Source organism: Crenalkalicoccus roseus, assembly GCF_004761865.1.
Lineage (GTDB): Bacteria > Pseudomonadota > Alphaproteobacteria > Acetobacterales > Acetobacteraceae > Crenalkalicoccus > Crenalkalicoccus roseus.
This window is the reverse complement of the sequence record NZ_SJDM01000009.1, coordinates 1-57,671: the sequence shown is the minus strand read 5'-3', so window position 1 is coordinate 57,671 and position 57,671 is coordinate 1. Positions and strand designations below refer to the sequence as shown.

Sequence of the window (57,671 nt, the reverse complement as noted above, 5' to 3'; positions counted from 1 at the left end):
CGCGCGGCGGCCACGCCTGGCGTGGCCACTCTGACACCGAGGTGCTGGTCGAGGCGATCGCCGAATGGGGCGTGGAGGCCGCGGTCGCGCGCGCCAACGGCATGTTCGCCCTCGCCGTCTGGGACCGGCGGGAGCGCGCGCTCTGGCTCGGGCGCGACCGCATCGGCAAGAAGCCGCTCTACTACGGCTGGGCGGGCGATGCCTTCCTCTTCGGCTCGGAGCTGAAGGCGCTGGCGCCGCACCCGCAATTCGACCGGCGCATCTCCCCCGCCGCCTTCTCCGACTTCATGCAGCTCGGCTACACGCTCGGCCGCCGCACCATCTTCGCCGCGATGGCGCGCCTGCCGCACGGCCACCTGCTGCGCCTCGGCGCGCAGGACGCCGCGGCGCGGCGGACGCCCGAGCCGCGCCCCTACTGGGACCTGCGGGCGGTGGCGCTGGCCGGGCTGGAGGCGCAGGCGGCTGGCCGCGCCGCCAGCGTCGAGGAGTTCGAGTCGCTGCTGCGCGACGCGACCGAGCGCCGCATGGTGGCCGACGTGCCGGTCGGCGCCTTCCTCTCGGGCGGCATCGATTCCAGCCTGGTCACCGCGATCATGGCGGCGATCGCCCCGGGCCAGGTGCGCAGCTTCTCCATCGGCTTCGACGTGCCGGGCTGGGACGAGGCGCGCTTCGCCCGGCCGATCGCCGCGCATCTCCGCACCCGGCACGAGGAGCTCTACCTCGGCAAGGCCGACATCCTCGCCGCGGCGCGGGACATCCCGCGCATCTTCGACGAGCCCTTCGCCGACGATTCGGCGATCCCGACCACGCTGCTCTGCCGCATGGCGCGCCGCCACGTCACCGTCGCCCTTTCCGGCGACGGCGGGGACGAGTTCTTCGCCGGCTACGCCCCGCGCTACGCCGGCGCCCTGAGGCTGCTCGGCTGGGCGGGGGCGGTGCCGGGGCCGCTGCGCGCGCTCGGCGCCGGCCTTGCGGACCGGCTGGCGCCACTCGCCGGCGGGATGGGCGGCAACCGGCAGGCGCGGCGGATGCGCCTGCTCGGCCGCCTGCTCGCCGCCGGGGGGGCAGAGGGGTTCAACGCGGCGCTGATGTCGCCGATGCTCGATCCGGGCGCGCTGCTCGCCGGCCATGACGCGGGGCCGCACCCGCTCGAGGATCCGGCCTGGCATCTCGGCCGCTCCGGCCCGCTCGACCGCATGACCTTCATGGACCAGGTCACCTGGCTGATCGACGACATCCTGGCCAAGGTGGACCGCGCCAGCATGTCCACCTCGCTCGAGGTGCGCTGCCCGCTGCTCGACTACCGCATCATGGAGCTGTCCTGGCGCTTCCCGGCGGCGGCGAAGCTGCGGGACGGCGTGGGCAAGCTGCCGCTGCGCGAGGTGCTGTACCGCCACGTGCCGCGGCCGCTGGTGGACCGGCCGAAGCAGGGCTTCGGCGCGCCGGTGGAGGCCTGGCTGCTCGACGAGCTGCGCGACTGGGCCGAGGCGCTGATGAGCCGCGAGGCGCTCGGCCGGCACGGGCTGCTCGACGTCGCGGCCTGCCGACGGCTGTGGGAGAGCTACGCCCATCAGGGGCGCGGCTGGGACAAGGCGATCTGGAACCTGCTGATGTTCCAGGCCTGGCACGAGGCGACGGAGGCGGCGCGCCCGGCGGCGATGCGGCTGGCGGCGTAGCCCCCCGCCATCGGGCGGGCGAGGGGCACGCCTCCCCTCCCCGCCCCGGCTTTCCCGTCCGGCGCGTTGACGGGGGCGCCGCGGCGCGGGATCGTCGCCGCGGCGCCGGCGGACTGGCCAGCCCCGGCCGCACCGCCCTGCGGCGCCGGCGGGAGGGAGCACGGGAATGAGCCTCGCGGCATCCGATCAGGTGGCGGGCGCGCCTCGGCCGCGCTTCGATCACGACGCCATCGTCATCGGCGCCGGCATGTCGGGCCTCTACCAGCTGATCCGCCTGCGCGAGCTCGGCCTCGGGGCGGTGGTGTTCGAGGCGGGCACGGGGGTGGGCGGCACCTGGTACTGGAACCGCTATCCCGGCGCGCGCTTCGATTCCGAGAGCTATTCCTACGGCTACTCCTTCGATCCGGAGCTGCTGCAGGAATGGAGCTGGTCGGAGCATTTCGCGCCCCAGCCCGAAACCCTGCGCTACCTGAACCGCGTCGCCGACAAGTACGACCTGCGCCGCGACATCCGGTTCCGCAGCCGCGTCGCCGCCGCGCAGTACGACGAGGTGGCGCGCGGCTGGACGGTGACGCTCGAGGACGGCAGCCACCACGCCTGCCGCTTCCTGATCACCGCCATCGGCGTGCTCTCGGCGCCGACCTGGCCGCGCATCGAGGGCATCGGGAGCTTCCGGGGACAGTCCTGGCACACCGCCCGCTGGCCGCGCGAGCCGGTGGACTTCGCCGGCAAGCGCGTGGCGGTGATCGGCACCGGCGCGACCGGGGTGCAGACCATCCAGGAGGTGGCGAAGACCGCCGGGCACCTCACCGTGTTCCAGCGCACGCCCAACTGGTGCGCGCCGCTGCACAACCGCCCGATCACCGAGGAGGAGCAGCGGCGGATCAAGGCGAGCTATCCCGAGATCTTCCGTCGCTGCCAGGAGACCTTCTCCTGCTTCCTGCACACCCCGGACCCGCGCGGCACCTTCGAGGTGACGCCCGAGGAGCGCGAGGCGTTCTGGGAAAGGCTCTACGCCTCGCCCGGCTTCGGCATCTGGGTCGGGAATTTCCGCGACATGCTGACCGACCGGGCGGCGAACCGGGAGATCTCGGAGTTCATCGCCCGCAAGATCCGCCAGCGGGTGAAGGATCCGGCGGTGGCGGAGAAGCTGATCCCGAAATGCCACGGCTTCGGCACCAAGCGCGTCCCCCTCGAGACCAACTACTACGAGGTGTACAACCAGCCCAACGTCCTGCTGGTGGACTGCCGGGAGACGCCGATCGAGCGGATCACCCCCACGGGCATCCGCACCAGCGAGGCCGAGCACGAATTCGACATCATCATCTACGCCACCGGCTTCGACGCCCTGACCGGCGCCTTCGACCGCATCGACATCCGCGGCAGGGACGGGCTGGCGCTGAAGGAGAAGTGGGCGGGCGGGGCACGGACCCTGGCGGGGATGCTGGTGGACGGCTTCCCCAACATGTTCATGCTGCTCGGCCCGCACACCGCGCTCGGCAACATCCCGCGCAGCATCGAATACAACGTGGACTGGGTGACGGCGCTGCTGCGCCACATGCGCGAGCATCACCTGACCTTCGCCGAGGCCAGGCCGGAGGCGGTGGCGGCCTGGATGGCGCATGTCATGGCCTGCGCAGAGGGGCTGCTCACCTTCGAGGTGGATTCCTGGATGACCGGCGTGAACAGGAACGTGGAGGGCAAGCAGACCCGCACCATCGCCCGCTACGCCGGCAGCGCGCCGGCCTACCGGGCCTGGTGCGACGCGGTGGCGGCCGAGGGCTACCGGGCGCTGACACTGGCCTGAGCCGCCGCGGCGCCGGCATCAGCCATGGGCGCCGATCTCGTGGGTGATGGCGGTGCCGATCTCGCGCACCAGCGCGAACAGCCGGCGCATCGGCTCGAAGATCGCCGCGTGCTCGCGCGCGTAGGAGATGGTGGCGTCCGGCCCCGCCGGCTCGCCGTAGTCCCGGCCCGCGGCCGGGTCGGGCGCGGCGGGGAAGATCTCGGCCAGAAGCTCGAGCGCCGCCGGCACCTCGAGCCGCAGCAGCTGGAGTTCGAGCGCCGGGCGGGTGACGCCGTGGCGCGGCGAGAAGTCCGGGATGCCGGTGCCGAGCAGCCACAGGCGCTGGATCAGCGCGATGCGGATGGCGTGCAGCAGCACCTCGCGCGTCGCCATGCGCGGCGCCTCCGGCCAGGCGGTGCGCAGCGCCACGTGGTCCGCCTGCAGGCGCCGGAAGGTGGCCTGCACCGGCGCCCACAGGCCGAGCCGCCCGAGTGCCTGCGCCACCGCGACCAGTGCCTGGGCCTGGTCCGGCCGTCCGGCGTGGGCGGCGCGGTCGAGCCACGGCCCGGGATCGAGCAGACCCACCACGGCGCGCAGCACGTCGAGGTCGGAATGCGCGAGCCCGTGTCGGGCGAGGTCGAGGGCGCGGCGGAAGCGCGGGCTCTCCTGCGCCAGCTCGGCGAAGGGCTCGGGCTGGCGCGCCGCGGCGGCGCCGAGGCCGTGCAGCGTGTTGGCGCACCAGCCGAGCTGCTGCAGGATCGCGTTGTTCGGGATCGCGCGCAGCTCCCGCGGGTGGCGGATCGCCGCCGCCCCCGCCCCTGCCTCGCTCTGCCGCGCCGCCGGGCGCGAGCCGGTCGGGTCGAGCAGCGCCGGGCCGAAGGCGCCGAGCAGGGCGGCGTAGCCCGCATCCTCCACCAGCTCCCGCATGGCGAAGCCGACCGAGGCGAAGAAGCCGGCGGCGAAGTCGGCCTCCTCGTAGATCCGGTCGGCGGCGCCGGGCGGAGGGGCGAAGGCGTGCTCGGCGATGCGCGCGACGCTCGCTGCGGCGAGCTCGGGCGTGCCGAACAGCAGGTAGCCGTCGCCGCCCTGGAAGGCGCTCTCCTCGCGGATGCGCAGGCCGGCGCGGGCGAAGGCCTCCCGCGCCGCCGGCGGGGAGAGGTAGCCGAGGCGGTCGGCGAGCGAGCCCGGATGCCCGCCGCGGCCGATGCTCTCGCCATGGGTGTCGAACAGCACCACCTCGACGCCGGAAAGGCCGTGCCGGGCCAGCGCCTCGGCCACCTTCAGGCGCAGCCGCTCGATCAGGAAGCTCGCCGCGAGCTGGCCGACATAGCGCCCGGAATCGGAATAGCCGAACTGCAGCGCGAGCCGTCCCGTCTGGCGCAGATAGGCACGCCAGTGCGGGCTGCGCAGCGCCTCCTCGAGCACGCGCGCGCCCTGCTCCAGCGCTTCCGGCGTCTCGAACAGCGGGCTGATCTCGACATGGCGCTCGACGCCGAACAGCCGCGCGAGCCAGAGCGCGGCGAGCAGCGTGTAGCCGCTCTCGGTCTCGGCGATCAGGAAGCGGATCGGGCTTGCCCCGTCCACGTGCTTGGTGACCTGCGCCACCAGCATCATCAGCCGCGCCGCGGAGGCGCGCTCGGCGAGGAGGGCGCCGAAATCCACCGGCACCGTCCGCACCTCCTGGAGCGCGGCGTTGATCGCCGAGAGCAGCACGCGGCGCCGGAACGGGTCCGCCGGCGGATCCTCGAGCCCGAGGCGCAGCCGCACCGCGTTGTGGAGCTGCGCGGCGTTGAGCCGCACATGGGTGTGCGCGAGCCCCATGCCGTGCGAGAGCAGCCCGGCGCGGGCGACGCACAGGGCGCGGCGCGCCGCCGCGTCGGGCGCCGCCGCGATCGCCGCGGCGAAGAGCGGCAGCAGCGGCTCGGGCGTCACCAGCGCCTCCTCCCGCCGGCCGATCAGCAGCCGGGCGAAGGCGGCCACGGCATCCGGGTCCGGGCCGGCGGGGCAGGCGGCGATCTGCGCCTCCACCGCCGCCCGGGCCTCGTCGAGGCGCCGCGCCAGCGCCGCGGCCGGCGCGAGGCCGGCGAGCTGCCCGCCGAGGCGCGCGAGCTGCTCCGCCTTCATGCGCAGCCTGAGGCGCAGCGTGTCCCACCAGCCGATGTCCACGCGCCCGTCGGTGTCGTAGCCCACCCAGCTCGCCAGCACGACCGGAGCGGGCACCAGCCCGGCCCAGCGGTCCGGCCAGTGCGCGCGGGCGGCGTCGAGCAGCGCCCCGTTCAGCCGGTCGAGGGCGTCGCGGCCATGGGTGATGGCGGCGAGGGCCTGGGCGAATTCCTGCTCGAGCGTCGGCCGCTCCGGCCGGTGCGAGACGAAGCACCGCCCCTCCTCCCGTCCGCAGGCGGCCTCGGCCAGGGCGCGATAGACCTCGGCGGGCAGGGCGAAGGTCGGGTGGGCGGTGAAGACGGCGGCGAAGCGCGGCCGCTCCACCGCGGCGCGGTACTGCGCGAGCGGCACCGGGCTGTCGGAGGGGTCGGGGCGGGCCAGGCGGGCGGCGAGCGTGGCGAAGGCGGCCTCGGCCGCGGCCGGATCGGTGCCGCCCACATAGGCGGCGAGGCGGCGCGCGCGGTCGGCGAAGGCCTGGTCGCGCAGCAGGCGGATCAGCGTCGCGATCTCGGCCTCGGTCAGCGCGCCGGCCTCGAGGCGGCGGGAGATGGCGAGCGCCGTGGCGAGGACCGGGCTGCCGAAGGGGTCCTCCTGCGCCCGCTCCCGCGCGCGCCCGGTCAGCGCCAGAAGCTCGCTGGCCAGCGCCTGGGCGGGCGAGGGGTCGGGCGTGTCGTCCGTCATCGCGCCAGGGTGGCGCGCGCCGCGCGCCGCGGGCAAGCGGCCCATGCCGCCGGCCGTATCAGGCGCCGTCGCCTGGCCGCGGTGCGGCCGGGCCATGGCGCGCCGCCCGCCGGCGCCGCCAGCGCTCCGAGGCCCCCGCCATGGCCATGCCGAGCCGATTGAGGCGGTGCTCGACCAGCGTGTCGGCTCCGCCCCAGATCGGGAGCTTGTTGCCGAGGCGCGTGAAGCTGTCGCACAGGATGAAGCGCGCCACGTCGTCGCGCTCGCCACGCGCGGACCAGACCATCTGCGCGGGGAAGGCCATGCTGCCGAATTCGGGCACCAGCCCGACCAGGAACGCCACCCAGGGCAGGGGCTGGCGCGCCCGCGCCGCCTGCAGGGCGCGCCAGGCGGTGTAGAGCGAGCGGTAGATCGGCCCGTCCAGCAGCACGATCAGGGCGAGGATCACCAGCGGCACGCCGAGCAGGGCGAGGATGCCGAGGAGCAGCAGCTCCACCGTGAGGAAGCTCGCCTTCAGCCCGAGATGGGCGCCGAAATCGGTGATGTAGCTGCTGCTCTCCTCGGTGCGCGCGAGGTCGGCACGCAGCCTGGCGGCCTCGGCGCCGGTGATCTGGCCGCGCTCCTCCCAGCGGGCGATGCGGCCCTCGACATAGCCGCGGCCGATCTCCGTGCGGTATTCCTGCGAGGCGACGAAGCGGCGGAGCTGGCGCAGGCGTCCGGGAAGGTCGAGGCGGGCGAACAGCCGCGCGGCCGCGCCCGGCAGGGCGGCGGCGCGGCGCGCCGCCTTCACCGCCGCGCGCCGCGCCTCGCGCAGCCGCCAGCGCAGCGGGTGGCGCCTGTAGTGCTCGGCCTGCGCGGGCGTGAGACGCCCTTTCGCGAGCTGGTAGAGGATGCCGCGCTCGGCCCGGCGCAGCCCCTTCCAGCGCCGCTGGTGATGCGCGAGGCGCCCGGCGCGCCGGCGCAGCGTCTCGAGCGCCGCGGCGCCGAGGGCGCGCTCCAGCGCCGGTGCCTCTGCCTCCAGGTACCGGCACAGGCGCTCGGTGTCCACGTCGTCGAACAGGGCGCGGCCGAGGCGCAGCGACTGCGGCAGGTAGAAGCCGAGCAGGGCCAGCGGGTTCATCGGGAACAGCGCCGGCACGCCGGATTCCGCGTCGATGAAGACGAAGCGCTCGTCCGGCAGCAGCAGGTAGTTGTTGAGCGCGACCGGATTGCCTCGGCCCGCCTGCCAGACCGCGCCGAGGAAACCGCTCTCCTCCAGGCGCTCCTGCAGCGGGTGCATCACCTCCCGCAGCAGCCACTCGAGCCGCCCGTCCTCCGGGCGGAAGGGGTGGAGCAGCGGCACCGGCGCGCCCGGCACGAAGCGGGTGCCGAGCTCCCACGCCCTGGCCGCCTCGTTCCAGCGCACATGCGTGGCATCCGCCACCTCCAGCCGGCCGCCGAGCCAGAACGGCACCAGGGCGTGCAGGATCTTCCGCCGCTCATAGGCGCAGCGGACCGCGTCCTCGTTCCAGATGTAGGGGTTGGGGGCGCCGGTCAGCACGTAGTGGACCAGGTTGCTGAGCGTGTCGCCGTAGAAGATCTTGGTGGCGATCCAGCCTTCGGCGGGATCCTCGCTCAGCCAGACCTCGCCCGAGCGCCCGCGGCCGAGCAGGCGGCGCCCCGCGGGCGCCGCGCCTGCCGCCTTCTCCTGCCGCTCCGCGGCGTCTCCGGGCGTCCCGCGCATGGGGGGCTGAACGCCCCGCCGGGGCGGGGGATGCCCGGGAGCGGCCGATCTGCTGCGCAACCCCGCCGCCCTCGGCCGCGCTTGCGGGGGGATGCCCGTCCCCACGGAGGTCCCGCCGACCATGGTGCTGCACCCGAGCCTCGACATCTCCTTCGACCGCTACGAGCCGGAGGAGGAGGTCAGCCGGGAATCCCTCCTCGCCCTCGGCAACGGGGTGCTGTTCGTGCGCGCCTGCGCGCCCTGGGCCTTCGCCGACGGCACCCATTATCCCGGCACCTACCGCGCGGGCTGCTACGCGCGCGTGGTCAGCCTGGTCGAGGGCGAGCGGGACGAGACCGAGAGCCTCGCCAACCTGCCGAACTGGCTGCCGCTCAACCTGCGCTTCGGCGGGGAGACGGAGTGGTTCTCCCTCGAGGCCTTCGAGCTGCTGGAATACCGCCACGCCCTGGAGGCGCGGCGGAACACCGCCTGCCGCGCGGTGCTGGCCCGCGACCGGCTCGGCCGCCGCACCCGCCTGCGGGAGCGGCGGCTGGTCAGCATGGCGCGGCCGGAGATCGCCGCGCTGCGGCTCGAGATCACGGCCGAAGACTGGTCGGGAGAGGCCGAGATCCGCTCCGGCGTGGATGGCGGCGTGATCAACGACCGGATCGGGCGCTACCGCCCCTTCTCGCGCCGCCGCTTCGAGGTGCTGCGGCGCGAGGCGCCGGACGAGGAGACGCTGCTCCTGGTGGTCCGTCTGCACGGGACCGGCGGCGTGGTGGCCGTCGCCTTGCGCACGCGGCTGGAGGGCGCCGCGCCGCGGGACCGCGGCGCCGCCGCGACGGGCGGGGCCTCGATCGCCGACCGCTTCCGGTGCGCCCTGGAGCGGGGCGGCACGATCGCCGTGGAGAAGACGGCGGCGATCGCCGCCCATCCCGAGGCGGAGGGCGAGGCGGCCGCGGCGGCGCTCGCCGCGCTGCGCGCCGCCCCGCTCCGCTTCGCGGCGCTCGAGGAGGAGCACGTCGCGGCCTGGCGGCCGCTGCGCGACCGGATCGGCGTCTCGGCCGAGGCGCGGGAGCTGTCCGACGCGGCGGCCTACCACAGCTTCCACCTGCTGCAGACCGTCTCGCCGCATTCGGCGGCGCTCGATGCCGGCTTCCCGGCGCGCGGCTGGCAGGAGGCCTATCACGGCCAGATTTTCTGGGACGAGCTGTTCGTCTTCCCCTTCCTTGACCTGCGCTTCCCGGAACTCGCGCGCGCGCTGCTGATGTACCGCCGCCGCCGCCTCGACGCGGCGCGGCAGGAGGCGCGGGCGCACGGGCTCCCCGGCGCGCTCTTCCCCTGGCGCAGCGCCGCCTCGGGGCGGGAGGTGACGCCGCGCCTGCAGCTCAACCCGCTGTCGGGGCGCCTCATGCGCGACCACACGCATCTGCAGTGGCACAGCGGCGCCGCCATCGCGTGCAACATCTGGCACCATTGGGCCGCCACCGGCGACGGCGCCTTCCTGGAGGAGCACGGCGCCGAGATGCTGCTCGAGATCGCGCGCCTGTTCGCCGCGGCGGCCCGGCACGACGCGGCCGAGGACCGCTACGACCTCCGCGGCATCGTGGGGCCGGACGAGTACCACAACGCCTATCCCGGCGCCGACCGGCCGGGGGTGGACACCAACGCCTACACCAACGTGATGGCGGCCTGGACGCTGTGCCGCGCCCTAGAGGCGCTCGACCTGCTGCCGCCCCGAAGCCGGACGGCGCTGCGGCGGCGGCTGGATCTCGGGGAGGAGGAACTCGCCCTCTGGGACCGCGTCAGCCGCCGGATGCGGCTCGCCTTTTATGGCGAGGGCATCCTGTCGCAATTCGCGGGCTTCGAGCGTCTCGAGGAGATGGACCCGGGGGAGTTCTCGCGCCGCCACCGCGGCAAGCGGATCGACTGGCTGCTCGAGGCGCGCGGCGAGACCGCGGACGCCTACCAGGTGATCAAGCAGCCGGACACCATGATGCTGCTCTACCTGCTCGGGCCGGAGGAGCTTTCCGCCATGGCGGCGCGGCTCGGCTATGCCCTGACGGAGGAGCGGATCCGCGCCACGGTCGCGCACGACCTTGCGCGCACGGCACACGCCTCCAGCCTGTCGCAGGCAGTCTGCGCGGGTGCGCTGGCGCGGCTGGATCCGGCCGCCTCCTGGGCGTTCTTCCAGGAGACGCTGCACCCGAGCGACGATCCGGCGACCCACTCCGCGGCCGCCGAGGGGCTGCATCTCGGCACCATGGCGGGGATGCTCGATGTCCTGCAGCGCCACTATCTCGGCCTGCGCGTGCAGGCCGACGCGATCCGGCTGCAGCCGGCGATCCCGCCCGGCCTCGGCCCGGTGCGGCTCGGCTTCCGCTGCCGCTTCGGCGGCTTCGCCCTCGCCTGGACGGGGGCGGAGCTGCGGCTCGAGGCGGAGGCGGGGAACCGGCAGCCGGCGCCGGTCGCGCATCGCGGCGGGGAGGAGGTGCTGCCCCCCGGCGGGGCGATGCGCCTCGATGGGCGCGCATCGTCCGCGACGGATCGCACGCACCCCTCCTGAAGGGGCGCTGCTCCCCGCGCGGGGTGCCGCGGGCGGCGCCTCAGCCCGGGCGGCGGCGGGGCGTGGCCAGGCGCCCCACGGGCGGGCGCCATTCGGGGGCGGGCGGCCCCTTTCCCGCCGCGGCGAGGCGCCGCCGCTCCCAGGCCGAGATCTGGCGGGCGCGAAAGGCGTAGCGCGGATCATCGCGCAGGAGGTGCAGATGCTCGCAGAGGCGGTTGCGCTCGAGCCAGCCGATCGCCGCCTCGAGTTCGGCGAGCGTCATCTCGGCGCGCGACCTGCCGCCCATGACGCGCTTCAGCACGGCGTTCAGCCGGTGGTAGTTGCCCTGGCCGCGCGGCAGGCGCATCGCCTCCTCATCCTCCACCACCTGCGCCGCCACCATCTCGCCGATGCGCTGGCGCAGGCGCCGCTCCCGCAGCGAGGGCACCTCGGCCGGCGCGCCCTGCGCCGCCGGCTGCGGCCGGCGCAGCGCGAAATCCGGCCCCGGCGCCAGCGTGTCGAAGCGGAGCGCCAGGGCGTTCGAGGCGAGCGGCACGATGGCGGCCCCCGCCTCATCCTCGTCTGCCCGCGGATCGAGGGGCAGCCTGCCCTGCGGCGCCGGGCGGCGCGCGCGCGCGAGGGTGCCCTGCTCGGTCTCGAGGCGGCGCCGCACGTCGCGGAACAGCGGGTCATCGGGGTGGTAGACCAGCGCCCGCTGCGCCTCCCAGGGACCGGCATGCGGATCGACGCGGGTTGCGCGCGCGATCATCTGCTCGAGCCAGGGGCGGGATCGGATCATGGTGGCGGCGCAGACGACCGCCACCTCGGGCGCGTCCATGCCCTCATAGGCCATCGCCACCGTCACCAGGATGGAGGGCTCGGGGCGCAGACGGAACGCCGCCAGCGCCTCGTGGCAGTCGCGCTCGTCGGAGATGGCGAGCCGCGCCGTCCCCTCGCGCGAGGCGGCGGGCAGGCGGGCGCGGAGATGCGCGAGGTAGCGCCGTGCGCAGGCCTGGTCGGGCGCGACGACGAGCAGCTTGCCGAGTCCCGGCGCCATCCCCCCCGGCGCCAGGCCGAGGCGCCGCCGCCGCTCCGCGCGCAGCCGCCGCGTCGCGCCGAGCGCCTCGTCCAGCAGCGCGTCGGCAAAGCCGGTGCGCAGCGCGGTGAACAGCGCCGGTCGCGCCGTCTCGTAGGCCTCGGACAGGCGGTGCGGGCCGATGGCACGGCGCTCCTCGTCCAGCCAGCGCGCCTCGCCGTCGAGCGCGCCGAAGGTGACCGGCAGCAGCGCGCGCTCGGCCAGGGCCTGGGCGCGGCTGTAGCCGACCACCGCCCAGCCCGGCGCGTTCAGGTCCACCTCGCGCGTGCGCGTCCTCACCCCCTGCCGGTAGGGCAGCCACAGGATGCCGCGCCCGTCGGCGCGCTCCAGCGTGCCGGAGAGCAGCAGGCGGATGCGCGCGCATTCCAGCAGCGGCAGGATGGCGCGCGACCAGGAGGCCTCGTCCTCCGCGCCGGGGGCGGGGCCGGGGCCGGAGGGCTCCGCATCCGCCAGGGCGGGAAGGTGGTGCACCTCGTCCACCACGAGCAGGTAGCGGTGCCGGCGGAACTCGGCGAGGTGCAGCTCCGGCGCCGCGGCGACGCCCTGATAGGTGGTGACGTAGCCGGCGAGGCCGCGGCAGGGATCGGGCTCGTTCGCCGCCGCGCGCACCGAGAGCGCGTGGCCGAGCGCGGCGCGCCAGGCGGGATCGGCGAAGGCCTCCTCGGCCTGCAGGCGCAGGCTGTCGCGCGGCACGATCCAGCACACCCGGTCCACGATCCCGGCCGCGACCAGCCGCGCCGCGGCGATCACCGGCAGCAGCGACTTGCCCCCGCCCGGCGTGACGGCGGCGAGGATGTCGCGCAGCCCCGCCGCCTCGCCCGAGGCGATGGCCTGGACGATGCCGGCGAGCTGGCGCTGGTGGGTCCGGAGCGGGCGGGACACGGGCCCGCAGGAAAGCACCAAAGCGCCGCGGGGTGAATCCGCGGCCCGCCCGCGGTCGCGGCGATGTGCCCGGACGTGGCGCCGCGACCGCGCCGCGCCTCAGCTCCAGGCGAAGTCGCTCGCGGAGAGCTTGGGCGCGGCGGAGCCGCCGAAGGCGATCGCCATGTCGACCACGCCGTCGCCGTCCACGTCCAGGTGGAGATGCCACCCGTCATTGACCACGCGCGCCTCGGAATTGCCGCTCGCGGTGAAGCCGCCCTCGCCACGGAAGGCGAATTTCCCCTTGAGCAGGCCCGAGAAGACCAGCCGGTCGGTGCCGGGCGTGAAATCCATGATCAGGTCCATCTCCTGGGGCGTGCTGTCGCTGACCGCGGTGTAGACGAAGCGGTCCGCGCCCAGGCCGCCGATCAGCACGTCGCTGCCCGGCCCGCCCACCAGCGTGTCGTTGCCAACGCCGCCCACCAGCGTGTCGTTGCCCCCGCCGCCCTCCAGGCGCGCGCCGGTGAAGCCGCTGACGATCATGGTGTCGTTGCCGGCGCCGCCCCGCACGAGTTCGACATTGCTGACGAACACCACATTGGCGTGGTCGGAGAGCACCAGCCGGTCGTTGCCGCCGCCGAGGTCCACGAAGGCGCCCGAGGCCCGGCTGGCCAGGAACACCGTGTCGTTGCCGTCGCCGCCGAGGATGGTCTCGACATTGGAGACGGTGATGCGGTTGGCGCCGCCCGAGGCGAGGGTCAGACGATCCTGGCCGAGGCCGAGATCGACGACGACGTTGTTCGCCAGGGTGAGGAGGGTGACGTCGTCGGCGCCGAAGCCGCCCTGGATGGTCTCGACGCCGCCGACGGAGACGGTGTTGCCGCCATCGGCGAGGACCAGCTTGTCCCTGCCCCCGGCGAGCCGGACGACGCCGCCCTGCATCGGTGTCTTCAGCACCACCGTGTCGTCGCCATTGCCGCCCTGGATGGTCTCGACGTTGGAGACGGTGACGCTGTTCGGGCCGCCCGAGGCGAGGACCAGCCGGTCGTTGCCCGCGCCGAGATCGATGACGGCGCCGAGGATCGGCGCGTCCAGCCGGACGACGTCGTTGCCGCTTCCGCCCTGGATCGTCTCGACATTGCTGACGGTAACGCTGTTGCCACCATCGGCGAGCACCAGCCTGTCCTTGCCGCCGCGCAGATCCACCACGCCGTTCGTCATCCGCGTGGCCAGGACCACCGTGTCGTCGCCATTGCCGCCCTGGATGGTCTCGACATTGGAGACGGTGACGCTGTTCGGCCCCTTCTGGGGGAGGATCAGCGTATCCCTTCCCGCGCCGAGATCGACGCTCAACCCACTGACCGGGGCGCTGAGGGTGACGACGTCATCGCCCGGCGTGCCGAGGATGGGCGGGGGCGGTGGGGTGGAGGCAGGCGGCGCAGCCGGCGGGGCTGTCGCGCTATCGCCGCTCGATCCCCCGTAGATGCCCGGGATGGTGACGGCGTAGTTGGGGTTCGAGGCGAAGGAAGCCTCGCCGGTATTGGGCGGGTTGAGCGCGGCGAGCGCCTTGTAGGCCTCGAGCGCCGCCGCATCGCCGGTCAGGTGCCAGATGCCGGCGAGCGTCGCCATGCCGATCCGGCCATACTCGCCGTTGCTGGCCCACCAGCCATCGCCGTTGGAGCGCCCCGTGGCGATCGTGCCCGCGCCGATCTCGGCCCAGCTGGTGTAGATCTGCCCCGTCGCCTTGTCGCCGACCGCGATGGTGAAGGCCACGCCGTCGCGCGGGTTGAAGCCGTTCTCGGCGTTCTGGAAGCGGCCGATCAGGAAGTTCTTCTGCCAGTTCAGGAAGGTGAGCGCATCCTCATTGCCGCGCGAGGCCGCCGAGATCACGGTGGAGGCGAAGTAGTCCTGAAGCCAGGGCGAGGTGTGGTCCTGGAACTCGATCCGGCCGGTCTTCGGATCGGTATGCGCCGGGATCCAGCCATGGGACTCGCCCTGCTGCTCGGTCCAGGCGGGAATCTTGGACACCAGCCACTTCCAATTGGCGTCCGAGACGCGCTGCAGCCAGGCGTGCTCCGGCGTGCCCTCCTCGGCCGCCCAAAGCGCGTTCTCAATCTGGCGCAGACACCAGGCACTGGCGCGCAGTTCGAGGCGGTTGACGATGATGCTGTCGAACTCGCGCGGAACAGGCCAGACATCCATCACCGAGAAGGCGGCCTGGGACAGCAGGTTGTCGAGGATCCACCGTTCCCCGGTCATCACGTAGGGTACGAAGGAGAGTTCCGGCTGATGCGCCCGCTCGGGGAACCAGCCGGTGGCGGAGTGGCTTTCCCGCTGCTGCGTCAGCCCGCCCGAGGTTGGGTCGCCCGGCCTGCCGGTGCCGCCGCGCCCGTCCACCCACAGCCTCGGATAATTGTCGGTGTTGAGCCAGGTGCCGTTCGCCTGGTCCCAGAAGTGCCAGGGAATGCCGCTCGCCGCGTCGGCCTGCATCAGCGCCAGCTTGGCCGCGCGCGGATCCTGGGAGATCAGCCAGGCGGTGTTCGGCGCGGTGACGATGCCGAGATCCTCGCGCCCGCCCGCGGTCGGCATGTAACGCGTCACGCCATTGGCGGCGAAGGGCTCGCCCCAGCCCTCCTGTCCGGTTCGCGCCAGGAATTCCGCGAGCCTGCTTTCCGGAATCGTCAGCGTCAGGTCGTAATCGGCGACCACGCCGAGCTGGCCGAGCTTGGCGACGTCGTGGCGGATGTTCAGCCATCCGGCCTCGGGACTGCCAAGGCCCTGGCCGCCGTCGCGGTCGGTGGCCGAGAAGGTGCGGTGCCAGTTCTGGTACTGCGCCTGGCTGAGGGCTTCCCGCGCCACCTCCTGCCCGTCCATGCGGACCACGACCTCGTAGTCCAGCCGGCCGCCCGTGGTCTCCATCGCGCGGTCGTTGTTGAACTGCGCCTCCACCTTGAGGCCGCCGCCCTGGAAGGCGGTGACGTCGAATAGCAGGCGCATGGAACTGTCGGGGATCAGGATCTCGACCCGCGCCTGGGTCGCCAGCGCGCCCTGCTGCCAGAAGGAGGCGGTGCCCTCCGCCAGCGCGTCCCGCAGCGCCTCCAGCACGTCGAGGTGCATCGGCGCCCGTCCGGCGATGGCAAGATCCACGGTGAAGGAGCGCCCTTCGGTCGCCGCGGCGAGGTCGAGCGCGGCCGGGCCCCCGGCGGCTGCGACCGGCACGTCGGCGCGCGTCAGCGCCACCTCCACCGCCTCGCCCGCCGCCAGCGCCGGACGGGCGAGGGAGAGCACGGCCATCTTGACGGAGCCGTCGGGATGGGTCGTCCGCACATCGAGCTGCACGGGCACGACCTTGCCGCCGATCCAGGCCTGCAGCCCGCTTCCCGGCGGCAGCTCTCCCGGCGCGAAGACCTGGCCCATGGTGGCGATGCCGGCGGCGAGCGAGGCCTTGCCCGCATTCTGCAGGGTGATGCTGGCGATCTGGTCCGGCCCATATGGATTATTGGTTGTTATACTCATGATTATTTCAATCCATGGTTGATACTCCCGACATGCTAGGCCCGCCGGAACTCCGCCCTTGTAGGATTTTGTTATGAATTCGCGATTTTCTCTAAGGGCGTCAGGAAGGGTGCGGAACGTCTCCCCTGCGCGGTCCCGGAGCGGCGCCGCGGGGAGGCTACTGGTCGCTGAAGGTCAGATCCTTGTGGCGCAGGTACCAGAGCCGCTCATGGGCCGCGATCAGCGCCCACATGTCGTGCCGTCGCCACCGGAAATCGGCCTCGGATGCGATGACCTCCTCGCCAAGGCGCAGCAGCTTGGCGGCGATGTCGAGTTCGCCGCTGTCGCAGGCCCGGTGGGCTGCGGCAAGGATGGTGGCGGGCAGTCGCCGGCTGCGACGGACCATGGAACTCAAGCGACGCTTTGCCTTGTGCCTCTGCTGGCCATGATAGCCATCAAGGCGCCGGTGCCAGTGCCGGGCGGGCGCTGGCACCAACGCGGTTATCCATGTATGCAAATGTCACGCCACGCAAGAGGAGCTTTGCGTTTCAACGCCTTGCGCAAAGACCCTCACCTGAGCCGCAGGGGCTGTAAAGCGGCCCGACATCACCCTGCCCAACACGGTGTCGGTCAGGGGCCGCGCCAGCGCAGCGCCTCCACCAGCGGCCGCGTCGCACGGTGCCGCCGCAGGGCGCCGATCAGCGACGAGGCCAGCACATCCCCAACCGGCGGCCGCCAGGCGCGGCAGAGCGCCGGCCGGGCGCGGTGCCGCCGCAGCGCGGCCGGCAGGCCCGCGCGCGCCGCGCCACGCGCGAGGCGCCACCAGAGGCACGCGGCCTGCGCCTCCACCATCGTGCGCCCGGCGGGCGGAAGGGCATGCGCCGCGCAGAACCCCTCCAGCACGCGCTCCACCACCTCGCCGAGCCGCTCCAGCGTCGCCAGGTCGCGCACCGGCTCGCGCCCGGACAGGTGGCGGATGACGAGGGCCGCCGCCGCCTCCGCCGCCGCGCCCAGCCAGGGGCGGTAGGCGCCGGCGAGCACGCGCACCGCATTCCCGAACAGCGCATCGCCGCGGCTGTGCGTGGTGTTGCGCGCATGCCAGCGATAGGTGGTCAGCATCGCGTCGAGACGCGCGATCTCCCCCACCGCCAGCAGGCGGTGATAGAGGTCGTAATCGTCCGCATATTCGTATTCCGGCCGCAGAAAGACGCCGAGCCGGCGCACCGCCTCGGCGCGGAACATCACCGACGACCAGGTGAGCGGATTGTCCACGTGCAGCGTCCAGCGCAGCATGAGCGGCGTGCCCGCGGCGTGGTAGTCGGTGGGCCGGCTGCGCCCCTCCCTGGCCAGCACCGCCCCGGTGCCCAGCAGCACCACCTCCGGATGCGCGTCGAGATGCGCCACCTGCGCTCCCAGCCGGTCGGGGTGGCTGAGGTCGTCATGGTCATGCGCCGCGACATAGGCGCCGCGGCAGGCGGCGAAGCCGAAATTGCGCGCCTCCACCACGCCGAGGTTGCGCGGCGGCCGCAGCACCCGCAGCCGCGCGTCGCGCGCGGCATAGGCATCGAGCAGGGCGGGCGTGGCGCCGTCGGTCGAGGCGTCGTCCACCACCACCAGCTCGAAGTCGCGGAAGCGCTGCGCCAGGACGCTGTCGAGGGCCTCGCCGAGAAGCGGGGCGCCGTTGTGCGTCGTCATCAGCACGCTGACGCGCGGCGCGGCGCTCATGCCTGCCCTCCGTCCCCGGCGGAGGGTCTCATGCCGGCGCCCCCCGCGCGCGGCCGGAGCAGGCCGAAGACGACCGCGAGGAGCAGCAGCAGCAGCGCATCGGTGATCTCCGCCGACCGGCCGGGAAGATGCCGCGCGGCGAGGCTCGCCGCCAGCAGCGCGAGGCCGCCCGCCGCGGCCGCGGCGGGCAGGGAGAGCCCGGCCCGCACCAGCAGCCAGAGCAGGCCGCCATAGAGGAAGACCTTCTGCAGCATGGCCGGCAGCCCGGCCTCCCGCGTGCCCTGCAGCAGGCCGCGCAGCGGCACCCAGCCGAAGGGCTTCGCCGCCGCCTCGAAGGCGAAGGGCTCGAGCCGACTGGCGACCACCGCCGCGAGCATCAGCGCCGCGAGGAGCGGCATCGCCCCGGGCCTGTGACGCAGCAGGGCCCAGGCCGGCAGCGCCAGCCCGGCCGCGACCAGTTCGGCCAGGGTGAGGACCCGCCCGGCGAGGGGGATGGCAGCGGCGGGGGTGCCGAGCAGGAGCGCCGGCACCAGCCAGCGGCCGAGGCGTCGGCCGGCCACCGCCTCGGCGAGATGCGCGGCGGCGAGCCAGAACACGGCCAGCCGGGCGGTGCGGAAGGGTTCGACCGCCGGGGCCAGCAGCAGGGGCTTCAGGCTGTCCCGCCAGGCCTGCAGATCGAGGACCGGCACGTAGGGGTAGAGCCGCCAGCCGAGCCAGGCCAGCACCAGCAGCGCCGCGAAGGGCTCCGCCGCCAGCCCCCGCCGCAGCTCGCCGGGCAGGCGCGGGAGTTCGCGGCCGAGCAGGAGGGCGGCCGCGGCCCCCGCCAGCGCCCCGGCGGCGTTGCACGCAAGGTCCCAGACGCTGCTGGTGCGCTGGGGCAGGAAGAGCTGGGCCGCCTCCATCGCGCCGGAGAGCAGCGCGGCGCCGAGCACGGCCAGGCCGAGCCGCGCCGCCACGCCCCGACCCGCCATCAGGGCGGCGAGGAGGAAGCCGAGCGGCAGGTAGAGCAGCAGGTTGGCGAGCAGGTCGCCGCGTCCGCCCGGCGGCCGGTTCCAGGCGGCGCGCAGCGCCTCGGCGAGTTCCGTCCCGGCCGGAAGGGGGGCGAAGCGGAAGGGGTAGAGCGAGGCATAGGCGATCCCGGCGAGGAGGATCGCCAGCAGCGGCGCGGCCCCGAAGCCTTGGGGCGGGGGCCTCACGCTCCGGCGCGCGGCGCCGGGGGCGGGTCCACGCGCCTCCTGCCCCTGCCCATGGCGTGATCCACCCCGGCGGAGCGCGCTCCCCTTCCTCGGCGGATGGCTGGGCCGCTGCCCTGCCCCCACGGATCGGGCGCCGGGGCCGCGGGGGTGGAGCTGTCGGATTTCCTTACACCGCAGGAATGTGAAGGCGGGGACACGCCGGAAATCAGTGTCATAACGATTGGCACACGTATTGCTTGTATGCCTCTGGCTGTAATTCCACGTCGGCTTCTGGGAAACGAGACATGCGCCATCATCTCCTCGGCACCGTCGCCGCCCTCGGCCTGCTGCTCGGCAGCGGTGCCGCCATGGCGGGGCCCGTCCAGTACGAATTCCTCTACAGCGTGGGAACGACCCACTACAATTTCGGCACCATGACGGTGGCCCAGGCCGGTCCGGGCAGCCTGTCGGTGCGCTTCGACGCGGCCAGCCCGGCCGGGGCGAACGGCTTCCAGGTGACCGGCTTCGCCTTCGCCCTCGGCCCCGCCCATCAGAACCTCACCGTCTCCAACCCTGCGCCCGGGGCCTTCGGCTTCGACCAGGACGGGCTGAACTGGGTCAGGCTCGCCAACCTGAACGCGATTCCCAACCCGGCCAACAGCCCCATCGGCAAGGGCGCCTTCACCTTCGGCGTCACCGAAGGCAACGCCAACAACTTCAACCCGCCCGGCATCGGCGCCGGCCAGGCCGACATCTACTATCTGAACGGTGTCACCGGCCTCAGCGAGGCGACCGACATCGCCGGGCTGATCGGGCATGCCGGCATCCGCGTGCAGTCGCTGCCGAACGACCTCAACGGCGGCAGCCTGTTCCTGGTCGGGACCCCGCTCACCGTACCGGTACCGGAACCGGCGACGCTGGCGCTGCTCGGGGCGGGGCTGGCCGGGCTCGGCTTCGCCTATCGCCGCCGGCGGCGGGGCTGAGCGGCCGGGCGGCGCTGCCCTTCTGGCGGCGCCGTGTCGCAATTCTTTACGACCGGCTCATAACATTCCCAAGAATGCGCTTTCCTGGCGGCCTGCGCCGCATTGTCAAGGCCTTAGGACAGCGCCAAATCTTGGCACGATGCTTGCTTCCTTCTCCCTGCGCGGCCCTCTCGCCGCCGCAGGAAAGGAGGCGACATGCTCGAACTGGGCCAGGTCCGGACCGTGATCCTCGCCGCGGCGGTCGCCGTGGCCATCCCCGCATGGCTCGCGAAGACGGCGGAAGCCGCGCCATGCTCCACCGGCGACGTCACGCTGACGATCGACGGCACCCTCTACACGCCCTCCGCCTGCGCGAATGGGCTGAACGCCGGCCCCGGCCCCAGCAATCCGGCCGCGGAAACCGCCGCCTTCAACGCCGAATTCGGAACCAGCTTCGTCTATCTGGCGAAGGATGACGGCGCCCTCACCTCGGGCAGCACCCTGGGCGGCATTGCCTTCACGGTGGACGCCGCGATCAACGCCACCTCCGGCGCCTGGACGGTGACCTGGACGGACACCAACGGGCCGGCCCCGCTCAACCTGCCGATCATCGTGGATTTCGGCGTCTACCTGAAGGGCGGCAACGCCGACGACGCCGGCTACCTGTTCCAGAACGTGCTGCTGACCGACGGCCCCTACAGCGGCACCGGTACCTTCACCATCACCTTCCTCAACAATGGCGGCCAGACGCCGGGCTTGTCGCACATGACGCTGCTCGGCGCCGTGGTCGGCGTGCCGGTGCCCGAGCCCGCCTCGCTGGCTCTCCTCGGCGCCGGCCTGCTCGGCCTCGGCTTGGCGCGCCGCCGCCGGACGGGCCAGACCTGAACGGATAAGGATGCCGGCGCATCGAAAGACCAGGGCATTTGCCGTGAGTCGCGGCGAACGGAAATGCCCCGATCCGAAGGCGGACCCGCCGCGGCCCCTGCCCCACGGGCGCCGCGGTGGAGCGCCGCTGTAAAGAAATCCGACACACGCCGGCCGCCTTACCCTTCCCGGCCGGACACCGCCCGCCGCAGCCGCGCCACCAGCCCGGGTACCGACCAAGCCGGCACCGCCTCCACCCAGAGCAGCGGCGCGGCGGCGTTCGCCAGGCTCCGCTTGTAGCGGTCCGCACCCGCGAGGAAGTCGTAGGCCCCCTCCCCCGCCGCCAGCGCCCGCTCCACCGCCAGGGCGTGGCAGCTCAGCCCCGGCTTGCCGTGCGCCCCGGCCCCGGCATGGTCGAGGCCGCTCTGATAGGCGTAGACCCGGCCGCGCAGGCGGAAATTGTAGAGGTAGCCCACCGCCTCCCCGCCCGCCGTCAGCCGCAGCAGGTCGAGCTCGTCCCGTGCCAGGGCGCGCGTCACCAGGGCGCGGTGGAAGCGGCGCAGAAAGGGGGTGGCGAAGGCGCCGGGCTGGCCGCGCGCGCGCCAGCTCGCCTCGTGCAGCGCCACCAGCGCCTCCAGCCAGGCCAGCGCCTCCGCCTCCGTCGCCGCGCGCTCCAGCGCCAGCGCCCCGCGCGCCGCGTAGCGCCGCAGGGAGCGGCGGATCTGGTAGCGGGTGTTGGCGCTGAGACTCGCCATCCACTCCCCCCCCGCCGCCCGGACGGCGTCGAGATCCACGAAGGGCGCCTGCCGCTCCTGCCGGCGGAAGGCCACACCCCCCGCCGCCGCGGCGACCGGCGGCGGCACGCCGGAGAGCACCAGCCGCCGCGCCCCGGGCACGCTCCAGGCCGCGCGCAGCAGCGCCGCCAGCACCTCCGGCCCCGCCCCGGCGGCGAGCAGCGGCGCGTTGTGCTCGATGAAGGGCGCATCGAGCCCCGCCTCCCCGCTCTCGGCGAGGCAGAGCCGACCGCGGCGGCGGTTGAACAGGGCGAGGCCGAGCAGCCGCCCCCCCGCCTCGGCGCGCAGCAGCAGCGGATCGCCGAAGCGCTCCTCGGCCAGGCAGCCGATCCAGGTCCAGGACTGGAAGAAGGAGAGGCCCGGCACCTCCGCCTCGAAGGCCCGCCAGGTCTCGCCGAGCGCGGCGAGGCAGCGCACCGGGATGATGTCTATACGCACGGGACGAGGCTACAAGATGTCATCGGGGCGGGATATGATGCGAGATCGCAAGGAAGGCGGGATCCCCCGCGCCGGAGACACGCCGATGAGGGCAGGCCGGGCCCGGCCAAGCCGGGTGCTGCACGTGCTGAAATACTACCGCCCGGCCTTCACCGGAGAGGGCGTGTTCCTCGAACGCTCCAGCGCGGTGATGCAGGAACTCGCCCCGGAGGTGGAGCACGAGCTGCTGGTCACCCACACGCCGCGGCCCGCTGCGCCGCAGGAGGCGGCCGCCTGCTCCACCCTGGCCCGCGTCGCCTACCTGACGAAGGGGCCGGTCGGCGAGATCGCGCGGCACCTCAGGCTGGTGTGGTGGCTGCTGCGCCACCTGCACCGCTACGACACGGTGCATGTCCGCACCCACGCCGACTGGTACTTCATGGGCTACCTGCTGGCCCGGCTGATGCGCCGCCGCCTCGTCCTCTCGGCGACGCTGGACGACAGCCTGCCGGTGCTGATCGGCTGGTACCGCCCGCAGCTCCGCCCGCTGGTGGCGCGCGGGCTGCGCCTGTTCCACGCCTATGTCAGCATCAGCCCCAAGCTGCATGCCGAGACGCGCGCGGTCGCAGCCGATCCGGCGCGCTGCCACCTGATCCCCTGCGGCATCACCGTCCCCGCCTCCCCCCCCGGCCAGCGCGCACGGATGCGCGCGCAGCTCGGCGTCGGGCCGGAGGATCCGGTGCTGCTCTTCGTCGGCGGCCTCTGCCCGCGCAAGGATCCGCTGTTCCTGATCGAGGCGCTGCCGGAGATCCGCCGCGCCCATCCCGGCGCGCGGCTGGTCCTGGTCGGCCCCCCGCTCGAACCCGATTATGTCCGGCATCTGGAGGAGCGGGTCGCCGCCCTCGGGCTCGGCGGGTCGGTGATCTTCGCGGGCGAGCAGCTCGACCCGCATCCCTGGTTCGACGCCGCCGACATGCTGGTCTTTGCCTCCCGCCTCGAAGGGTTCGGCACGGTGGTGCCGGAGGCGATGGCGCACGGCCTGCCGGTCGTGGTCCGCCACCTGCCGGGGGTGAACGACAGCTTCGTGCTCGACGGCAGGACCGGCTTCCTGTTCACCGACGCGGCGGGCTACGTCGCCGCCGTCCGCCGTCTGGCCGCCGAGCCGGCGCTGCGCCGGCGCCTCGGCGGGGCCGGGCGGCTTCTCGCCGCCGAGCAGTTCGGCATGCGCGGCATCGCGGCGCGCTACCTCGGCGTCTATGGTCTCGCGGAGCGGATCGTCAGCCCGCCTTCGGCCGAGCCGGAGACCGGGCTCGGCTGCACCGCCTCGATCCTCGATCCGCGCTTCCACACCCCGGTGCCGCCGCCCTCCGACCGGCCGCTGCTGGTCACCATGGTGGATGCGGAGGAGGCCTTCGACTGGGACAAGCCCTTCTCCCGCGCCGCCGCCGACGTCTCCTCCATGCGCTGCCAGCACCTGGCGCACCGCGTGTTCGAGCGGCACGGGGCGGTGCCGGTCTACCTCACCGACTATCCCGTCGCCTCGCAGGAGGAGGGGCGGGCGCCGCTGCGCGAACTGCTGCAGGGCGGGCATTGCGAGATCGGGGCGCAGCTCCACCCCTGGGTGACGCCGCCCTTCGTCGAGGAGGTGTGCGAGCGCAACAGCTTCGCCGGCAACCTGCCGGCGCCGCTCGAGCTCGAGAAGGCGCGGCGCCTGACCGAGATGCTGGGCGAGACCTTCGGCGTGCATCCGCAGATCTACCGCACCGGCCGCTACGGCGCCGGGCCGCGCACCGCGGACATCCTGAAGCGGCTCGGCTACCTCGCCGACAGCAGCCTCGACCCGTACTGGCCCCCGGAGGGTAGCCACCATGGCAGCGACATCTGGGCGCTGTCCGCCCGCCCCTACTGGGTGGACCGGGAGCGGAGGCTGATCGAGATCCCGACCTCGGCGGCGCTGGTCGGGCGGCTGGCGCGGCGCCATGGACGGCGCCTCGCGCCGCTCACCTTCCGCCCACTCTCGGAGCGGCTCGGCGCGACCAGCCTGCTGGCGCGCCTCGGCCTGTTCGAGCGCATCCGCCTCAGCCCCGAGGGCATGACGATCGAGGAGGCGAAGCGCCTGACCCGCGCCATGCTGGCCGAGGGGCACCGGGTCTTCGTGCTGACCTATCACACCCCCTCGCTGCAGCCCGGCAACACGCCCTATGTGCGCACGCAGGAGCAGCTTCATCGCTTCCTCGCCTGGCTCGACGAGTATTACGCCTTCTTCCGCGAGGAGCTGGGCGGACGCTGCGGCTCCTGGCGGGAGGTGCGGCCGGACACCCCTCCGGCGGCGGTTCCCGCACCGGTCGCCGCCTCGCCGCAGCCCGTGGGCTCGGCGTGATCCCGCCCGGAGGTTGCCCTGTCCCTCCAGGCCCTGCTGACCGCGCTCGCCCTGCCGCCGCTGCTGCTCGTCCTCCTCGCCCTGGCCGGTGGGGTGCTGGCTTGGCGCGGCCGGCGGGCGGGAGGGGCGCTGGCCGCCCTCGCCGCCCTGCTCGTGCTGCTGCTCGCCACCCCCTTCGCGGCGGGGTGGCTGATGGCCTCGCTCGAGCGCGAGGTGGCGGCCGGCGCGGCGGCGGAGGGGGTGCGGCCCGGCGCGATCGTCATCCTCGGCGCCGAGGTGGTGCGCGACCGCGCGCGGGGGCCGGAGGTCGGCCCGCTCAGCCTGGAGCGGCTGCGCGCCGGGGCGGCGCTGCACCGCACGACGGGGCTGCCGGTGCTGGTGACGGGCGGCCTGCTGCGACCGGGGGAGCCCTCGCTCGCGGCGCTGATGGCGCGGAGCCTCGCCGAGGATTTCGGCGTCGAGGCGCGCTGGATCGAGGGCAGGGCCGGCGACACGCGGGAGAACGCCGCCTTCAGCGCCGCCATGCTGCGCGAGGCCGGAATCGGCGCGGCGCTGGTGGTCACCCATGGCTGGCACCTGCCGCGCGCGCTCGAGGCCTTCGCGCGGGAGGGCTTTCCCGCCCATCCCGCGCCGCTGCGCCTCAGCCGGGCGCCGGAGGGGCGCCCCGCCGACTGGGTGCCCCGCCCCGACCATCTCGCCGCAAGCTGGTTCGCGCTGCGCGAATGGGCCGGGCGGCTGGTCTACGCGCTGCGCGATGGCGGATAGCGCCTGACCCGCGGAGCCGGGCGCGCCGGAGCGGCGAAGCAGCCGCCCCATAAAGGGCGGAAGCGCGATCCGCCGAAGCGGATCACGCGGCAGGGCGGAAGGGCCGCGCCGGCCGCTTCCCTCACACGCGCTCCGAGACGCGGCCGAATTGCCCGCCCGCGCTCTCCGGCCGCGCCGGCTTGCGGCCGACGAAGGCGACCATGTGCCGCGCCTCGTTCTCGAAGGTGACATCCTTCACCGCCTCGAGCCCGGCGGCGAGGAATTTCTCCCGCACCTCCTCCGGCCGGTAGCGGTACTGGTAGCGCGGGCTGTAATTGTCGAACAGCGATACGGCGCGCTCGCGCCGGTTGGCCCGGACGATCGGCGTCTCCTCGCCGCGCAGCCGCGCCACCGCACGGACCGCGAGCGTGTGCAGCGGCACCAGGTGCCAGCACAGCCGCCAGGTCACCTCCACCGGCAGGCGCGAGGTGACGGCGCGGATCATCCGGTTCGGAATGCCGACCCAGGGCTCGCGCACGCGGTAGAGCTGCACGTAGACATGCGCCCCCGGCCTGCCGAGGGCGAGGAAGCTGCGGAAGGCGCGCCAGGTGTCCGGCGTGTGGTGCAGTACGCCGCTGGTGTGGATGTGGTCGAAGGTCTCGGGCGCGAAGGGCGGCTCTAGGATGTTGCCTTGCACGAAATGGACGAAGGGCGCGTGCTCGCCGGCGCTGTGCTCGGCGTTCGCCGCCGCGCGTTCGACGCTGCGCGAGAGGTCCATGCCGACCATCTCGGCGCCGTAGGTGGCGACCGAGGCGGTGAGCTTGCCGTTGCCGCAGCCGGCATCGAGCAGCAGCCGGCCCTGCAGCGCCGCCTCGTCGAGATCCATGGAGGCCAGGAACTCGCCCTTGCGCAGCGCCAGGTCGTCCTTGAACCAGGTGCGGTCCTCGTACTGGTATTCCTGCCACTGGCGGCCGAAGCTCTCGTTGCTGCGCCTGTCGAAGGCGGAAGGGTCCACTGCGCCGAGACGGCGCAGCATCTCCTCCATGCCCTCGAGCCCGCCGATGGTCCCGCGGTGGCGCCAGTAGAATTCGCGGTACTCGTCATAGGCGTTGCGGATCAGCCGCGGCACGCCGGCGATGACCGGATAGAGCAGCGGGCAGCCGGTGCAGCGCAGCAAGCCCTCGCGGATGTCGCGCTCGTAGCGCCCGGGGCCGCCCACGCAGCGCCCGGCGAGCTCCGGGCGGGCGAGCGGCTTCCGCTCCTCCGTGATGACGTGCAGGTCGAGCCGCGACCGGCAGGCCGGGCAGCGGACGATGTCGAGAAGGCGTGGCCTCACGCTGCAATCCCCTCCTTGGCGGGGGCCCAGCCCGGCGCCGCGGCGGGCGCGAGCGCGGAGGCCCACTGTTCGAAGACGCGGTCCGCGACGCCGTCCCAGGTGTGGCGTTCCGCCCAGCGCCGGATGGCGGCGCGGTCGTGGCGGCGGGCGAGCCCTTCGGCGAGCGCGGCGCGCAGCGCCGGCGCGTCCTCCGCCCGGTCGAAGAGGAGGCCGGCGAAGTCCGGCACCATCGCCGGCACCTCCCCGACGCGGGTGGCGACCACCGGCAGGCCGCAGGCGAGCGCCTCCCACACCACGTTGGGGCAGCCCTCATGGTCGCTCGCCAGCACGAACAGGTCGGCGGCGTTGAGCCAGGCGGCGATCCGCTCGGGCGGCTGGGGACCGGCGAAGACCACGCGCTCGGCGAGGCCGAGCTCGGCGGCGAGGCGGCGCAGCTCCGGCCCGTTGTCCCCCTCCCCTCCCCGGCCGCCGATGATGGCGAAGCGGAGATCGGGCATGGCGCGCAGCAGCTCGGGCATGACGCGCAGCACGCGCTGGAAGCCCTTGCGCGGCGAAAGGTGCCCGACCGAGACCAGCAGCCGCCCCGCCGCCGTCAGGCCGAGCGTGGCGCGCGCCTCGGCCTGCGGGCGCGGCGCGAAGCGGGCGGTGTCCACGCCGTTGGCGATCACCGTGACCGGCGGGCAGCCCTCGGGCGGCCCGTATTCGGCCATCAGCACCCGCGCATCCTCGGCCAGCGGCTGCGAGACGGCGATCAGCCGGTCGGCGTGGCGCAGCGCCCAGGCCAGGGCGCGGCGGCGGCCGGGTCCGGCGGCGGCGACCAGCGGCTCGGTGCCGCGCAGCGTCACCACCACCGGGCGGCGCAGCAGGCGGCCGAGCAGGACGGCGGCGTAGCCATCCGGATAGCCGAAATGCGCATCGATCAGGTCGAAGTCGAATTCCCGGCGCAGCCGGCGGACGCAGCGCAGCGCCGAAGCGTAGAGGAACAGCCCGTCCAGCGGCTTGCCGAAGCGCGGCAGGTAGCGGAACACCGGATGCTCGACGGGGAGGCCGTCCCTCACCTCGTGGCGCGGCACCGCCCGCATCGCCGGCCAGGGGTAGAAGGGCCGTGGCGCGACCACGCGGATCTCCGCGCGCCGGGCGCAGTGGCGCAGGCGCTCGAGCACGAACAGGCCGTGCTGGGGCCGCACCGCGTTCGGAAACACCGTCGTGAAGGCCAGCACGCGCATGGGCAGGGTCTACAGAACCGGTTCCTGGTTGAACAGACTTGGTTTCCGAACCGTTTCCACCCCGCCCATCCTAGCGCACCCCTCCGGGCCAGAGCACCACGCGCAGGGTCTGCAGGATGATGAGCAGGTCGAACAGGATGCCGAAATTCTTCACGTAGTAGAGATCGTAGCTGAGCTTGGAGCGCGCGTCGTCGAGCGAGGCGCCGTAGGGGTAGTTGATCTGCGCCCAGCCGGTAAGCCCGGCCTTGACCAGGTGCCGCTCCTCGTAGAGCGGCAGCCTGGCGGCGAGCTCGCGGGTGAATTCGGGCCGCTCCGGGCGCGGGCCGACGAAGGACATGTCGCCGCGCAGCACGTTGAAGAGCTGCGGCAGCTCGTCGAGCCGGGTGCGGCGCAGAAAGCGCCCGACGCGGGTGACGCGCGGATCGCGCTCGGCGGCCCAGACGGCACCGAAGCGCTCGGCATCCACCCGCATGGTGCGCAGCTTCATGATGTGGAAGACGCGCCCCCCCTGGGTCACGCGGGCCTGGCGGTAGAGCACCGGCCCGCCATCCTCGAGCTTCACCGCGATCGCGGCGGCGAGCAGGAAAGGAAAGGCGAGCAGCAGCGCCGCGGCGCTGGCCACGATGTCGAGCAGCCGCTTCAGCGCCCGGTCGATGGGGCTGAAGGTGAAGCCCTCCCCGTAGAGCAGCCAGCCGAGTTCCAGACGCTTGATGTCCACCCGGCCGATCTCCTTCTCGAGGAAGCGGAGATATTCGTGGACCGGGAAGCCCGCCGTCTTGCAGGCGAGCAGCGCCCGCATCGGCAGGCCACGCCGCTCGTCGGGGGCGACGACGACCTGATCGGCCCCGAATTCCCGAGCGAGGGCGAGGAAATCCTCGCCCGCATGCAGGACGCGGTGCGCCGGGTCCTCGGCCAGGCGCGGATCCATCTCCCCCATTCTCGGGTCGTGGGCGAAGACGATGTCATAGGCGAGGGTGCGCCCTTCCTTGCGCAGCAGCCACATCAGGTCCCAGGCGCGCCGGCCAGCGCCGATGACGAGCAGGCGGCGGCGGAAGGCGCCCTGCCGGCGCAGGCCGAAGAGGATGACCCGCGCCACCCCCCCCGCCAGGACGAAGCCGGGCACGGAGGCGAGGAAGAGCCTGCCGACCCCGACCCCGCCGAGGGGCGGCGGCAGCAGCGCGACGGCGACCGAGGCGGCGAGGCCGCCGAGCCCGGCGGCAAGGGCGGCGCGGCCGAGGGAGCGGCGCAGCTCCAGCAGCGCCTCGCGCCGGTACAGCCCGAAGGCGTAGAGGAACAGCAGATAGGCGGCCGGGTAGAGCAGCAGGGCCGGCAGGCCGGGAGGCTCCTGCGGTGCCAGCTGCCGAAGCAGCAGGACCGCCGCCGTCCATGCGCCGGCCGCGAGCAGGATGTCGAGCAGCAGCAGCGCGGGGCCCGCCCCGAGGATCGGGCGGGGCGGCCCTGCCGCGCCGCCCTTGCCGGGCCGGTCCTGCCGCCGGCCTGGAAGCGTTTCGGCGAGGGGGTGCGTGACGGCGTTCGAGGAGGTGTTCACCGGCACTCCGAGGCTGCGGAAACCAGAAAGGCGATGATCGCAGCCGTATATGCATCAGAAAGTTAATTGCTCCTCGTAACGAATGGTCGAGGCGGGTTGGCGCCTGGATCGCGGAGCCGGGCATGCTCGCTCCCAGCGGAGGGGCGTCAGTAGAGTCCACTCTCCTGGAACCGCAGCGTCAGTAGAGTCCCCTGTCGGGGTTCGGGAGGGTTCCAAGCCGGCTGGCTGGGAGCGCCTTCAGAGAAGGCCGAGGCGCCGTGCCTCGGCTCTCGGCACGGCAGGGGGCGAGGGGTGCAGGAGGATGCCGTCCTTCTCCAGGTCCACCCGCGCCTCCGGATAGACCGCGAGCGCCAAATGCAGCGCCTCGGTGAAGCTCGGCTTGATCTGGCGCAGCAGGCGGAAGCCGGCGCCGAACTGGGCATGGATCGCCGCCCAGCTCACCGGGGTGGGCTTGGCCAGGGAATGCAGCCGGTAGGCGAGCCAGACATAGACGTCTATGGCCAGGCTGCGGGTGCCGATGGCCTTGATCGCCTCCTCGCGCACCGGCACCGGATGCTCCTTGAGCGAGCGCCAGAAGCCGGCGTCCAGCCGCACGCGGTCCTGCCACAGCGAGGGCTGGTTCTCGTCGCCGGCGAGGCCGGTGAGCGAGATCGCATCCTGCACGAAGGCGCCGTTGTGGCGGGCCTCGAGCCCGTTCTCGCGGTCGGCGAAGAAGGTCAGGCGGCAGGCGGAGATGCGGCGCGCCTGCTCGGTGACGAGCTGGTAGGTCTTGCCGCCCGTCGTCAGGCTCATCCGCCCCATCCAGGACTTCATGGAGCGGCCGAGCTCGACCTCGGGCGAGTTGGTGCGGATCGCCTCGGTCTGCAGGTAGAGCAGGATCAGCCGGGCGATCGAGCCGTAGGGCACGCCGATGAACCGCCCTGCCCGGTCGCGGCCGGACTCGACGAGCAGCGTGGTGCGGTGGCCTTCCCGGCGCCAGAACCCTTCCTCGATGCGCTTGTGCGGCAGCGAGGTCATGGCGAAGCCCGCATGGGTGATGCCGAGGCGGCTCTCCTCCTCGCTCATGATCGAGAGGGCGGCATCGATCGCCTGCCGCTCGGCCTTGGTGGCGGCCAGCGCCCGCGCGCCCTCGACCCCGTGCTGCTGGATCAGCCTGTGTACCTCGCCCATGGCCTCCATAAGCCGTCGGGTGTTCCACAGATGCAAGGGGGACTCTACTGACGCAAGCTATTAGAAGAACTATTAGATTCTAATTATTAGATTCGTCAGTAGAGTCCCCTGGATAACCCCGAGTCGCGTCAGTAGAGTCCCCTGATCGCGTCAGTAGAGTCCCCGGGATAAGTCCGGGCCCTGTGGATAACCTTCGGGGGCGTCAGTAGAGTCCCCTCGTTCCGGGACGCTTCCGGGCGGCGTCAGTAGAGTCCCCTCATTCCGGGGCGCTTCCGGGCAGCGTCAAGAGTCCCCTCATTCCGCCCTTGTTCTCCATCCCCTCCGGGTCCTGGCGTTCCTGCGCCGGGCGGGCCTGGAGCGGTCCGTGCGTCCTGTCCCATCTCCCGCCCCGCGAGGCGCAGGCACCCTCTCCCGTTTGGCGGCCCTGCCGAGATGGGTCCCGTTCTGGCGCTCCGGACGGCTGCTTGTCCCTCCCTTCGGGCCGGTGGCACATGCGATAATTGTTCTTATCGTGCCTGCTGCGGCGCCGCCACAATCGCCGCCGAGGCCCGATCCAGCCCCGGTTCCAAGGGCAGCGAGACCGGGAAGGTCCGGGCGCCGCCCGCAGGCCCGGCGCCCTACCCCTCGAGTGCTGGCGCCAGCAGCGCGTCGAGCTGGGCGATCCGGTGCTCGACCGCCGCCAGCGCCGCCGCCAGCCGGGCGCGCCGCTCGGCCAGCCGCGCCCGCTCCGCGCGCAGCCGGGCGCGGTCGAGGCGCCCTGCCGGCAGCAGGGGCGCGCCGCCAGCCGGCACCTCGCGGCGCAGCTGCAGGATCTCGCGCCGGGTCACGTCCGGCCGGATCAGCCCCCGCTCGCGGGCAGCGCGCAGCTGCGGCTCGGTCAGCAGCGTGATCTGGTAGGCGGTGCCGTAGCTGCCCGGGCAGGCCTCGGCGGGGATGCGGCCGCCATCCACCGCGCGGGCGATCTGGCGGAGCTGCGTCGCCGTCGCGTCCGAGAACGGGAACAGCCGCGCGCTGCCCCGCCGCAGGCGCGCGAACTCCGCCTTCGTCAGCATGGCCTCGAGGGCGATCAGGGCCCGCCCGATGGCGAGGAAGGAATCCCGGGCATCCGCCCACTCCCTCTGGATCTCGCTGCGCGTGCGCAGGAGGCGCCGCACCTTCTCCCGGTCCTCCGGCAGCGAGGTGCCGGCGAACACCTCGCGGATCGTCCGCAGCGCCTCCGGATCCTCGGCCCCGAGCGCTTCCAGCTCGGCGGCGCGGGGATCGGCCGGCGCCGGATCGGCGAGGATTCCGTCCTCGGCGGCGAGGAACGCCCGCAGCGCGGCCCGCGACCGCTTGCCGCTGGCCGCCGTCACAGCCCCACCTCCCGGCGCACATAGGCCCAGATCTCCTCGAAGGGCTCGATGCCGCGCGACTTCGAATAGTCGAGCAGCGTCAGCCCCTTCGAGGCCGGCACGTGGATATCCTCGAGCTGCGGCAGCTCGATCGGGCAGACCGGCCCGACCTTCACCAGCAGGCCGCGCATGCGGGCGTAGCTCGTGGTCCGGCGGTTGGCGCGGTTCAGCACCACCGAGCAGCGGAACCCCTTCCCGGCCAGCGCCCGGATCCAGGGCGCGACGGAATCCACGTCGTCCTGCGTGCAGACTGCCGGCACCAGGATAAGGTCGGCCGCCTCGGCCAGCGCCTCGATCGCCGGCAGGTGATCCTCGACGCTCGGCGGGGTATCGAGCACGGCGAGCCGGTAGCCTTCCGTGCGGCGCAGCGCGGCGCGCCAGTCCTGCAGCGTCACCGGCTCGACCATGGCCTCGGCGAAATCCGGGAAGGCCTCGCGCGTGCGGGCGCGGCGGGCCGCCCATTTGGTCAGCGTCTGCTGCCGGTCGAAATCGAGGCCGACCGCGCGGATCCCCGTCTGGGCGGCGCTGACCAGCAGATGGCGGCTCAGCACCGATTTCCCCGACCCGCCCTTCGGGCTGCTGACGAGCAGGATGCGGCAGCGCGCATCCACGACCTCGGCGGCGCGCTCGCGCGCGGCGGCATCCGGCATGTCCGATCCCCCTGCATTCCCCCGAACCGCAATACCCCCTGCGCGCGCGCGCTGTCCACGATGTCGGGGACAGGGGCGTAAAAGCCGAAATTAGACATGTCTAAGGCCGGGCCTCCCTGCGCGCGGGGCGCCAAGCCCGGGAGGGGCCGCCGCCCCTCCTCGGCCGCAGGAAGGGAGGGTCAGAACCGGAGCTGCAGCCCGGCGAAGACGCTGCGGCCAAAGCCCGGCTCGAACAGCGCCTGGTTCGGCACCGCCTGCGGCACCACATTGGCGCTGGCGATGTAGCGCCGGTTGTCGAGATTGCGCGCCTCCAGGAGGGCCGCCGGCGAAGTCCCAGCCGGTCCTCAGCCCGAAGATCGTGAGGCTGTTGGTCTTCGGCGTGTCCGCATTGTCCCGTGCAGGGCCTGCGACACCCATTCCGGCTTTGGGGGCCGCCCACGCCCCCGCCGGGTGGCGGTAGCGCAGCTCGGCCCGGCAGGGATGCCGCGGCGCGCCTGCAGCTCAGTGTTGCCGTAGGGGGGATCGCCGTCGCAGCGGAAATCGCCGAAGGTGCAGACCTGCCGCAACGCCAGCCGGTCTCCCTCGCCAGCAGGCCGCGCCGGAGCGTCCACCCCAGGGCCGCCTCGATGCCCTGATGCGGAGCGCGGCCGGGGTGGTCAGGGCGAAACGGTCTGGCTTGGCGCCGGAGGCGTCGTCGGCGCGGCAGATCGGGCAACCCGCACCGGCCACGCCCTGTCGGCCACGCACTACAGGCAATGCGCCGCCGAGGCGCCGGCAGCAGCACGCGCAGACATGTCGCCAAGGGCCGCAGGCGGCGCATGGAAAGGGACCACGGGCGATCCGTTCCGGGATGGGGAAGGGCAGGCGATGCGTCGGAGGGGTTGTTCCGCAAGGCCACAGGCCTATCCTTGCCGGCGGGGGCTGGAGCCGTTCCCGGCGCCCATGGTCCTGGTGACGGCTCCATGTGGATGCGCGGAGCGCTCGCAGTCCCGGCCATACCCGGCCGCCCGCGATCTGCGCCGAGGGGGGCGCCAAACAGGCCATGGTGGACGAGCCGGAGAGGGATGTCGCCGTGCCACGCCGGCAGGACCGGCCGGCCGCGCCGGGCACCGCGCCTTGCGCCACCCTCGGCGCGGAGGCGGAGGCCTATGCCCGCCAGGCCTTCGCGCGGAACACCCGCCGCGCCTACGGCGCCGACCTCGCCCATTTCCGGGAGTGGTGTGTCAGCCAGGGCCGCCCCTGGCTGCCCGCGGCGCCGGCGACGCTCGGCGATTACCTAGCCGCGCATGCCGGCACGCTCAGGGTCAGCACCCTGCGCCGCCGCGTCGCCGCCATCGGGCGCGCCCATGCGCTGGCCGGGCAGGACCTCTCCCCCGCTGCGCGGGCGCTCGCCCGCACCGTCCTGGCCGGCATTGCCGCCGCCCACGGCTCCGCCAAGCGCCAGGCCGCGGCGCTGACCACCGCCGAGGTGCGGGCGATGGTGCTGGCCTGCGATGGCACGATGCAGGGCATCCGTGACCGCGCCCTGCTGCTGCTGGGCTATGCCGGGGCGCTGCGCCGTTCCGAACTGGTCGGCATCCGGGCCGGCCACCTTCGCAGGACGGTGGAGGGGGTGGAGATCCTGATCCCGCGCTCCAAGGGCGATCAGGCCGGAGAGGGCGAGCGGGTCGGGATCCCGCGCGGCCGACGGCCGGAGACCTGCCCTGTCCGCGCCCTGGAACGGTGGCTGGAGGTCGCCCCGGCCGGCCCGCATGAGCCGGTGTTCCGTAAGGTCACCGTGGTGCGCGGCCGGGGGGTGACGCTGCGGGAGGTAGCCGAAACCCGCCCCCTCAACCCCGCCAGCGTGCGCCTCATCCTGGCGCGCCGCGCCGCCGCGGCCGGCCTCGTCGGCACCTCCGACGAGCCGATCAGCCCGCACGGGCTGCGCGCCGGCTTCGTCACCGAGGCCTACAAGGCGGGCGTCGCCGACGAGGCCATCATGGCCCATACCCGCCACCGCGACCTGCGCACCATGCGCCGCTATGTGCGGCGCGCCCGCCTGGTCGGGGACAGCCCGGCCGGCAGACTCGGCCTGTAGCGCGGTTTCGGGCAGGCTGCGCGCGGCCTGCCGTGAAGGAGGCGCCGAAGCCCCGCCCATGCGCTGCCCGCATCCGGACTGGCTCGACAACCGCCTGAGCGTGGCGGGGCCACGGGAGGAGTACGAGGCGTTCCGCCGTGCCGCGGCGGGGGCTGGGGTGGCGGGATGGCGGCTCGACTACGACCGGCTGGAGGAGGACCTCTTCCATCTCATGATGGCCGGCCCCGCGGCGGGGCCACGGATCACGGCGGCCGGGGCCCGCCTCATCGCGCGGCAGCTCCGCGACCTCGCCTGGCAGGACCATGAGGAGGCGCTGGCCCGGATCGGCGTGGACCGCCGCTGCCCCTTCGACCTGAATGCGCTGGTGCCGGTGCCCTGGGAGGTGCTGCGCCTTGGCGAGGACGATCCGCGCGCCATCGCCTGGCTCTGGGAGCATTGGGGCACCACCTGGCCTCTGCGCCGCGTCGAGGTGCGGGCGCTACCACCGCCGCAGCGCGCCGCCCTCAGGCCCGGCGAGGCAGGCTGCGAGATCCGCTTCTGGTCGGCCGACTGGTCGCCATGGCCGGTCCTGGCCGCGTGCCGCCGGCGCTGGCCGACGCTGCGCTTCGAGCTGGCGGTCGAGTACTGGTGGGGCATCGCCGCCGAGGTCGCGGCCGACATGGGGCGGCGCCGGGCACGCGACGCCGGATCCCGGCGGGTCCCGGAACGGCCTCACCGCGCGCCCAGCCGCCCGCGACCCGCTCCAGAGCGGATCCCGTTCAGGCGACCCCGCCTGAACGGGTGAAGAGGCTCGTCCACTCAATGAGCCGGAGCATTGGCCGTGAGCCAGGACGAACCGAACATGCCCTGGCACCTAGCCCGCGAAGGCGGGAACGCCGGAGCGGTGACTCAGCCACCCAAGGAAGGGCGGAAACGTGGTCCACTTCGGCGGTCACGCGTAGCCGTTGGCGAGGTCGTGCGGCACCACCAGCACCGCCGACCCCGCCCTGGCCAGCCCGTGCGGCGACGGTGCCCGCCATTCGGCACCATCAAGCTGGGCGAGGGCGTGCGCCACCTGCACCCGCTGCCGCTCCCCGCCCGAGAGGGTGGCGTAGGCACGCCCGGCAGGATGCGCGCCCCGGGGTGCGCCATCGTCCCTGGATCCCGCGCCGGCGCGCCGTGCCAGGGCAAGCGGCGAGTGTCACTACCTCCGCATCGCCGACGACGCCCGGCTTGCGCGCGGCGGTGGCGGCCACCGCATCGGGTAGGGTCATCGCCTGCTAGGCGGGGCAGGCGAGGGCGAGGATCGGCTTGTCCTTGCCGGTTACGGCAGGCGGTAGAGCCGGTCGCGGAGGGCTGGAAGCGGCCGGGAACGTGCCTCTGCCCCACGAACAAGGGACGAGAGCCGTTTCCGCGTGCACAGCCGCGTGGAAACGTCGCTGGCGGTTCTTCCCGTGGAGGGTCACCACCTCCGGCGCCTCGGCGAACGGCTCCTCGCTGCACAGGGTGCACGGGACATGGATCGGGCTCGGACATGGCGGGCGGTCAGTCGGGCCGGGCTGTTCCTCCAGCGGCGCCGGGATCTGTCATTGATAATCAATATCAATACCGACACGCGCTGCCGCGCAGGAGGCGCTGCTTTCCTGGGCGGTGACTGGAAGGGGCGGAGATGCTTCAGGGATTCACAACCTTGACGTGCAAGACTGCCAAGCCCATCAGATGCGAGACGGTTTCGCCGCACAAAGGATTTGGCACGGCAAGACCACGCAGGCAGAATCACGCGGATTTGCTACCAGGGGTTGCACGCTGATGTCGGAAACAGCCGAGCGACCCGGCCGCGCCGCGGCAGGGTGGGAGAGGCCGGAGGCCGCGAACCCCCTCCGGCTCGCTGTCCCCGGCGCCGCGGCTCGCCCCGCGGATGCCGGGCAGGAGGCGGCCTTCCGCCAGCTCTTCCACGCCAACCCGGTGCCGATGTGGGTCTATGACCGGGAGACGCTGCGCTTCCTCGAGGTGAACGACGCCGCGGTGGAGGTCTATGGCTGGCCGCGCCAGGCCTTCCTCGACATGACCATCCTCGACATCCGCCCGCCCGAGGACACGCCGTCGGTACGCCGCGGTGCCGCCCTGGCCGGGAAGGGGCGGCGGGTGAGCGGCCCATGGCGCCACCGCGACGCCGCCGGGCGCGAGCGCCTGGTCCGGGTGATGTCCCACCCCCTGCGCTTCGCCGGTCGCGAGGCCGTGCTGGTCGCCGCCTGGGACGACACCGAGCGCCTGAGCACCGAGGCGGCGCTGCGCGAGCGCGAGGAGATCCTCCACCTCTGCATGCGAGCCGGCCGGGTCGGGACCTATCGCCGCGACTTCCTGGCAGGCCAGGTCCACCTCTCGCCCGAGGCGCGCGCCGTGCTCGGGCTGCCGCCCGGCGAGGGGCCGATCACCGCCCGAAAATGGTGCGGTGCGCTGCTGCCCGAGGACCGGCAACGCGTCCAGGCGGAGATCGCCGCGGCGCATCGCCGCCGCGCCCCGGAGGCCCAGTACGAGTACCGGATCCGGCGCCCGGGCACCGGCGAGGTCCGCCACGTCGAGAGCCGCGCCCGCTACACCTACGCCCCGGACGGGCGGCCCCTCGGCTCCGTGGGCGTGCTCATCGACGTCACCGAGCGCCGGCGGGCCGAGGCGGCGCTCGCCGAGAGCGAGGCCTTCGCGCGCAGCCTGATCGAGGGCAGCGCCGACTGCATCCGGGTGCATGACCGGGCCGGGCGGCTGCTGTTCATGAACGCCGCCGGCCTGCGCGCGATGGGCATCGCCGACCTGTCGGAGGTGCAGGGCCGCCCCTACGCCGGGTTCTGGCCGGAGGAGGAACTGCCCAAGGTGCGGGCGGCGGCGCGGGAGGCGGTGGCGGGCCGGGTCGGGCGCTTCACCTGCTACCTGCCGGGTCCCTCGGGGGAGCGGCGCTGGTGGGAGGCCACCCTCTGCCCCGTGCCCGCCCCGGGCGGCGGCCCGGCGGAGCGCTTCGTCTCCGTCCTGCGCGACGTGACCGAGGCGCGGCGCGCGCAGGAGGAGGCGCGGGCGCTCGCCGAGCGGCTCTCCGCGGTGCTGGAGGGCACCACCGACAGCGTCATCGTGCTCGACCGCGACTGGCGCGTCACCTACGCCAACCGCCGCGCCGGGGCGATGTTCCCGGGCCGGCTGCGCCCGGGTGCGCATCTCTGGGAGGAATTCCCCGAGGAGGCGGAGGGCCCTTTCGCGCGCCACTACCGGCGCGCCCTGGCGGAAGGCAGGCCGGTGGTCTTCGAGGAGCGCCTCGCCGCCTCGGGCACCTGGCTCGAGGTGCACGCCTTCCCGATGGCAGGGGGCGGCCTCTCGGTGTTCTTCCGCGACGTCACCGAACGCCGGCGGGCGGAGGAGCGGCTGGCCCACCTGGCCAGCCACGATGCCCTGACCGGCCTGCCGAACCGGGTGCTGTTCCGGGAGCGGCTGGAGGCGGCCCTGGCCCGCCGCGCCGCGAGGGGCCGGGCGGTGGCGCTGCTCTGTGTGGATCTCGACCACTTCAAGGCGGTGAACGACACGCTCGGCCACGCGGCGGGCGATGCGCTGCTGTGCCAGGTGGCGGCGCGCCTGCGCGGCTGCGTGCGGGAGGGCGACCTCGTCGCCCGGCTCGGCGGGGACGAGTTCGCCGTGCTGCAGGAGGAGGTGCGCCGTCCGGCCGACGCCGCCGCGTTGGCGCGGCGGATCGTGCGCACCCTCTCCATGCCCTACGACCTGGAGGGGCGGCCGGCGCTGGTGGGGGCGAGCGTGGGCATCGCCCTGGCCCCGGCCGCCCCCGCGGCGGGCGGGCAGGCCGAGGACCTGCTGCGGGAGGCCGATGTCGCGCTCTACCGCGCCAAGGCCGAGGGGCGGGGCAGGTGCCGCCTGTTCGAGACGGGGATGGATGAGCGCCTGCGCCGGCGCCAGGCGCTCAAGCCGGCGCTGCGCGGCGCGGCGGCGCGCGGGGAGTTCGATCTGCACTACCAGCCCGTGGTGGACCTCGCCTCCGGACGGGTGGTGGCCTTCGAGGCGCTGCTGCGCTGGCGCCGCCCGGGCGGGCGGGGGGCGGTGATGGTCCCGCCGGCGGAGTTCGTGCCCGTGGCGGAGGAGGCCGGGCTGATCGGCCCGATCGGGGAGTGGGTGCTGCGCGCCGCCTGCCGCGAGGCGACGGGCTGGCCGGAGGGGATCGGCGTCGCGGTGAACCTCTCCCCGGCGCAGTTCGCCGACGCGGCGCGGCTGGTGCGGTCGGTGGCGGGGGCGCTGCGCGCCTCGGGCCTCGCGCCCGCCCGGCTCGAGCTCGAGGTGACGGAGACGGTGCTGCTGCGCGACGAGGCCGCCAACCTGGCCGCGCTGCGGGCGCTGCGCGCGCTCGGGGTGCGGTTGGCGATGGACGATTTCGGCACCGGCTTCTCGAGCCTCGGCTACCTGCGCAGCTTCCGCTTCGACAAGATCAAGATCGACCGCTCCTTCGTCTCCGACCTGCCGCGGGGGGAACAGTCCCTGGCGATCGTGCGGGCGGCGGTGGGGCTCGGGCGGGCGCTCGGGATGGCGGTGGTGGCCGAGGGCGTGGAGACGCCGGAGCAGCTTTCCGCCCTGCGCGGGGAGGGATGCGCCCTGGCGCAGGGCTTCCTGTGGGGCCGCGCGGTGCCGGCGGGGGAGGTGCCCGCGCTGCTGCGCGGCCTGATACCGGATCCCGCCGGGCGCGACCTGCGCCCGCCGCAGGCGGGCGAGCGGCCGGATGGCCGCTGCCGCTCGTGCGGCGAGGCCAGGCGCGAAGAGGCCTGCGCCGACGCCTGAGGGCGGACCGGTCGGATTCGCAAGGCTTGGCCTGAGCCCGGACGCCTCCCTCCGCGCCGCCTGATGCCCGCGCCTTCCCGCCCGCCGTCAGCGCGCGCCGAAGAGCAGATCCGGCAGGAACAGCACCGCCTCCGGGATCAGGATGAGCAGCAGCGTCACCGCCGCGGCCGCCAGGAAGAGCGGAACCGCCTCCCGCGTGTATTCGCCGAGCGGAACGCGGAGGACGGAGCACACCGCGTACATCGCCGCCCCGACCGGCGGGGTGAAGTTGCCGATCGTCGCGGCGACGATGAAGACGATGCCGAAATGCACCGGGTCCCCGCCGAGCTGGCGGATGACGGGCAGGAAGATCGGCGTCAGCATCAGGATCAGCACCGTGGCGTCCACGAAGAGGCCGGCCACCAGCACGAAGAGCACGATCGCCGCCATCGCCGGCACGAGATCGCCGGCGAGGCCGGTCAGCCACTCCGCGACCGCGTCCGGCACCTGGTCGTAGACGATGCCGTAGGTCAGGATCGCCGAGACCGCGATTAGGAACATCACCGCGCCCACGTCCGACAGGCTGCCCTCCAGCGCCTCCAGGAAGGGCCGGCGCTTGAGCTCGCGGTGCACGACGGCGCCGATGAAGACGGCATAGACCACGGCGAAGGCGCCTATCTCGGAGGGCGTGAAGACGCCCATGCGCAGGCCGACCAGCAGGAAGACGGGGAACAGCAGCGCCCAGAGGCCGCCGCGCAGCGCGCGGAGGGCCTCGGCCGGCGTGGCGCGCCGCGCCCGCTCCGGCGGGTAGCCGCGCCGGCGGGCGGTCAGCGCGACGGCGAGCCCGAGCGCGGCCCAGAGCAGCAGGGCGGGCAGGAGGCCGGCCGCGAACATCCGCCCGATCGAGACCTGCCCGATCGAGCCGTAGAGGATCATGCCGATCCCGGGCGGGATGATCGGCGTCAGCAGCGCGCCGAAGGAGAGCACGGCGGCGGCGAAGCCGCGCGACATCCCCCGCCGGACCATCTCGCCCCCGAGCATGCGCGCCTGCATCGCGGCATCGGCGATGGCCGAGCCCGAGACGCCGCCCATCAGCGCGGAAAGCGCGATCGAGACCTGCGCCAGGCCCCCGCGCAGCCGCCCCGTCATCACGCTGGCCAGTTCCAGGAGCCGCCCCGTGATGCCGGACTTGTTGAGGAAATTCCCGGCGATGATGAACAGCGGCACGGCGAGCAGCGCGAAGTTCTGCGTCTGCGAGACGGTGACCTGCACCGGGATGGTGATCGGCAGGTCCGGATTCTGCAGGAAGAACAGCATGCCGGAGAGGGCGATCGCGAAGGCGACCGGCATGCCCATCAGCATCAGCAGGACGAAGGCGAGGGCGACGAGCAGCATGGGCCTCAGCCGCCCGCCGGCGGCAGGGCGGGGCGGCGCAGCTTCAGCAGGGTGGTGACCAGCAGCAGCGCGGCGCCGGCGGGCAGGCTCGCCGTGACCCAGGAGTAGGAGACGCCCGGGATCCCCTGGAAGGTGCGCGCCCGGCTGACCCAGGCGAGGTGGATGCCCGCGGCCACGACATAGGCCAGGAAGGCGGCGATGAGCAGCAGGTTGATGCGGACGAGCAGCGCCGCGGCGGCCGGCGGCAGCCGCGCCGTGACCAGGCCGATCGCCATCAGCCCGTCCCTGCGCCACGCGATGTCGGCGCAGAGGAAGCAGGCCCAGGCGAAGAGGCAGGTGGCGATGTCGGTGGTCCAGTTGAGCGGCGTGCCGAGCGTGCGCGCCACGCCGCCGAGGAAGATCAGCGCCACCATGCCGAGCAGGAAGGCGCCGGCGAGGACGGCCTCCGCCCGGCAGAGGCCGCGGTAGAAGCCACCCATCGCGCGCCCCGTCAGTTCCGCCCGACCTCGCGCAGCACCGCGTCGCGCTCCGCCGTGAGGCCGAGCGCCTCGTAGGCGCGCGCGCCGGCGCGGCGGAACGCCTCCAGGTCCACGTTGTCCACCACCGTCATGCCGCGGGCCTGCATCTGACGGCGCACCTCCTGTTCCTGCGCGGCGATGCGGCGGGAGGTCTCCTGCCCGGCGCGTCGGCACTCCTCCACCAGGACGGTGCGGTACTCCTGCGGCAGGGACTGGAAGAAGCGCGAGCCGACCACCTGGAAGTTGATCAGCAGGATGTGGCCGGTCTCGCTCGCGTAGCGCAGCACCTCGTTGAAGCGGCCGCCGGGGATGTTGTTCCAGACCAGCTCGACGCCGTCGATCGCGCGCTGCTGCAGGGCCGGGTACATCTCGCCGAAGGCCATGGCGACCGGCGCGGCGCCGAGCGCGCGGACGGATTCCTGCCAGATCGGCGCAGGCGGGGTGCGGATGCGCTGGCCCGCCAGATCCTCCGGCCGGCGCACGGGGCGGTTGGTGAAGAAGTGCCGGTGCCCCTGCACCCAGTCGAAGCAGAGCACCTGCAGCCCGTGATTCGCCGCGAGCTCCTCCTGCCAGCGCCGGAGGGTCGGGCTCTCCGCCAGCCTCTCCACCTCCTCGAGGCTTCCGGCGAAGTAGGGGCCGTTGAGCACGGCGAGGCCGCGGACATAGGTGCCGAGCCGCGCCGCGTCGGTGTTCTGGCCGATATTCGCGCCCTGGCGCATCTGCTCGATGATGTCCTCCTCCACGCCGAGCTGGGCGCTGTGGAAGACGCGCATGGTGAGCCCGCCATTGGTGCGCTCCTGCACGCGGCGCGCCCAGGCCTGGAAGCCCTCGTGGTAGGGCTCGGTCGGGGCGAGCACGTGGTTGAAGCGCAGCGTGAACCGCTCCTGCGCGGCGGCGGGCGCGGCGGCGGCCAGCGCGAGGCCGGCGGCCAGGGCGCCGAGCCGCATCATCGAACGCATCATCCCGTTTCCTCCCTCAGGGTGCCCGGCGCGACGCCGCGCCGCGAAGAAGAGGCTGGAGCCGCCGCGGCCATGGCCAGCGGGGCGGCGCTAGAGCGTCTGGCCGCCGTCCACGACCAGCACCTGGCCGGTCATGAAGGCGGCCGCGTCGCAGGCGAGGTAGACGCAGGCCTCGGCCATCTCCTCCGCCGTGCCCAGCCGGCCCATGGGCTGGCGCGCGGCGAACAGGCGCAGCGCGCCCTCCCGATCCCCCGTCGCGTCCGCCCGTTCGATCAGGGAGGGCGAGAAGGTGGTGCCGGGCGCGAGCGCGTTGCAGCGGACGCCATGGGCCACCGCCTCCCGCGCCACCGCCTTGGTCAGGCCGATCACCGCCGCCTTGCTGGTGCCGTAGGCCGCGCGCCCGGCCACGCCGGTCAGGCTGGAGGCGACGGAGGCGACGTTGATGATCGCGCCGGCGCGGCGCTCCAGCATGGCCGGAAGGGCGGCGCGGATGGTGTAGAACATGGAGGTCACGTTCTGCTCGAGGCTGCGCGCCCAGTCGGCCTCGCTGCATTCGAGGATCCCGCCCGCATGCACCCAGCCCGCCGCGTTGACCAGGATGTCGAGCGGGCCCGCCCCGGTGATGGCGCGCGCCACCGCCGCGCCGTCCGTCACGTCGAGTTCGAGGGGAAGGATGCCCTGCGCGGGAAGGTCGGCGAGCTTGGCGCCGGTGCGGCTGGCGGCGGTCACCCGCGCGCCTTCCCGCGCGAAGGCGAGCGCGACGGCGCGGCCGATGCCCTGGCCCGCGCCGGTGACGAAGGCGCGCTTCCCCGCGAGCCGCCCCTGCATTCCCGCCCCTCCCGCGGCCGCCCGGCCGCCGCGCGGCGCGGAAGACCGGCTGAATGTCATTCGTGTACAACTGCCACAAACCCGCCAGCGCCACAATGGGAGCCTGACCCGATGACGCTTCGCTCCCGCCCCGGGCAGGCCGGGGCGGCCCTGGGCGCGGAGCCGCGCCTCAACGCCCGCACGGCGGAGCTGCTGGCGGCGCGCATCGCCGACGGCTCCCTCCCGCCGGGCACGCCGCTGTTCGAGAGCCGGCTCGCCGCCCTGCTCGGCACCAGCCGGGGCCCGGCGCGCCAGGCGCTGGCGCGGCTGGAGGCGCGCGGCCTGGTCCGCCGGGCGGCGGGGCGCGGCTATGTGGTGGCCGGCGCGCCGGCGCCGGGCACGGCCCCTCCCGCTCCGGCGGCGCTCTCCAACCTGCGCGGCCTCCGCCTCGCTTCGGCGGCGAGCTGGGAGAGGGTGCTCGCCGAGGTGGAGCGGGCGATCGTCGCCCGCACCGCCTTCGCCTCCTGGCGCCTGGTGGAGACCGAACTGGCCCGCCACCACGGCGTGAGCCGGACCGTGGCGCGGGAGGTGATCGCGCGGCTGCACCAGCGCGGGCTGCTGCGCCGCGACGAGCGTGCGCGCTGGGTGGCCCCCGCGCTGACCGCGGCGCATGTCGGCGAGCTCTACGAGGTGCGCGCGCTGCTCGAACCGGCGGCGCTGACGCTCGCCGCGCCGCACCTGCCTCCCGGCCTCGCCGCGGCGTTGCGCGCCCGCCTGGAGAAGGCGATGGCGCGGGCCGAGGCGCTCGACGGCGCGGCGCTGGACGAGCTGGAGGCGGATCTGCATGTCCGCCTGCTCGGCCACTGCCCGAACGCGACCCTGCGGGAAGCGGTGCGCCTGCACCAGTCGCTGCTGGTGGCGCACAGCTTCCTCTACGGCCGGGTGCCGCGCCTCTTCCCGGTCGAGCCCTTCCTGCCCGAGCACCTCTCGGTGCTGGCGCATCTGGAGGCGGGGCGCGTCGCCGAAGCGGCGGCGGCGCTGCGCGCGCATCTCGAGGTCTCCCTCGGGCGCGCGATGGCGCGGATCGAGGAGGTGAAGCGCGCCCCGCGGCCGCCGCCTCTGCCCTACCTGCAGCCGCTGCGGGGCGCGCAGTGAGCGCGGCAGCGGGACCGGAGCGGGGCGCGAGGCGGAACGGCATCCGCGCGGGGGCGCCTTGACGGCGCTGCGCTGGACCGGGACAGTCGGCGGATCAGGCCCCGGCAGAGGGCATCGTCGAGGGAGAGAAACGCTGGCGCGCTCCGCGGCCGCAGGGCCGGGAGCACGCGCGGCCGGAACGGGAGCGGCACGCCCGCGCCTCCGCTCGCAGCCTTCTCCTGAAGAATGACGCCCCGCGCCGCGGCCCTCCGAGGGAGCGCACCCTCGCCCAGAACCAGGAGGCATGACCCGATGCGTCTCGGCCAGGCGGAGCCCTTGCAACCCACGACGCGCCTGCGCGGGCTGCTGCGGGAGAAGCGGCCCCTGGTCGTGCCCGGCTGCTACAACGCGCTCTCGGCGCGCATCCTCGAGCATGTCGGCTTCGAGGCCGTCTACATGTCCGGCTACGGCACCTCGCTCTCCCTCCTCGGCCTGCCGGATGCGGGGCTCGCCACGCTGACGGAGATGGCGCTGAACGCGCGGCTGATCGCGGGCGCGGTGCGCGTCCCGGTGATCGCGGACGCCGACAATGGCTACGGCAACGCGATCAACGTCGTTCGCACGGTGGAGGAATTCCTGCGCGCCGGCGCCGCCGGCGTGCACCTGGAGGACCAGGTGGCGCCCAAGCGCTGCGGCCATGTCGCGGGGCGGGAGGTGATCGGACGGGAGGAGGCGGTGCTCAAGGTGCGCGCCGCCTGCGCGACCCGCGACGCGCTGGACCGGGACTTCCTCCTGATCTTCCGCACCGATGCCCGCGGCGCGCATGGCGGCTCCCTCGAGGAGGCGATCTGGCGCGGCAAGGCGGCGCTGGACGCGGGGGCCGACCTCGCCTTCATCGAGGGGCCCGCGAGCCGCGACGAGGTCGAGCGCGTCTGCCGCGAGATCCCGGGCCGCGTCTTCTACAACATGACCGGCATCTCCCCGCGGCTGTCGGAGGCGGAGATGGCCGATCTCGGGATCGCGGCCTGCATCCTGCCCGGCGCGGCGATGCGGGCGACCATCATGGCCGTGCACGACTTCGCGCGCTCGGTCCGGGAGCGCGGCACGCTGGCGGAAGCGGAGCTCGACGCCGCCTTCAAGGCGCATCCGCTCGGCGACATGCACGGTTTCGCCGGCTTCGACCGCATCCGCGAGCTGGAGGCGGCCTTCCTGCCGCCCGAGGCGGGGGAGAAATACGCCGGCACGCTCGGCCACATGCCGCAGGCGCCCCGGCGCTGACCGATCGGGCGGGAACACCCCGCCCTTCCGACGACGCGGCGCCCGCGGAGGCGCCCGGCCCACAGGGAGGAAGCTCCATGAAGCGCCGCCATCTCCTCGCCACCGCGACGGCCGCCGCCGGCACGCTCGCCCTCGGCAGCGCCGCCGCCTCGGACTGGCCGGGGCCGCGCGACCGCATCCAGTTCGTCGTGCCCTTCAACCCGGGCGGCTCGGCGGACCGGATGGCGCGCAGCCTCGCGCAGTTCATGCCCCAGGAACTCGGCGGCACGCCGATCAGCGTGGTGAACCGGCCCGGCGCCTCCGGCGCCACCGGCGCCGCCTGGTTCAGCCAGCTCCGCGACGACGGCTCCAACTTCCTGGTGATGCAGGCGATCCCGTTCCTGGCCAACGCCATCCTGCAGCTCAACGCGCCTATCAGGTGGGAGGACTTCCAGGTCCTGAACGTGCAGTGGGTGGACTACGCCATCGTCGCCGTGCCCAGGAACAGCCCGCACAGGTCGATGAAGGACCTGATCGAGGCGATCAGGGCGCGGCCGGGCTCGGTTTCCACCGCGGTGATGAGGGGCAGCGGCGCCTACATCCAGCACATGATCCTGCTCGACAAGCTCGGCCTGCCGCGCGACGCCATCCGCTACGTCACCTATGACGGCGGCGGGCCGGTGCGGACCGCGGTCGCGGGCGGACATGTGGACATGACCATCGTCGCCGCCCAGGGCTCGCGCGGCATCAGCGACCATATCCGCGCCCTCGCGGTGGTGGACGACTCCCCCGCGCCGGAATGGGAGGCGCCGCTGATCAACGAGGTCCTGCAGGAGCATGCCGGCGTCACCATGCCGCTGGTGAGCAACTACACCGTCTCGGTGATCGCGCACCGCAGCTTCGGCCAGAAGCATCCCGAGCGGCTCGCTCGCTTCCTCGAGGCCTACCGCCGCACGCTGGAGCGGCCGGATTACCGCGATTTCGCCGAGAAGGGCGGCTTCAGCGCCACCTGGCGGGGCCCGGAGCGGAGCGCGGAGATCGTGAACGCCGCCTACGAGGCCCTGAGCGCCTATGCCTCCGGCGGCCGCGGCTGACCGCCCGCGCGGGCGGCGGGGGGAGGCGGCCTGGCGCGCGAGCGAGGCCGCCCTCCTCCTCCTGATCGCGCTCTTCGCCGCCTGGCTCGCCGCCGACGCGGCGGCGCGGTCGCGGGCGGTGGAGAACCTGGTGCTCATCCTGCCCGCAGCCGTGCTCACGGTCGCGGTCGCCGCCGGGCTGCTGGTGGCGGCGCTGCGCCGCCCCGCGCCCGAGGCGGCGGCGAGGGCGCCCGCCGGCTCCTTCGCGCGCGTGGCGGGTCTGCTGGCGCTGCTGGTGCTGCTGGTCGCAGGGCTGGAGACGGTGGGCTTCGACCTGGCGAGCTTCCTGTTCCTTCTCGCCGCCACCTGGCTGCTCGGGGAGCGGCGGCCGCTGCCGCTGCTCGGCTTCGCCGCGGCGCTCACCGTCGGCGTGATCCTGGCGCTGCACTATATCCTGCCTTTCCCCATGCCCACGCTGGTCCTCTAGGAGGCGCGATGCTCGACCTGCCTGCGCTGGGCGCGGCCGCGAGCCTGCTGGGGTCGTCCTGGAGCCCCTGGCTGGTGGTGCCTCCGGGGCTGCTGATCGGGCTGGTGTTCGGCGCGATCCCGGGCCTCTCTGTGCCGATCGCGATGGCGGTGATCCTGCCGCTGACCCTCTATCTCGATTTTCTCTCCGCGATCCTGCTGCTGACCTCGATCTTCACCGGAGGCGGCTTCGGCGCCGCCATCCCGGCGATCCTGATGAACGTGCCCGGCAGCTCCTCGGCAGTCGCCACCACCTTCGACGGCCACCCGATGGCGCGGCAGGGGCGGCACAGCTACGCGCTGGGACTGGCGCTCGCCGCCTCCTGCGTCGGCAGCGCCGCGGGTTACGTCATCCTGCTGCTGGTCATCAGCTGGATCGCCGATGCGGTGCTGCGGCTGGGGCCGCTCGAGATGTTCGCCATCGCGGTCTGGGGCCTGACGCTGATCGCGGTGCTGAACGAGGGTTCGGTCGCCAAGGGCCTGCTCGCCGGCCTGCTCGGCGTGATGATGGGCATGATCGGCATGAGCGCGCAGGGCGACATGCGCGGCACCTTCGACATGCTGGCGCTGGTGGACGGCATCCCGAAGGTGCCGGCGCTGATCGGCCTGTTCGCCGCCTCGGAGATGTTCCGCCTGATGCGCAGCGAGTACATCGTCGCCGACGCCTCGCTCCGCAGGCCGGAATTCGGGCAGATCCTCGACGGGGCGCGGGACGCGTTCCGCCACCCCGGCGTGCTGCTCCGCGGCTCCCTGATCGGCATCGGCGTCGGCGCGATCCCGGGCGTGGGCGCGGCGGTGGCGAACCTGCTCTCCTACGCCGAGACGAAGCGCCGCTCCGCCGACCCATCCGCCTTCGGCAAGGGCGAGCCACGCGGCGTCGCCGCCTCCGAATCCGCGAACAGCAGCTCCGAGGGCGGGTCCATGGCCACGCTGCTGGCGCTCGGCATCCCGGGCGGCAGCGCGACGGCGGTGATGCTCGGCGCCTTCGCCATGCACAACGTCACCGGCGGGCCGCGCTTCATCGCCGAGAACATGGACCTGGTCTATGCGGTGATCCTCGGCAACCTGGTCCAGGTGGTGCTGCTCGCCGGGCTCGGCCTCGGCTTCCTCTTCGTCGCGGCGAGCCTGGTGCGCGTCCCCGTCCGCTTCCTGGTGCCGGGCGTGCTGTTCGTGGCGCTGATGGGCTGTTTCTCCATCACCGGCGACATGATGGGCCCGATCACCATGGTGGCCTGCGCCGCGCTCGGCTTCTGGCTGCGCGAGCACGGCTTCCCGGTCGCGGCCGTGGTGATCGGGCTGCTGCTCGGCCCGGCGGTGGAGGCGGAGCTGCTGCGCTCGATCCAGATCTCGGGCGGCGATCCCGCCTTCCTGCTCACCCGCCCGATCGCCATCGTCATCCTGCTGCTGCTGGCCGCGTCCCTCTGCTACCCCCTGCTGCGGCGGCGTTCCCGGGTGCGGAGCCCGGCCGCCGACGCCGTGGGCTGAGCCGGGGAGGCGGCCGGCCCGAAGCCCATTCCGGGAGGAGCGCATGTCCACGCCGAGAACGATGTTCGACAAGATCTGGGAGGAGCACGCCATCCTCGAGGACGAGGACGGCAACACGCTGCTCTTCGTGGCGCGCCACCTGGCGCATGACGGCTCCTACCACGCCTTCTCCTTCCTCGACGAGCGCGGGCTGCCGGTGCGCCGGCCCGACCTCACCTACGCGACGCCGGATCACGGCATCTCCACGCTCAGCCACCGCATCGAGGACATCGACGACCCGGACCAGCGGCGCGTGGTCACCGGCCTGCAGCGCAACGCCGAGCGGCATGGCTTCACCCTGTTCGGCCTCGACGACCCGCGCCAGGGCATCGTGCACGTCGTGGGGCCGGAGCAGGGGCTGACGCAGCCCGGCCTGCTGATGGTGTGCGGGGACAGCCATACCTCGACGCATGGCGCGCTCGGCGCCCTGGCCTTCGGGATCGGCGCCTCCGAGGTCTGCCACGTGCTGGCGACCCAGACGATCTGGCAGCGGCGCCCGCGGACCATGCGCGTCACCGTCGAGGGCACCCGGCCCCGTTGCGTGACGGCGAAGGACGTGATCCTGGCGATCATCGCGCGGATCGGCGCCAACGGCGCCGCCGGCCATGTCGTGGAGTATGCGGGCCCGGCGATCCGCGCGATGTCGGTCGAGGAGCGGCTGACGGTCTGCAACATGTCGATCGAGGCCGGCGCGCGGGCGGGGATGATCGCGCCGGACGAGACCACCTTCGCCTACCTGGAGGGTCGGCCCTACGCCCCCGCCGGCGCGGAGTGGGAGCGGGCGGTCGCGTACTGGCGCAGCCTGCCGAGCGACCCGGGGGCGCGCTTTGACGCCGAGGTGACGCTGGATGCGTCCGCGCTGGCGCCCATGGTGACCTGGGGCAACAGCCCGGAGGACACGCTGCCGGTCACTGGCCGCATCCCCGACCCGGATCAGGTGGAGCCCGGCGCGGGCCGGGAGACGCTGCGCGCCACGCTGGACTACATGGGGCTCAGCCCGGGCACGCGGCTGGTGGACGTGCCGATCGACCAGGTCTTCATCGGCTCCTGCACCAATGCGCGGATCGAGGATCTGCGCGCCGCCGCCGAGGTGGCGCGCCGCGGCAGGGCGGTGGTGCCGGCCATGGTCTCTCCCGGCTCCTCGCTGGTGAAGCGCCAGGCGGAGGCGGAGGGGCTCGACCGGGTCTTCCGCGAGGCCGGGTTCGAGTGGCGGGAATCCGGCTGCTCGATGTGTGTCGGCATGAACGGCGACCTGGTGCCGGCGGGCAAGCGCTGCGCCTCCACCTCCAACCGCAACTTCCGCGGCCGGCAGGGAAGGGGCAGCCGCACGCACCTGATGAGCCCGGCCATGGCGGCCGCGGCGGCGCTGCGCGGGCGCATCACCGACGTGCGCGAGATCCTGGGGGAGGCCTGACATGGAGCGATTCACCGCACTCACCGCGATCGCGGCGCCGATCGACCAGGCCAACATCGACACCGACCAGATCGCCCCGGCGCGCTTCCTGCGCCGGCCGCGCGCGGAGGGCTACCAGGACATCCTGTTCCACGACCTGCGCTTCACCGCGCCCGGTGTCGAGAACCCGGACTTCATCCTGAACCGCGCGCCGTTCCGCCAGGCGAGGATCCTGGTCGCGGACCGCAATTTCGGCGGCGGATCCAGCCGCGAGCAGGCGGTCTGGGCGCTGGTGGACAGCGGCATACGCTGCGTGGTCGCCGTAAGCTTCGGCGACATCTTCTACAACAACGCGGTCAATCACGGCCTGCTGCTGGTGCGGCTGGATGCGGAGCTCTTGCGGCGGCTGCGCCAGGCCTTGCACGAGCGGCCGGGCAGCGTGATCTCCGTTGACCTGCGGAGCCAGACCCTGGTCGCGCCGGATGGCACCACCTACGCCTTCGCAATCGAGGCGGCCCGCAAGCGCCGCCTGCTCGAGGGGCTGGACGCGATCGGCCTGACGCTCGGCCACATGGCGGAGATTGCGGCGTTCGAACAAGGCTACCAGGCGCGCAAACCCTGGCTGACGGCGCGGCCGGCCTGACTTCCGCAAGGACGAAGGATCAGGTGAGACGGCGAGGAGTGCGACGCCACCAAGCAGCGCCTGCGGATCAGCCCGCCTGCTCCTTCGGCCATATCGTGTGGCGGCCGCCATCCGTAGGCAGGCGCGGCGGATCGGACAGCGCGTCACATGCCCAACCGCATCCCTGCGCACCTCATGGGGTGGAAGCTGCGACGAGGGAACGGACCAGGCCCATCACGTATTCCGCCTTCGTCGTCCATGCGTTTGCGGCGGCCTCCTCCAGAAGCAACTTCTCGTAGCGTTCGTCTCCGCGCAGCGTCAGCGCCAGATCCACCTTCCTGATGAAGTCCTCATGGTTCTCGCCGATCAGGACGGAGGCGTATTTTCGGCACTCCGGCATTGGGGTGGAGACGATCGGCGTGCGCAGCGCCATGTACTCGAAGATCTTCAGAGGCGACGTGGCAAGGGTGATGTCGTTGATGACGAAGGGCACCAGGGACACGTCGAACCACCGCGCGTGGCGAGGAAGGTCCTCGTAGTCCATCCCCGGCAGCACGTGCAGGTTCTCGGGCCGGGTGTCGCCGATCGCTCGGCTGGAGCCGTCCAGGTCAGGACCGATCGTCACGATCTCGTACTGCGGCCGCTCGCGGGCCAGCCGCAGAAGCAGGGGATAGTCGAACCAGGTTGCGAGGCTGCCGTAGTAGCCGATAATCGGGCGGCCGCGGGCGACGATCGCCGCCATGTCGGCGCGCAGCGGCTCGCCGCGCCGCGCGTTGAGGAAGGGCTCCAGATCCACGCCATTCGTCACCACGGCATGGCCGGTTCGCCGTTCCCTGGCCACCTCGGCCTCGAGCACGTCGGCAACGGAGATCACCACCGTGCCCGCCTCGTCCCGGAGCAGGCGTCGGTGCAGGCGCCGCCGCTCATCGGTGATCGGGGAGACGCTGAGAGAGTCGTCGAGGGCGTCGAGGTAGTCATAGACCACGACGCCACCTCGGCTCGCCACCAGGTCCAGGTGCGCCGCGTCCCAGCGCGTATCCGTGGACAGGAGGACGAGCGTTGGCCGCTCCACGGCCTGCAGCGCTACGTCGAGGGAGGGGCAGAGGATGATGTCCTTACCGACCGGTTCGGCAGACAGGACAAGATCGTGGCCGGCGCATGGCGTCACGTAGACCACCGGATGGCCGATGGCAGCGAGCGCCTTGGCCAGATGCTGCGGGCGCTGCCGGTACGGGTAGCGCCAGTCCAGTGTCGACATCAATACCACGATGCCTGGGAAGGTGCTGGCGCGGTCTGATCTCTCAGCAACCCAACGCGACAGGCGCCGCTCGCTTTCCTTTGGATAGAGACGCCGGCCGAAAATACCCAACCTGCGCAGCAGCACTACGGCGACAAGGCCTCTCACCCCATGTTCCGCGGCGAAGCGGCGCGCGCGGGACAACCTGTCAGCAAATGAAAGAGATGACATGTTAGCCTATCAGCACGATTGAAGCCGAATCATGATTCAGTATCGCCCCCTCAAACGTTTGGTAGTAGATCTGGGTGGTTACCTCATCCGAACCTAACGCTATAGTAGTTCCAAGGCACCTAAGAGCGCCATCCTGAATGGATTTGGCGGAACATCCGTGGCGCGGGCTGATCATGCCAGACCCAAAGCGATCCGCCGGTGAGCCGGGAACGGGCACCTCGTTTCGGTGGCAGGGCATGACCAAGGCAGCCGCTCCTCATGGCCTTATGCTCTTCGCCTCCAAGGTGGTCGAGCCCTGGCTCCAAGGGTTGACGAGAGCTGCCAGCGCCGCCTTTAAGGGCCCGTTTTAGGAAGCGGATCATGACCGCCGTTACGAAGCGAGCCACGCAGCCAGTTGTTTTGTGCGTAGTCGGAACGAGACCCGAGGTGATCAAGATGGCGCCGGTGGTCACAGCGCTGCGCCGGCGACCGGAACTCCAGGTGCGCATACTGCTGACTGGCCAGCACCGGCATCTCCTCGACCAGTCGCTGGCGACCTTCGGCCTCCGCGGCGACGCCGACCTTGATGTGATGCGGCCCAACCAAACCCTCTCGGGTCTGACCGCTCGCATTCTCGAGGCGCTGGACCCGGTGCTGGAACACGATCCGCCTGCGCTTGTTCTGGCGCAGGGCGACACAACGACGGTCATGGCGACCGCCATCGCCTGCTTCCACCGGAATGTGCCCTTCGGCCATGTGGAGGCGGGGTTGCGCACGGGCGACCTGCGCTACCCTTTTCCGGAGGAATTCAACCGCATCGTCGCGGGCCGCGTCGCGGCGCTCAATTTCGCCCCCACTGAGGGAGCGCGCCGAGCGCTGCTGCGCGAAGGCATCGCGGATTCCACCATCCACGTCACCGGCAACACGGTGATCGATGCGCTGCTTGAGGTGGCCGAGAGATGCGGCGCGCCCCCCGTGACGCTTCCGGAGGGCAGGCGGCTGATGCTCATGACCATGCACCGGCGCGAGAATTTTGGCGCCCCCGCGGCTTCGGTGCTGGAGGCGGTCAGGGAACTCTGCGCGGCCTTTCCTGACCTCATCGTGCTCTATCCCGTCCACCCCAACCCGAACGTGCGCGGCTTGGCGGAGGCGGCTCTCAGCAGCCATCCGCAAGTGTATCTGACAGGACCGCTGGACTATGAGAGCTTGGTCGCTGCCATGAAGCACGCCACGCTGGTGCTGACTGACAGCGGAGGGCTGCAGGAGGAGGCGCCGGCGCTCGGAAAGCCGGTACTGGTGCTGCGCAACGAGACTGAACGGCCAGAGGCGGTTGAGCTCGGCGTGGCGCGGCTGATCGGCACCGACCGTGCGCGGGTGGTGGCGGAGGTATCGCGTCTGCTGACCGATCCGGCGGCCTATGAGGAGATGGCCAAAGGCATCTCGCCCTATGGCGATGGCCACGCGGCGGAGCGCATCACGGAGGTGGTGGTGCGGCAGGTCGCGGGAAGCCAGCCGGCAGGAGCTGCATCAGCGCTCGGCACCGAATCTCCATGGGCGCATGGGCATATCACCGGATCCTTGCAGCTTCAGGAGCGCCGCGCGGTCCAGCCGAGCCGGCCAGAATGATCCAAGCCTCGCCGGAGATCTGGGACGACGTCGCGCGGCAGTATTCGCAGGAGATCGCATCGGCCGAGCGGGAACTCGCCGGTGAGATCGCCACGCTCCTTGGGGGCATCGGCCTTGCCCCGCCTGCTCGCCTCATCGAGATAGGGGCGGGCTCAGGGCATCTTTCGCTCCTGCTGCAGCAACAGGGCTATACCACGACGCTGCTGGATTTCTCGCCCATCGCGCTGGAGCACGCGCGCGGAATGTATGCGGCGCACGGCTACTCCGATGGCGGACCTGCTGAAGCCAACGACAGGTTCATTCTGGGCGATGCTTTCGATCTGCCGCGGATGGGGCTTGGCGGCTTCGACCTGGCATGGAACAGCGGCGTCTGCGAGCATTTCGATGCGGCTCAGCTACAGCGCATGCTGCAGAGCATGGCCGCAGTCGCGCGCAGCGTGCTCATCATCGTCCCCAACCCGCACTCGGTCTTTTATCTTGCCGGCAGGAGACGGGCGATCGAGCACTGCCGGTGGATCTACGGCGTCGAACTGCTGCGCCGGAACTACGAGCAGGTATTCCATGCCGCCGGGATCCGCCGCGTGCAGCACGGTTTCCTCGGGCGCGGCATGACCCGCGACTGGATCCGGCTTGCGGTCGGTGCGGAAGCGGCTCCCCTCTTCGAGAAGCTCCTCGATGAGGGGCAGATGCCGCAACGGGAGTTCTACCTCCAGTACTTCATGGGGACGGCGGAACCTGAGCCCACAAGGGATACGGACGGGGAGAGAATGCTGCCGCCTCGAGACCTCGACAGCGACGCTTTCGATCGCACCCTCTCCTTGGACGCGCTGGGGACGACCATGATCGCCCTCTCTAAGATGCGCGAAGAGATCGACCGGCTGAAAGCGAAGGTCGCCGCCGCCGAGACTGCTCGCGTCGCGGCGCAGGCTGAAGCTACGAATTCCGCTCGCGCGTTAGACGAAGGACGCGCCAGCGCCGCCCAGGCCGAGCGGGCGCTGGAGGAGGCGCGGGCCGAGGCAGCCGTATTGGCCGAGAGAGCCGCCCAGGCCGAGCGGGCGCTGGAGGAGGCGCGGGCCGAGGCAGCCGTATTGGCCGAGAAAGTCGCTCACGCCGAAACCGCCCAAGATGAGGCAGAGAAGCGGGCGGCTGAAGCGGCACACCATATCGTCAAGCTCACCAACCTCTGTGACGAGCTGTTGCTGCGGGCTAGGGCGGCGGAGACGGAGCGCGAACAGGTGCTGAGCAGCACGAGTTGGCGCATTACTGCACCACTACGCCGAGCCGTTGTTGCGATCCGGCAGGCCCGACGATAAGGACCGTCGCGCCTCTTCGCGAATCCCAAAAGCTGGGACTGACATGACGTCCTTCGAAGACATTCGGACCACTATAGACGCCGCTCGAGCCTTCGCTAACCGAGTATTGAGCGTACCTCTTCCCTGCCCCGGCTTGGTTTCCGAGGTCTGGGACGCCCTGCCAACGACTCGAGCAGCCCTGATGTTCCAGCCCACCTTCTTCGACATGGCAGGCAACAACATGTTCTTCGGCGGCGCCGAACGCTACATGCTTGATCTTGCCGACCTTCTGGTGGCCGAGGGCTTTGACCCGATTCTGATCCAGATGAGTGACCGCCGCCCCTGGATCAGGCATTATGGACGATTGCGGGTCGTCGGACTTGCCTGTGGAGCGGACTATGAGGCATTCCGGTCGCAGATCGCCGACTTGGTCCCAAAGGCGGATCTGGCCGTATTTTCTCCCTTCACACTGAACCCTGTCATAGCCAGCAAGGACGGGGCAGAGCCACAAGGCATCGGCATCTCCCATGGCATTTACTGGGACCATCGGCAGATGCAGAGCGCAGCGCAACTCGACCTCATTATCCGTCACGCTGCCGCTTGCAAGGCACTCGTGTCGGTGGATACTTCCACAATCAACTGGTTTCGTGGTACAAACACGGCAATTGCCGAGCGGTTTATCTATGTGCCGAATTACGTGGACCGCGAGCAGTTCGCTCCCGTGGACAGGCCACCCGACGGCAGGCTCGTCATCCTCTATCCGCGACGCCTCTATGGACCGCGTGGCTACGATATCGTACTGCAAGTAGCGCCCGGCATCCTGGAGCGGCACCGGCAGGTTGTGCTCGAGTTCTGCGGCAAGGGCGATCCTGACGACCTTGCCAGGATGCGGCCGCTACGCGATGCCTTCGGGGACCGCGTGCGCCTGTACAATCTCCCACCCGAGCGTATGCATGAAGCCTACCGTGGGGCTGACATCGTCCTAATTCCGACGGTGGCAAGTGAGGGCACCTCCCTGAGCTGCCTTGAGGCGATGGCCAGCGGCAAGGCGATTATCGCCACTCATGTCGGTGGCCTACCCGACCTTGTGATCGACGGTTATAATGGGTTACTAATCGAGCCACGGGCCGACAGGCTCGAAGCGGCGCTGGAGAGAATGATCAGCGACGCGACTTTGCGCGCTACCTGCGGCCGCCGGGCGCGGGACATCTCCGAAGCCTTCGGTATCGAGAAATGGCGGGAGCGTTGGCGGCGTGTGCTGGCGGCCGAGGCGCCGCCATTCCCCAAGCTACGGTCCACGCAACGCCGCTGGGCCATTCTGCACCCAGCGACAAACGGCATCGACTTCGACGTAATGCGCCAGCGTCCACAGCATCTGTTGCGCGCCTTCGCCCAGGCTGGCGTCCTGTCGCTGTTCCAAAACTGGAGCCGTCCTCGCGTCGCAAGTGGCATCCCGCTGCTACAGGTGCTGGAGAAGGACGACGATCTCTATCCTTGTGGCCAAGTCGTATATCTGTACTATCCCTTTCATGCCCTGGAACTGAAACGCTTCGATGACGCGACCGTACTCTACGACGTACTCGACGATCCGGTCATCCATGCTGATGAAGCCGCGAAGAAGTGTCATGAGCAGCTCCTCCGGCGGGCTGATATAGTAATTACCAGCTCCCGCGTGCTCCACGAGCAGCTTCTGGCAGTGCGCCCGGACGTGCTGCTGGTGCCGAACGGCGTGTGGCCCGAGGATTTTGCAGGGCTTGCCGAGCGGCCGCGCGCATCCAGGGCTGCCCCCTGCGTTGGCTATGCCGGCGCTATCGCGGAATGGTTCGATTTCGGTCTTATGCGCGAGGTCGCGGCGGCCCTGCCCGATTGCGAGTTTCGGCTCGCTGGGATCTGCACGCGGCCTGCGGAGCTACAAGCTCTGCTCAAAGCCTGCCCGAACATCCACTACGCCGGCCTTCTTACTTACGATCAACTGCCAAAATTCTATGCTGACATTGATGTGGGCATCATCCCGTTCGTGCTGAATGAGATCACGCACAAAGTCTCGCCGCTCAAGATGTTCGAGTATCTTGCGGGGGGGGCGCCCCGTAGTGGCAACGAACATGGCCGAGATCGCCGGCGCGCCTTGCTTACTGATCGGGGACCAGACGAACTTTGCAAGCCAGATCAGGGCGGCGCTGGCGCTACGGGCGGAACCAGCCTTCGTTCAGCGCGCCCTCGCAGCGGCACAGGCGGCAAGCTGGGCGAACCGCGCTGCCAGGGTGTTGCAGGCACTCGACCGCCTGATGTCAGACAGCGACGTGCCTGCAAAGGCGGCTACAGCCTGAGCAGGATCATGCCGAGGGTGACCATAGCGAGGTATTTGGCGGCGCGGTCGGAGTTCGGCCCCCGGCGCTTTGGGATCACCGCGCCGATGCCGTACCGACGCAGGAGACCGCTGCTGTCGTTTTTCTGACGGAGCTGACCAGCAACACTGCGACCGCGGCGGCCTTTCTTCCGCTGGTTGCCTCCGCGGCTCCGGCGCTTGGGGCCGATCCCTTCCTGCTGACCATTCCGGTCGCGGTGGGAGCATCCTGTGCCTTCATGATGCCGGTGGCGACGCCGCCCAACGCCATCGTCTATGGCAGCGGGCATGTCAGCGTGCCGCAGATGGCGCGCGCGGGGTTTCTGCTGAACCTCGTCAGCATCGCCGTGGTGGTGGCGCTGACCTGGCTGCTGGTTGGCCCTGTATTTCGTGTTTTGGTGTGAGGGGTGTGATGGATGCGGGGGCAGGATTTGAACCTGCGGCCTTCAGGTTATGAGCCTGACGAGCTACCGGGCTGCTCCACCCCGCGGTGGTGGTCTGGCCTGGTGGC

41 protein-coding genes and 1 tRNA gene (1 of these 42 running past the window's edge) are annotated in these 57,671 nt (G+C 72.5%); 21 read left to right on the top strand and 21 right to left on the bottom strand.

Annotated elements, in window-relative coordinates:
• Both asnB and ET526_RS09555 read left to right on the top strand, forming a co-directional pair.
• Window positions 1–1,676, top strand: the 3' portion of a protein-coding gene (gene asnB / locus ET526_RS09560; RefSeq protein ID WP_135467469.1) for an asparagine synthase (glutamine-hydrolyzing). 283 nt of this gene lie to the left of the window's left edge; 1,676 of the gene's 1,959 nt are visible here — the last part of the coding sequence; its start codon lies beyond the left edge, outside the window; its stop codon occupies window positions 1,674–1,676.
• A gap of 166 nt (window positions 1,677–1,842) precedes the next feature.
• On the top strand, window positions 1,843–3,483 hold the full coding sequence (locus ET526_RS09555) for a flavin-containing monooxygenase (protein ID WP_135467468.1): 1,641 nt from the start codon (window positions 1,843–1,845) through the stop codon (window positions 3,481–3,483).
• 18 nt (window positions 3,484–3,501) lie between these two features.
• Here the strand turns inward: ET526_RS09555 and ET526_RS09550 are convergent, their stop codons facing one another.
• Together ET526_RS09550 and ET526_RS09545 are read right to left on the bottom strand one after the other, a co-directional pair.
• Complete coding sequence (locus ET526_RS09550) at window positions 3,502–6,306, bottom strand: phosphoenolpyruvate carboxylase (protein ID WP_135467513.1); 2,805 nt, start codon at window positions 6,304–6,306, stop codon at window positions 3,502–3,504.
• Between the two features lie 58 nt (window positions 6,307–6,364).
• Window positions 6,365–8,029, bottom strand: coding sequence for a hypothetical protein (locus ET526_RS09545; protein ID WP_135467467.1), 1,665 nt, complete (start codon window positions 8,027–8,029; stop codon window positions 6,365–6,367).
• 91 nt (window positions 8,030–8,120) lie between these two features.
• On the opposite strand from ET526_RS09545, the gene ET526_RS09540 reads away from it, so the two are divergent.
• A complete protein-coding gene (locus ET526_RS09540) occupies window positions 8,121–10,574 on the top strand; it encodes a glycoside hydrolase family 65 protein (RefSeq protein WP_135467466.1) in 2,454 nt (817 codons plus the stop codon).
• Window positions 10,575–10,614: 40 nt separating this feature from the next.
• On the opposite strand, the gene ET526_RS09535 is transcribed toward ET526_RS09540, so the two are convergent.
• From ET526_RS09535 to ET526_RS09515, 5 genes are all read right to left on the bottom strand, one after another.
• Window positions 10,615–12,531, bottom strand: coding sequence for a DEAD/DEAH box helicase (locus tag ET526_RS09535; RefSeq protein WP_135467465.1), 1,917 nt, complete (start codon window positions 12,529–12,531; stop codon window positions 10,615–10,617).
• A 99-nt stretch (window positions 12,532–12,630) separates the two neighbouring features.
• Window positions 12,631–16,026, bottom strand: coding sequence for a calcium-binding protein (locus ET526_RS22375; RefSeq protein WP_135467464.1), 3,396 nt, complete (start codon window positions 16,024–16,026; stop codon window positions 12,631–12,633).
• 157 nt (window positions 16,027–16,183) lie between these two features.
• Complete coding sequence (locus ET526_RS09525) at window positions 16,184–16,411, bottom strand: hypothetical protein (protein WP_135467463.1); 228 nt, start codon at window positions 16,409–16,411, stop codon at window positions 16,184–16,186.
• 224 nt (window positions 16,412–16,635) lie between these two features.
• On the bottom strand, window positions 16,636–17,730 hold the full coding sequence (locus ET526_RS09520; protein ID WP_135467462.1) for a glycosyltransferase family 2 protein: 1,095 nt from the start codon (window positions 17,728–17,730) through the stop codon (window positions 16,636–16,638).
• Window positions 17,727–18,926 carry a VanZ family protein gene (locus tag ET526_RS09515; protein ID WP_158295544.1) on the bottom strand — a complete coding sequence of 400 codons (1,200 nt, stop codon included), beginning with the start codon at window positions 18,924–18,926 and terminating at the stop codon, window positions 17,727–17,729. Before ET526_RS09515 ends, ET526_RS09520 begins: the two co-directional genes overlap by 4 nt.
• 284 nt (window positions 18,927–19,210) lie before the next feature.
• Here ET526_RS09515 and ET526_RS21970 point away from each other — a divergent pair, with 284 nt between their 5' ends.
• The gene (locus ET526_RS21970) at window positions 19,211–19,888 is read left to right on the top strand and encodes a PEP-CTERM sorting domain-containing protein (protein WP_240048331.1); all 678 of its coding nucleotides are present in this window, start codon (window positions 19,211–19,213) and stop codon (window positions 19,886–19,888) included.
• 195 nt (window positions 19,889–20,083) lie between these two features.
• Window positions 20,084–20,752, top strand: coding sequence for a PEP-CTERM sorting domain-containing protein (locus tag ET526_RS21965; RefSeq protein WP_135467460.1), 669 nt, complete (start codon window positions 20,084–20,086; stop codon window positions 20,750–20,752).
• Between the two features lie 158 nt (window positions 20,753–20,910).
• On the opposite strand, the gene ET526_RS09500 is transcribed toward ET526_RS21965, so the two are convergent.
• Window positions 20,911–21,963 (bottom strand): GNAT family N-acetyltransferase, encoded by a 1,053-nt coding sequence (locus tag ET526_RS09500; protein ID WP_158295543.1) that lies wholly within the window; start codon window positions 21,961–21,963, stop codon window positions 20,911–20,913.
• An 85-nt stretch (window positions 21,964–22,048) separates the two neighbouring features.
• Here ET526_RS09500 and ET526_RS09495 point away from each other — a divergent pair, with 85 nt between their 5' ends.
• The gene (locus ET526_RS09495; RefSeq protein ID WP_158295542.1) at window positions 22,049–24,322 is read left to right on the top strand and encodes a glycosyltransferase; all 2,274 of its coding nucleotides are present in this window, start codon (window positions 22,049–22,051) and stop codon (window positions 24,320–24,322) included.
• A 93-nt stretch (window positions 24,323–24,415) separates the two neighbouring features.
• The gene (locus ET526_RS09490; protein WP_135467457.1) at window positions 24,416–25,087 is read left to right on the top strand and encodes a YdcF family protein; all 672 of its coding nucleotides are present in this window, start codon (window positions 24,416–24,418) and stop codon (window positions 25,085–25,087) included.
• 121 nt (window positions 25,088–25,208) lie between these two features.
• Here ET526_RS09490 and ET526_RS09485 read toward each other — a convergent pair whose 3' ends face one another.
• The 6 genes from ET526_RS09485 to ET526_RS09460 form a co-directional block, all read right to left on the bottom strand.
• Window positions 25,209–26,402, bottom strand: a complete 1,194-nt coding sequence (locus ET526_RS09485; protein ID WP_158295541.1) for a methyltransferase domain-containing protein — start codon at window positions 26,400–26,402, stop codon at window positions 25,209–25,211.
• Window positions 26,399–27,628 carry a glycosyltransferase gene (locus ET526_RS09480; protein WP_135467455.1) on the bottom strand — a complete coding sequence of 410 codons (1,230 nt, stop codon included), beginning with the start codon at window positions 27,626–27,628 and terminating at the stop codon, window positions 26,399–26,401. Before ET526_RS09480 ends, ET526_RS09485 begins: the two co-directional genes overlap by 4 nt.
• Window positions 27,629–27,698: 70 nt before the next feature.
• Window positions 27,699–29,177 carry a TIGR03013 family XrtA/PEP-CTERM system glycosyltransferase gene (locus tag ET526_RS09475; RefSeq protein ID WP_158295540.1) on the bottom strand — a complete coding sequence of 493 codons (1,479 nt, stop codon included), beginning with the start codon at window positions 29,175–29,177 and terminating at the stop codon, window positions 27,699–27,701.
• A gap of 237 nt (window positions 29,178–29,414) precedes the next feature.
• Entirely contained in the window at window positions 29,415–30,347 is a 933-nt protein-coding gene (locus tag ET526_RS09470) for a replication protein RepA (RefSeq protein ID WP_135467453.1), read from the bottom strand.
• Window positions 30,348–30,964: 617 nt separating this feature from the next.
• Window positions 30,965–31,699 (bottom strand): hypothetical protein, encoded by a 735-nt coding sequence (locus ET526_RS09465; protein ID WP_135467452.1) that lies wholly within the window; start codon window positions 31,697–31,699, stop codon window positions 30,965–30,967.
• On the bottom strand, window positions 31,696–32,388 hold the full coding sequence (locus ET526_RS09460; protein ID WP_135467451.1) for a ParA family protein: 693 nt from the start codon (window positions 32,386–32,388) through the stop codon (window positions 31,696–31,698). Before ET526_RS09460 ends, ET526_RS09465 begins: the two co-directional genes overlap by 4 nt.
• Window positions 32,389–33,460: 1,072 nt before the next feature.
• Here ET526_RS09460 and ET526_RS09455 point away from each other — a divergent pair.
• Entirely contained in the window at window positions 33,461–34,465 is a 1,005-nt protein-coding gene (locus tag ET526_RS09455; RefSeq protein WP_158295539.1) for a tyrosine-type recombinase/integrase, read from the top strand.
• Window positions 34,466–34,523: 58 nt separating this feature from the next.
• Entirely contained in the window at window positions 34,524–35,249 is a 726-nt protein-coding gene (locus tag ET526_RS09450) for a hypothetical protein (protein ID WP_135467449.1), read from the top strand.
• A gap of 147 nt (window positions 35,250–35,396) precedes the next feature.
• Here the strand turns inward: ET526_RS09450 and ET526_RS22370 are convergent, their stop codons facing one another.
• Window positions 35,397–35,525, bottom strand: a complete 129-nt coding sequence (locus ET526_RS22370; protein ID WP_275668637.1) for a hypothetical protein — start codon at window positions 35,523–35,525, stop codon at window positions 35,397–35,399.
• A 728-nt stretch (window positions 35,526–36,253) separates the two neighbouring features.
• Between ET526_RS22370 and ET526_RS22365 the strand changes: the two genes are divergently transcribed.
• Complete coding sequence (locus ET526_RS22365; protein WP_158295538.1) at window positions 36,254–39,265, top strand: sensor domain-containing protein; 3,012 nt, start codon at window positions 36,254–36,256, stop codon at window positions 39,263–39,265.
• Window positions 39,266–39,352: 87 nt separating this feature from the next.
• On the opposite strand, the gene ET526_RS09435 is transcribed toward ET526_RS22365, so the two are convergent.
• From ET526_RS09435 to ET526_RS09420, 4 genes are all read right to left on the bottom strand, one after another.
• Window positions 39,353–40,639 (bottom strand): TRAP transporter large permease, encoded by a 1,287-nt coding sequence (locus ET526_RS09435; RefSeq protein WP_135467447.1) that lies wholly within the window; start codon window positions 40,637–40,639, stop codon window positions 39,353–39,355.
• Between the two features lie 5 nt (window positions 40,640–40,644).
• Window positions 40,645–41,118: a TRAP transporter small permease gene (locus ET526_RS09430; protein ID WP_135467446.1), complete on the bottom strand. Its 474-nt coding sequence runs from the start codon at window positions 41,116–41,118 to the stop codon at window positions 40,645–40,647.
• An 11-nt stretch (window positions 41,119–41,129) separates the two neighbouring features.
• Complete coding sequence (locus ET526_RS09425; RefSeq protein ID WP_240048330.1) at window positions 41,130–42,119, bottom strand: C4-dicarboxylate TRAP transporter substrate-binding protein; 990 nt, start codon at window positions 42,117–42,119, stop codon at window positions 41,130–41,132.
• Window positions 42,120–42,206: 87 nt separating this feature from the next.
• Window positions 42,207–42,944, bottom strand: a complete 738-nt coding sequence (locus ET526_RS09420; RefSeq protein ID WP_135467445.1) for an SDR family oxidoreductase — start codon at window positions 42,942–42,944, stop codon at window positions 42,207–42,209.
• 111 nt (window positions 42,945–43,055) lie between these two features.
• On the opposite strand from ET526_RS09420, the gene ET526_RS09415 reads away from it, so the two are divergent.
• From ET526_RS09415 to leuD, 7 genes are all read left to right on the top strand, one after another.
• Window positions 43,056–44,078: a GntR family transcriptional regulator gene (locus tag ET526_RS09415; protein WP_135467444.1), complete on the top strand. Its 1,023-nt coding sequence runs from the start codon at window positions 43,056–43,058 to the stop codon at window positions 44,076–44,078.
• A gap of 291 nt (window positions 44,079–44,369) precedes the next feature.
• Window positions 44,370–45,335: an isocitrate lyase/PEP mutase family protein gene (locus ET526_RS09410; RefSeq protein WP_135467443.1), complete on the top strand. Its 966-nt coding sequence runs from the start codon at window positions 44,370–44,372 to the stop codon at window positions 45,333–45,335.
• Window positions 45,336–45,412: 77 nt separating this feature from the next.
• Window positions 45,413–46,408, top strand: a complete 996-nt coding sequence (locus ET526_RS09405) for a Bug family tripartite tricarboxylate transporter substrate binding protein (RefSeq protein ID WP_135467442.1) — start codon at window positions 45,413–45,415, stop codon at window positions 46,406–46,408.
• Window positions 46,386–46,874 (top strand): tripartite tricarboxylate transporter TctB family protein, encoded by a 489-nt coding sequence (locus ET526_RS09400; protein ID WP_135467441.1) that lies wholly within the window; start codon window positions 46,386–46,388, stop codon window positions 46,872–46,874. The genes ET526_RS09405 and ET526_RS09400 overlap by 23 nt, the downstream gene beginning before the upstream one ends.
• Window positions 46,875–46,882: 8 nt before the next feature.
• The gene (locus ET526_RS09395; protein WP_135467440.1) at window positions 46,883–48,397 is read left to right on the top strand and encodes a tripartite tricarboxylate transporter permease; all 1,515 of its coding nucleotides are present in this window, start codon (window positions 46,883–46,885) and stop codon (window positions 48,395–48,397) included.
• 43 nt (window positions 48,398–48,440) lie between these two features.
• The gene (leuC, locus tag ET526_RS09390; RefSeq protein ID WP_135467439.1) at window positions 48,441–49,850 is read left to right on the top strand and encodes a 3-isopropylmalate dehydratase large subunit; all 1,410 of its coding nucleotides are present in this window, start codon (window positions 48,441–48,443) and stop codon (window positions 49,848–49,850) included.
• A 1-nt stretch (window position 49,851) separates the two neighbouring features.
• Window positions 49,852–50,472, top strand: coding sequence for a 3-isopropylmalate dehydratase small subunit (leuD, locus tag ET526_RS09385; RefSeq protein ID WP_135467438.1), 621 nt, complete (start codon window positions 49,852–49,854; stop codon window positions 50,470–50,472).
• Between the two features lie 172 nt (window positions 50,473–50,644).
• On the opposite strand, the gene ET526_RS09380 is transcribed toward leuD, so the two are convergent.
• Window positions 50,645–51,919: a glycosyltransferase family protein gene (locus ET526_RS09380; RefSeq protein WP_135467437.1), complete on the bottom strand. Its 1,275-nt coding sequence runs from the start codon at window positions 51,917–51,919 to the stop codon at window positions 50,645–50,647.
• A gap of 360 nt (window positions 51,920–52,279) precedes the next feature.
• Between ET526_RS09380 and wecB the strand changes: the two genes are divergently transcribed.
• From wecB to ET526_RS21700, 4 genes are all read left to right on the top strand, one after another.
• On the top strand, window positions 52,280–53,524 hold the full coding sequence (wecB, locus tag ET526_RS09375) for a non-hydrolyzing UDP-N-acetylglucosamine 2-epimerase (RefSeq protein WP_135467436.1): 1,245 nt from the start codon (window positions 52,280–52,282) through the stop codon (window positions 53,522–53,524).
• Entirely contained in the window at window positions 53,521–54,837 is a 1,317-nt protein-coding gene (locus ET526_RS09370) for a class I SAM-dependent methyltransferase (RefSeq protein WP_158295537.1), read from the top strand. The genes wecB and ET526_RS09370 overlap by 4 nt, the downstream gene beginning before the upstream one ends.
• A gap of 181 nt (window positions 54,838–55,018) precedes the next feature.
• Window positions 55,019–57,271 carry a glycosyltransferase family 4 protein gene (locus tag ET526_RS21705; protein WP_158295536.1) on the top strand — a complete coding sequence of 751 codons (2,253 nt, stop codon included), beginning with the start codon at window positions 55,019–55,021 and terminating at the stop codon, window positions 57,269–57,271.
• On the top strand, window positions 57,268–57,564 hold the full coding sequence (locus ET526_RS21700) for an SLC13 family permease (RefSeq protein WP_338025341.1): 297 nt from the start codon (window positions 57,268–57,270) through the stop codon (window positions 57,562–57,564). Before ET526_RS21705 ends, ET526_RS21700 begins: the two co-directional genes overlap by 4 nt.
• A 9-nt stretch (window positions 57,565–57,573) precedes the next feature.
• Here the strand turns inward: ET526_RS21700 and ET526_RS09355 are convergent.
• Window positions 57,574–57,650, bottom strand: a tRNA-Met gene (locus ET526_RS09355).
• Window positions 57,651–57,671 lie beyond the last annotated feature (21 nt).

What these genes read in the sequence shown, in the direction of transcription:
- ET526_RS09555 (WP_135467468.1), top strand. Translation starts at nt 1,843, where the DNA reads ATGAGCCTCGCGGCATCCGATCAGGTGGCGGGCGCGCCTCGGCCGCGC.
- ET526_RS09550 (WP_135467513.1), bottom strand. Translation starts at nt 6,306, where the DNA reads ATGACGGACGACACGCCCGACCCCTCGCCCGCCCAGGCGCTGGCCAGC.
- ET526_RS09545 (WP_135467467.1), bottom strand. Translation starts at nt 8,029, where the DNA reads ATGCGCGGGACGCCCGGAGACGCCGCGGAGCGGCAGGAGAAGGCGGCA.
- ET526_RS09540 (WP_135467466.1), top strand. Translation starts at nt 8,121, where the DNA reads ATGCCCGTCCCCACGGAGGTCCCGCCGACCATGGTGCTGCACCCGAGC.
- ET526_RS22375 (WP_135467464.1), bottom strand. Translation starts at nt 16,026, where the DNA reads ATGAGTATAACAACCAATAATCCATATGGGCCGGACCAGATCGCCAGC.
- ET526_RS09525 (WP_135467463.1), bottom strand. Translation starts at nt 16,411, where the DNA reads ATGGTCCGTCGCAGCCGGCGACTGCCCGCCACCATCCTTGCCGCAGCC.
- ET526_RS09520 (WP_135467462.1), bottom strand. Translation starts at nt 17,730, where the DNA reads ATGAGCGCCGCGCCGCGCGTCAGCGTGCTGATGACGACGCACAACGGC.
- ET526_RS21970 (WP_240048331.1), top strand. Translation starts at nt 19,211, where the DNA reads ATGCGCCATCATCTCCTCGGCACCGTCGCCGCCCTCGGCCTGCTGCTC.
- ET526_RS21965 (WP_135467460.1), top strand. Translation starts at nt 20,084, where the DNA reads ATGCTCGAACTGGGCCAGGTCCGGACCGTGATCCTCGCCGCGGCGGTC.
- ET526_RS09495 (WP_158295542.1), top strand. Translation starts at nt 22,049, where the DNA reads ATGAGGGCAGGCCGGGCCCGGCCAAGCCGGGTGCTGCACGTGCTGAAA.
- ET526_RS09480 (WP_135467455.1), bottom strand. Translation starts at nt 27,628, where the DNA reads ATGCGCGTGCTGGCCTTCACGACGGTGTTTCCGAACGCGGTGCGGCCC.
- ET526_RS09470 (WP_135467453.1), bottom strand. Translation starts at nt 30,347, where the DNA reads ATGGGCGAGGTACACAGGCTGATCCAGCAGCACGGGGTCGAGGGCGCG.
- ET526_RS09460 (WP_135467451.1), bottom strand. Translation starts at nt 32,388, where the DNA reads ATGCCGGATGCCGCCGCGCGCGAGCGCGCCGCCGAGGTCGTGGATGCG.
- ET526_RS09450 (WP_135467449.1), top strand. Translation starts at nt 34,524, where the DNA reads ATGCGCTGCCCGCATCCGGACTGGCTCGACAACCGCCTGAGCGTGGCG.
- ET526_RS22365 (WP_158295538.1), top strand. Translation starts at nt 36,254, where the DNA reads ATGTCGGAAACAGCCGAGCGACCCGGCCGCGCCGCGGCAGGGTGGGAG.
- ET526_RS09435 (WP_135467447.1), bottom strand. Translation starts at nt 40,639, where the DNA reads ATGCTGCTCGTCGCCCTCGCCTTCGTCCTGCTGATGCTGATGGGCATG.
- ET526_RS09430 (WP_135467446.1), bottom strand. Translation starts at nt 41,118, where the DNA reads ATGGGTGGCTTCTACCGCGGCCTCTGCCGGGCGGAGGCCGTCCTCGCC.
- ET526_RS09425 (WP_240048330.1), bottom strand. Translation starts at nt 42,119, where the DNA reads ATGATGCGTTCGATGATGCGGCTCGGCGCCCTGGCCGCCGGCCTCGCG.
- ET526_RS09420 (WP_135467445.1), bottom strand. Translation starts at nt 42,944, where the DNA reads ATGCAGGGGCGGCTCGCGGGGAAGCGCGCCTTCGTCACCGGCGCGGGC.
- ET526_RS09415 (WP_135467444.1), top strand. Translation starts at nt 43,056, where the DNA reads ATGACGCTTCGCTCCCGCCCCGGGCAGGCCGGGGCGGCCCTGGGCGCG.
- ET526_RS09410 (WP_135467443.1), top strand. Translation starts at nt 44,370, where the DNA reads ATGCGTCTCGGCCAGGCGGAGCCCTTGCAACCCACGACGCGCCTGCGC.
- ET526_RS09405 (WP_135467442.1), top strand. Translation starts at nt 45,413, where the DNA reads ATGAAGCGCCGCCATCTCCTCGCCACCGCGACGGCCGCCGCCGGCACG.
- ET526_RS09400 (WP_135467441.1), top strand. Translation starts at nt 46,386, where the DNA reads ATGCCTCCGGCGGCCGCGGCTGACCGCCCGCGCGGGCGGCGGGGGGAG.
- ET526_RS09395 (WP_135467440.1), top strand. Translation starts at nt 46,883, where the DNA reads ATGCTCGACCTGCCTGCGCTGGGCGCGGCCGCGAGCCTGCTGGGGTCG.
- leuC (WP_135467439.1), top strand. Translation starts at nt 48,441, where the DNA reads ATGTCCACGCCGAGAACGATGTTCGACAAGATCTGGGAGGAGCACGCC.
- leuD (WP_135467438.1), top strand. Translation starts at nt 49,852, where the DNA reads ATGGAGCGATTCACCGCACTCACCGCGATCGCGGCGCCGATCGACCAG.
- ET526_RS09380 (WP_135467437.1), bottom strand. Translation starts at nt 51,919, where the DNA reads ATGTCATCTCTTTCATTTGCTGACAGGTTGTCCCGCGCGCGCCGCTTC.
- wecB (WP_135467436.1), top strand. Translation starts at nt 52,280, where the DNA reads ATGACCGCCGTTACGAAGCGAGCCACGCAGCCAGTTGTTTTGTGCGTA.
- ET526_RS09370 (WP_158295537.1), top strand. Translation starts at nt 53,521, where the DNA reads ATGATCCAAGCCTCGCCGGAGATCTGGGACGACGTCGCGCGGCAGTAT.
- ET526_RS21705 (WP_158295536.1), top strand. Translation starts at nt 55,019, where the DNA reads ATGTTCCAGCCCACCTTCTTCGACATGGCAGGCAACAACATGTTCTTC.